Annotated in this window: 48 protein-coding genes and 1 riboswitch (1 of these 49 only partly in view); of the genes, 35 read left to right on the plus strand and 13 right to left on the minus strand. The window is 72.0% G+C overall.

The features are described from left to right. Nucleotides 1-253, plus strand: partial view of an FG-GAP-like repeat-containing protein gene (locus ACX9I7_RS15240; RefSeq protein WP_459387640.1) — the end only. 1,793 nt of this gene lie to the left of the window's left edge; the window shows 253 of its 2,046 coding nt (coding positions 1,794-2,046); its start codon lies off the left edge, out of view; its stop codon occupies nt 251-253. A 6-nt stretch (nt 254-259) separates the two neighbouring features. Here ACX9I7_RS15240 and ACX9I7_RS15245 read toward each other — a convergent pair whose 3' ends face one another. Beyond that, nucleotides 260-502 carry a hypothetical protein gene (locus ACX9I7_RS15245; RefSeq protein ID WP_189451302.1) on the minus strand — a complete coding sequence of 81 codons (243 nt, stop codon included), beginning with the start codon at nt 500-502 and terminating at the stop codon, nt 260-262. A 192-nt stretch (nt 503-694) separates the two neighbouring features. Here ACX9I7_RS15245 and ACX9I7_RS15250 point away from each other — a divergent pair, with 192 nt between their 5' ends. Continuing rightward, nucleotides 695-1,795 carry a trypsin-like serine peptidase gene (locus ACX9I7_RS15250; protein WP_459387641.1) on the plus strand — a complete coding sequence of 367 codons (1,101 nt, stop codon included), beginning with the start codon at nt 695-697 and terminating at the stop codon, nt 1,793-1,795. An 80-nt stretch (nt 1,796-1,875) separates the two neighbouring features. On the opposite strand, the gene ACX9I7_RS15255 is transcribed toward ACX9I7_RS15250, so the two are convergent. From ACX9I7_RS15255 to gcvT, 4 genes are all read right to left on the minus strand, one after another. Continuing rightward, a complete protein-coding gene (locus tag ACX9I7_RS15255; protein WP_459387642.1) occupies nt 1,876-3,258 on the minus strand; it encodes an L-serine ammonia-lyase in 1,383 nt (460 codons plus the stop codon). Nucleotides 3,259-3,490: 232 nt separating this feature from the next. Further along, nucleotides 3,491-4,753 (minus strand): serine hydroxymethyltransferase, encoded by a 1,263-nt coding sequence (glyA, locus tag ACX9I7_RS15260; protein ID WP_387565896.1) that lies wholly within the window; start codon nt 4,751-4,753, stop codon nt 3,491-3,493. Nucleotides 4,754-4,787: 34 nt separating this feature from the next. Beyond that, a complete protein-coding gene (gcvH, locus tag ACX9I7_RS15265; protein WP_358628304.1) occupies nt 4,788-5,165 on the minus strand; it encodes a glycine cleavage system protein GcvH in 378 nt (125 codons plus the stop codon). Nucleotides 5,166-5,232: 67 nt separating this feature from the next. Next, nucleotides 5,233-6,348: a glycine cleavage system aminomethyltransferase GcvT gene (gene gcvT / locus ACX9I7_RS15270; RefSeq protein WP_387565893.1), complete on the minus strand. Its 1,116-nt coding sequence runs from the start codon at nt 6,346-6,348 to the stop codon at nt 5,233-5,235. Nucleotides 6,349-6,519: 171 nt separating this feature from the next. After that, a riboswitch (glycine riboswitch) is annotated at nt 6,520-6,616 on the minus strand. Nucleotides 6,617-6,753: 137 nt separating this feature from the next. Between gcvT and ACX9I7_RS15275 the strand changes: the two genes are divergently transcribed. The 10 genes from ACX9I7_RS15275 (at nt 6,754) to ACX9I7_RS15320 (ending at nt 18,116) form a co-directional block, all read left to right on the plus strand. Beyond that, the gene (locus ACX9I7_RS15275) at nt 6,754-7,359 is read left to right on the plus strand and encodes an AAA family ATPase (protein WP_459387664.1); all 606 of its coding nucleotides are present in this window, start codon (nt 6,754-6,756) and stop codon (nt 7,357-7,359) included. 192 nt (nt 7,360-7,551) lie between these two features. Next, nucleotides 7,552-8,286 (plus strand): enhanced serine sensitivity protein SseB, encoded by a 735-nt coding sequence (locus ACX9I7_RS15280; protein WP_459387643.1) that lies wholly within the window; start codon nt 7,552-7,554, stop codon nt 8,284-8,286. Nucleotides 8,287-8,358: 72 nt separating this feature from the next. After that, nucleotides 8,359-9,159, plus strand: coding sequence for an enhanced serine sensitivity protein SseB C-terminal domain-containing protein (locus ACX9I7_RS15285; protein WP_387565887.1), 801 nt, complete (start codon nt 8,359-8,361; stop codon nt 9,157-9,159). A 412-nt stretch (nt 9,160-9,571) separates the two neighbouring features. Beyond that, entirely contained in the window at nt 9,572-10,570 is a 999-nt protein-coding gene (locus tag ACX9I7_RS15290; protein ID WP_189451294.1) for an ABC transporter permease, read from the plus strand. A gap of 81 nt (nt 10,571-10,651) precedes the next feature. Then, nucleotides 10,652-12,430: an ABC transporter substrate-binding protein gene (locus ACX9I7_RS15295; RefSeq protein WP_387565884.1), complete on the plus strand. Its 1,779-nt coding sequence runs from the start codon at nt 10,652-10,654 to the stop codon at nt 12,428-12,430. Nucleotides 12,431-12,584: 154 nt separating this feature from the next. Then, complete coding sequence (locus ACX9I7_RS15300; RefSeq protein WP_459387644.1) at nt 12,585-13,583, plus strand: ABC transporter permease; 999 nt, start codon at nt 12,585-12,587, stop codon at nt 13,581-13,583. Continuing rightward, complete coding sequence (locus ACX9I7_RS15305) at nt 13,580-14,695, plus strand: ABC transporter ATP-binding protein (protein WP_387565881.1); 1,116 nt, start codon at nt 13,580-13,582, stop codon at nt 14,693-14,695. The genes ACX9I7_RS15300 and ACX9I7_RS15305 overlap by 4 nt, the downstream gene beginning before the upstream one ends. Nucleotides 14,696-14,706: 11 nt before the next feature. After that, the gene (locus tag ACX9I7_RS15310) at nt 14,707-15,756 is read left to right on the plus strand and encodes an ABC transporter ATP-binding protein (protein ID WP_387565878.1); all 1,050 of its coding nucleotides are present in this window, start codon (nt 14,707-14,709) and stop codon (nt 15,754-15,756) included. Nucleotides 15,757-15,881: 125 nt separating this feature from the next. Next, the gene (locus tag ACX9I7_RS15315) at nt 15,882-17,339 is read left to right on the plus strand and encodes a M1 family metallopeptidase (RefSeq protein ID WP_459387645.1); all 1,458 of its coding nucleotides are present in this window, start codon (nt 15,882-15,884) and stop codon (nt 17,337-17,339) included. 96 nt (nt 17,340-17,435) lie between these two features. Further along, nucleotides 17,436-18,116, plus strand: a complete 681-nt coding sequence (locus tag ACX9I7_RS15320; protein ID WP_126916213.1) for a trimeric intracellular cation channel family protein — start codon at nt 17,436-17,438, stop codon at nt 18,114-18,116. A 50-nt stretch (nt 18,117-18,166) separates the two neighbouring features. Here the strand turns inward: ACX9I7_RS15320 and ACX9I7_RS15325 are convergent, their stop codons facing one another. After that, a complete protein-coding gene (locus tag ACX9I7_RS15325) occupies nt 18,167-18,739 on the minus strand; it encodes a TIGR03086 family metal-binding protein (protein WP_459387646.1) in 573 nt (190 codons plus the stop codon). Between the two features lie 131 nt (nt 18,740-18,870). Here ACX9I7_RS15325 and ACX9I7_RS15330 point away from each other — a divergent pair, with 131 nt between their 5' ends. The 3 genes from ACX9I7_RS15330 (at nt 18,871) to mnmA (ending at nt 22,358) form a co-directional block, all read left to right on the plus strand. After that, complete coding sequence (locus ACX9I7_RS15330) at nt 18,871-19,881, plus strand: helix-turn-helix transcriptional regulator (protein ID WP_459387647.1); 1,011 nt, start codon at nt 18,871-18,873, stop codon at nt 19,879-19,881. Nucleotides 19,882-19,894: 13 nt separating this feature from the next. Beyond that, nucleotides 19,895-21,064, plus strand: a complete 1,170-nt coding sequence (locus tag ACX9I7_RS15335; protein ID WP_387565866.1) for a cysteine desulfurase family protein — start codon at nt 19,895-19,897, stop codon at nt 21,062-21,064. A 142-nt stretch (nt 21,065-21,206) separates the two neighbouring features. Beyond that, nucleotides 21,207-22,358 (plus strand): tRNA 2-thiouridine(34) synthase MnmA, encoded by a 1,152-nt coding sequence (gene mnmA, locus ACX9I7_RS15340; protein WP_189451283.1) that lies wholly within the window; start codon nt 21,207-21,209, stop codon nt 22,356-22,358. A 46-nt stretch (nt 22,359-22,404) separates the two neighbouring features. Here mnmA and ACX9I7_RS15345 read toward each other — a convergent pair whose 3' ends face one another. Continuing rightward, nucleotides 22,405-23,010 (minus strand): hypothetical protein, encoded by a 606-nt coding sequence (locus tag ACX9I7_RS15345; protein WP_459387648.1) that lies wholly within the window; start codon nt 23,008-23,010, stop codon nt 22,405-22,407. Nucleotides 23,011-23,162: 152 nt separating this feature from the next. Continuing rightward, nucleotides 23,163-23,588, minus strand: coding sequence for a hypothetical protein (locus tag ACX9I7_RS15350; RefSeq protein WP_387565859.1), 426 nt, complete (start codon nt 23,586-23,588; stop codon nt 23,163-23,165). A gap of 278 nt (nt 23,589-23,866) precedes the next feature. Between ACX9I7_RS15350 and ACX9I7_RS15355 the strand changes: the two genes are divergently transcribed. From ACX9I7_RS15355 to ACX9I7_RS15400, 10 genes are all read left to right on the plus strand, one after another. Further along, nucleotides 23,867-24,565 (plus strand): SDR family oxidoreductase, encoded by a 699-nt coding sequence (locus tag ACX9I7_RS15355; RefSeq protein WP_459387649.1) that lies wholly within the window; start codon nt 23,867-23,869, stop codon nt 24,563-24,565. A gap of 46 nt (nt 24,566-24,611) precedes the next feature. Beyond that, the gene (locus tag ACX9I7_RS15360; protein ID WP_459387650.1) at nt 24,612-25,634 is read left to right on the plus strand and encodes a methionine synthase; all 1,023 of its coding nucleotides are present in this window, start codon (nt 24,612-24,614) and stop codon (nt 25,632-25,634) included. An 8-nt stretch (nt 25,635-25,642) separates the two neighbouring features. Then, complete coding sequence (gene ligA / locus ACX9I7_RS15365; protein ID WP_459387651.1) at nt 25,643-27,898, plus strand: NAD-dependent DNA ligase LigA; 2,256 nt, start codon at nt 25,643-25,645, stop codon at nt 27,896-27,898. Nucleotides 27,899-28,071: 173 nt separating this feature from the next. Continuing rightward, the gene (locus ACX9I7_RS15370; protein WP_459387652.1) at nt 28,072-30,162 is read left to right on the plus strand and encodes a putative bifunctional diguanylate cyclase/phosphodiesterase; all 2,091 of its coding nucleotides are present in this window, start codon (nt 28,072-28,074) and stop codon (nt 30,160-30,162) included. Nucleotides 30,163-30,314: 152 nt separating this feature from the next. Then, the gene (gene gatC / locus ACX9I7_RS15375; protein WP_126916225.1) at nt 30,315-30,611 is read left to right on the plus strand and encodes an Asp-tRNA(Asn)/Glu-tRNA(Gln) amidotransferase subunit GatC; all 297 of its coding nucleotides are present in this window, start codon (nt 30,315-30,317) and stop codon (nt 30,609-30,611) included. Between the two features lie 6 nt (nt 30,612-30,617). Further along, a complete protein-coding gene (gatA, locus tag ACX9I7_RS15380) occupies nt 30,618-32,114 on the plus strand; it encodes an Asp-tRNA(Asn)/Glu-tRNA(Gln) amidotransferase subunit GatA (protein WP_387565843.1) in 1,497 nt (498 codons plus the stop codon). Then, nucleotides 32,111-32,371 carry a hypothetical protein gene (locus ACX9I7_RS15385; RefSeq protein ID WP_311615599.1) on the plus strand — a complete coding sequence of 87 codons (261 nt, stop codon included), beginning with the start codon at nt 32,111-32,113 and terminating at the stop codon, nt 32,369-32,371. The genes gatA and ACX9I7_RS15385 overlap by 4 nt, the downstream gene beginning before the upstream one ends. Before the next feature lie 25 nt (nt 32,372-32,396). Beyond that, nucleotides 32,397-33,905: an Asp-tRNA(Asn)/Glu-tRNA(Gln) amidotransferase subunit GatB gene (gatB, locus tag ACX9I7_RS15390; protein ID WP_459387653.1), complete on the plus strand. Its 1,509-nt coding sequence runs from the start codon at nt 32,397-32,399 to the stop codon at nt 33,903-33,905. Nucleotides 33,906-34,108: 203 nt separating this feature from the next. After that, nucleotides 34,109-34,714 carry an AMIN-like domain-containing (lipo)protein gene (locus tag ACX9I7_RS15395; RefSeq protein WP_452672828.1) on the plus strand — a complete coding sequence of 202 codons (606 nt, stop codon included), beginning with the start codon at nt 34,109-34,111 and terminating at the stop codon, nt 34,712-34,714. Between the two features lie 220 nt (nt 34,715-34,934). Beyond that, complete coding sequence (locus ACX9I7_RS15400) at nt 34,935-37,223, plus strand: MMPL family transporter (RefSeq protein WP_459387654.1); 2,289 nt, start codon at nt 34,935-34,937, stop codon at nt 37,221-37,223. Between the two features lie 37 nt (nt 37,224-37,260). On the opposite strand, the gene ACX9I7_RS15405 is transcribed toward ACX9I7_RS15400, so the two are convergent. The 3 genes from ACX9I7_RS15405 to ACX9I7_RS15415 form a co-directional block, all read right to left on the minus strand. Beyond that, nucleotides 37,261-37,425: a DUF6191 domain-containing protein gene (locus ACX9I7_RS15405; RefSeq protein WP_459387655.1), complete on the minus strand. Its 165-nt coding sequence runs from the start codon at nt 37,423-37,425 to the stop codon at nt 37,261-37,263. Nucleotides 37,426-37,456: 31 nt separating this feature from the next. Beyond that, nucleotides 37,457-38,611, minus strand: a complete 1,155-nt coding sequence (locus tag ACX9I7_RS15410; RefSeq protein WP_387565810.1) for a PQQ-dependent sugar dehydrogenase — start codon at nt 38,609-38,611, stop codon at nt 37,457-37,459. Nucleotides 38,612-38,716: 105 nt separating this feature from the next. Then, nucleotides 38,717-39,727 carry an aldo/keto reductase gene (locus tag ACX9I7_RS15415; RefSeq protein WP_358628388.1) on the minus strand — a complete coding sequence of 337 codons (1,011 nt, stop codon included), beginning with the start codon at nt 39,725-39,727 and terminating at the stop codon, nt 38,717-38,719. Nucleotides 39,728-39,800: 73 nt separating this feature from the next. Here ACX9I7_RS15415 and ACX9I7_RS15420 point away from each other — a divergent pair, with 73 nt between their 5' ends. From ACX9I7_RS15420 to ACX9I7_RS15450, 7 genes are all read left to right on the plus strand, one after another. Further along, nucleotides 39,801-40,763, plus strand: coding sequence for a 2-hydroxyacid dehydrogenase (locus ACX9I7_RS15420; protein ID WP_387565804.1), 963 nt, complete (start codon nt 39,801-39,803; stop codon nt 40,761-40,763). A 272-nt stretch (nt 40,764-41,035) separates the two neighbouring features. Next, nucleotides 41,036-43,957 carry a putative bifunctional diguanylate cyclase/phosphodiesterase gene (locus tag ACX9I7_RS15425; protein WP_459387656.1) on the plus strand — a complete coding sequence of 974 codons (2,922 nt, stop codon included), beginning with the start codon at nt 41,036-41,038 and terminating at the stop codon, nt 43,955-43,957. Between the two features lie 216 nt (nt 43,958-44,173). Next, nucleotides 44,174-46,057, plus strand: coding sequence for an acetolactate synthase large subunit (locus ACX9I7_RS15430; RefSeq protein WP_387565798.1), 1,884 nt, complete (start codon nt 44,174-44,176; stop codon nt 46,055-46,057). An 86-nt stretch (nt 46,058-46,143) separates the two neighbouring features. Beyond that, nucleotides 46,144-46,668: an acetolactate synthase small subunit gene (gene ilvN, locus ACX9I7_RS15435; RefSeq protein ID WP_126916234.1), complete on the plus strand. Its 525-nt coding sequence runs from the start codon at nt 46,144-46,146 to the stop codon at nt 46,666-46,668. A 90-nt stretch (nt 46,669-46,758) separates the two neighbouring features. Then, nucleotides 46,759-47,760 carry a ketol-acid reductoisomerase gene (ilvC, locus tag ACX9I7_RS15440; protein ID WP_387565794.1) on the plus strand — a complete coding sequence of 334 codons (1,002 nt, stop codon included), beginning with the start codon at nt 46,759-46,761 and terminating at the stop codon, nt 47,758-47,760. A 261-nt stretch (nt 47,761-48,021) separates the two neighbouring features. Further along, a complete protein-coding gene (gene serA / locus ACX9I7_RS15445) occupies nt 48,022-49,629 on the plus strand; it encodes a phosphoglycerate dehydrogenase (RefSeq protein ID WP_387565791.1) in 1,608 nt (535 codons plus the stop codon). 336 nt (nt 49,630-49,965) lie between these two features. Further along, a complete protein-coding gene (locus ACX9I7_RS15450) occupies nt 49,966-50,787 on the plus strand; it encodes a GntR family transcriptional regulator (protein WP_459387657.1) in 822 nt (273 codons plus the stop codon). A gap of 5 nt (nt 50,788-50,792) precedes the next feature. On the opposite strand, the gene ACX9I7_RS15455 is transcribed toward ACX9I7_RS15450, so the two are convergent. Next, nucleotides 50,793-52,331 carry an MFS transporter gene (locus tag ACX9I7_RS15455; protein WP_459387658.1) on the minus strand — a complete coding sequence of 513 codons (1,539 nt, stop codon included), beginning with the start codon at nt 52,329-52,331 and terminating at the stop codon, nt 50,793-50,795. Nucleotides 52,332-52,427: 96 nt separating this feature from the next. Here ACX9I7_RS15455 and ACX9I7_RS15460 point away from each other — a divergent pair, with 96 nt between their 5' ends. From ACX9I7_RS15460 to ACX9I7_RS15470, 3 genes are all read left to right on the plus strand, one after another. After that, nucleotides 52,428-53,018, plus strand: coding sequence for a TetR/AcrR family transcriptional regulator (locus tag ACX9I7_RS15460; protein WP_459387659.1), 591 nt, complete (start codon nt 52,428-52,430; stop codon nt 53,016-53,018). Between the two features lie 101 nt (nt 53,019-53,119). Next, on the plus strand, nt 53,120-54,337 hold the full coding sequence (locus ACX9I7_RS15465) for a cytochrome P450 (protein ID WP_459387660.1): 1,218 nt from the start codon (nt 53,120-53,122) through the stop codon (nt 54,335-54,337). Between the two features lie 43 nt (nt 54,338-54,380). Continuing rightward, entirely contained in the window at nt 54,381-54,572 is a 192-nt protein-coding gene (locus ACX9I7_RS15470) for a ferredoxin (RefSeq protein ID WP_126916241.1), read from the plus strand. On the opposite strand, the gene ACX9I7_RS15475 is transcribed toward ACX9I7_RS15470, so the two are convergent. After that, nucleotides 54,569-55,013 (minus strand): PucR family transcriptional regulator (locus ACX9I7_RS15475; RefSeq protein WP_459387661.1); only part of this gene is annotated, 445 nt, incomplete at its 5' end. The two genes, ACX9I7_RS15470 and ACX9I7_RS15475, sit on opposite strands and share 4 nt — an antisense overlap.

A 55,013-nucleotide genomic window follows, 5' to 3' on the forward strand; every position in this document is an offset into this window, starting at 1 on the left:
CCGGACCGACCTCGTCGCCGTCGACGAGCACGGCGCGCTCCTGCTCTGGGCCGGCAAGGGGGACGGCACCTTCGCCCGCCCCCGGCGGATCGCCGACGGCCGTCGCCTCTCGGAGATCACCCCGCTCGCCCTCCGCACCGGCGGCATCGCCCACCTCATGGCCCGCGACGACGCGACGGGCGTCCTCAAGGAGTGGCGCAACACCGGCGCCGGCGGGCTCAGCCGGCCGCTCCGGCTCACCGGCGGCTGGTGACGGGGCTCAGTCGTCCTGCCCCGTGGCGTGCCGCATGTTCTCCTGGGCCTGCCGGATCCGCTCCGGCGTCCAGTGCTCCTCGACCTCCGCCGGGTTCCCGGTGGAGTCGTGTACCACGGCCGTCTCGGGGCGGGACGGCGGCCCGGGGGCCGCCTCCCGGTCGCCGGGCCACAGGGCGGCCGTGACGGCCAGACCGAGCGCCACCGCGCCCGCGGCCAGGAGCGCCGCCTTCGCCTTCCGGGACACCATCGGGATCACCAGCTTCCTGTGCGGTGCATACCTGCCACCAAGGTAGCAACTCCCCCTACTCAGCGCACAGTTCCGGCCAATGCTGTCCGAACCCCTCCTTCCCCTCCGCCGCCCTGCTCTACTCGCACGCGTCTTCGCACATCGAGCACGTGACGCAAAAAGAGCACGTGACGCGAAAAAAGGGGGAACGGGGTGAACAAGCGATTCATGGCGGCCGCCGCCGGAGCGCTGGCGCTCGGACTGAGCGTCCCGGTGGGCGCCGCCCGGGCGGACGGGACGGCGAAGCCGATGGACGCCAACACGGCCGCCACCGCTGTACAGCACAGTTCGACGGAGGACCCCTCGCAGGCTCCGGCACGCGTGGCGGCCCACTGGACGCCCGAACGGATCAGAGCGGCCCGGCCGGTGGCCGCGCCGGCATCGGGCGGACGCGCGGCGGCACCGCAGACGCACGGCCTCCCCGCCCGCACGGGTCAGGGATCGGCGCCGGTGGCGGGCGTCGCCAAGGAGGCCAGGGAAGCCGCGGACGCGGCGGACGCGGCGGACGCGGCGGACGCGGCGGACGCGGCGAGAACGCTCGCCGACGTCTCCCGCTCCGAGGTGTGGACCGCCCACGGCAGCATGCCGGCCACCACCGTCGGCAAGCTCTACTTCGACACGCCCAAGGGGCCGAGCGAGTGCACCGCCTCGGTCGTCAACTCGCCCAACAAGAGCCTCATATGGACCGCCGGGCACTGTGCCAGCGACGGCAACGGCCACTGGTACAGCAACTTCCGGTTCGTCCCGGACTACCACAACGGCCGGCAGCCGCTCGGCGCGTGGACGTGGAAGTCGGCGACCACCCCGAAGGGCTACCTGAACGGCGGGAACAAGGACTACGACCTCGCCGTGCTCACCCTGTGGCCGCAGAACGGCCGCAAGGTGGCCGACGTGACCGGTTCCCAGGGGTACAAGTTCAACTCCGGCTACACCTGGCACGCGTACGAGTTCGGCTACCCCTACGACACCCACCCGGCCCGCTCCGGCATCACCGGCCAGGACCTGCGCTACTGCGTGGGCACGACCTGGCGGCCGGGCACCTGGCCCTTCCAGCCCGGCCAGGAGGCCATCCACTGCGACCAGGGCCACGGCGCCAGCGGCGGCCCCTGGCTGGACGACCTCCAGCTCGCGCGCGGCTGGGGCTATCTGATCGGCAACGTCAGCTACCACGGCAGTGAGAGCTCCGACGAGGAGCGCAGCCCGTACCTGGGCGACGCGGCCGTGAAGGCCTACGACGCGGAGAAGAACCGCTAGCGACGCACGCCGCCCCCGGCCCGGCGGCTGCCGGACCGGGGGGGGCGGTCGTGTACGGACGAAAACGCCTCAGGCGGCGATCAGCACTCGATGACGTTGACGGCGAGGCCGCCGCGCGCCGTCTCCTTGTACTTGACCTTCATGTCGGCGCCCGTCTCCTTCATGGTCTTGATGACCTTGTCGAGGGAGACGTGGTGGCGGCCGTCGCCGCGCAGCGCCATCCGGGCGGCGGTGACGGCCTTGGCCGCGGCCATGCCGTTGCGCTCGATGCACGGGATCTGGACCAGGCCGCCGACCGGGTCGCAGGTCAGGCCCAGGTTGTGCTCCATGCCGATCTCGGCGGCGTTCTCGACCTGCTCCGGGGTGCCGCCCAGGACCTCGGCGAGACCGCCGGAGGCCATGGAGCAGGCGGAGCCGACCTCGCCCTGGCAGCCGACCTCGGCGCCGGAGATCGAGGCGTTCTCCTTGAAGAGCATGCCGATGGCACCGGCGGCGAGGAGGAAGCGGACGATGCCCTCCTCGTCCGCGCCGGGCACGAAGTTCATGTAGTAGTGGAGAACGGCCGGGATGATGCCCGCGGCGCCGTTGGTCGGGGCGGTGACGACCCGGCCGCCGGCCGCGTTCTCCTCGTTCACGGCCATCGCGTAGACCGTGATCCACTCCATGGCGCGGGCCTGGGCGTCGCCCTCGGCGCGCAGCTGGCGGGCGGTGCTGGCGGCCCGGCGGCGGACCTTCAGGCCGCCGGGGAGGATGCCCTCGCGGGACATGCCGCGCGTGACGCACGCCTGCATCACGCGCCAGATCTCCAGGAGGCCCTCGCGGATCTCCTCCTCCGTGCGCCAGGCCTTCTCGTTCTCCATCATCATCGCGGAGATCGACAGGCCCGATTCGCGGGACATCCGCAGCAGCTCGTCACCAGTGCGGAAGGGGTACTTCAGCACGGTGTCGTCCAGGACGATCCGGTCGGCGCCGACGGCGTCCTCGTCGACGACGAAGCCGCCGCCGACCGAGTAGTAGGTCTTCTCCAGCAGCGGGGCGCCGGCCTCGTCGTAGGCGGAGAGGGTCATGCCGTTGGCGTGGTACGGCAGGGCGCGGCGGCGGTGGAGGATCAGCTGGGTCGACTCGTCGAAGTCGATCTCGTGGGCCGAGCCGATCTCGGCGCCGAGGAGCTTGAGGCGCTTGGTGGTGCGGATGCGCTCGACCTCGTCGTCGGCGATCTCGACGTCGACGCTGCGGGGGGAGTGGCCCTCCAGACCGAGCAGGACGGCCTTGGGGGTGCCGTGGCCGTGGCCGGTGGCGCCGAGGGAGCCGTAGAGCTCCGCCCGTACCGAGGTGGTCTGGGCCAGCAGACCGTCCTTCTTCAGGCGCCCCACGAACATCCGGGCGGCGCGCATCGGGCCGACCGTGTGGGAGCTGGACGGGCCTATGCCGATCGAGAAGAGATCGAATACGGAGATGGCCACGGTGGCAGCTCCTCTGTGAGTCGGGGGGTGGTACGGGGTGGTACAGGGTGTGACGGGGTGGTGCGGCAGAAGCGGAATGCCGCATTCATCTATCAGTGTGCGGGATGCGGGCCGCTTCCCGCGGTGGCGGAGCTCACTCCGCGGCGGGGCCCGGGTCACGGTGCGGGGCACCGGGCCGCTCCTCAAGCGTGCCCGGTGCCCCGTACCGGCCGGTTAACCCCGCGCTTCGGCGCTACTTCAGCCCGGGGTACAGCGGGTGCTTGTCCGCCAGCGCCGTGACGCGGCCGCGCAGGGCCGCCGCGTCGAAGCCCGGCTTGAGGGCCTCGGCGATGATGTCCGCGACCTCGCGGAAGTCCTCGGCCTGGAAACCACGGGTGGCCAGGGCCGGGGTGCCGATCCGCAGGCCCGAGGTGACCATCGGGGGGCGCGGGTCGTTCGGGATGGCGTTGCGGTTGACCGTGATGCCCACCTCGTGGAGGCGGTCCTCGGCCTGCTGGCCGTCCAGCTCGCTGTTGCGCAGGTCCACCAGGACCAGGTGGACGTCCGTGCCGCCGGAGAGGACGGAGACGCCCACCTCCTTGACGTCGTCCTGCATCAGGCGCTCGGCGAGGATCTTCGAGCCCTCCAGCGTGCGCCGCTGGCGCTCCTTGAACTCCTCCGTGGCCGCGACCTTGAAGGAGACGGCCTTGGCCGCGATCACGTGCTCCAGCGGGCCACCCTGCTGACCGGGGAAGACCGCGGAGTTGATCTTCTTGGCGAGCTCGGCCGTGGAGAGGATCACACCACCGCGCGGACCGCCCAGGGTCTTGTGGGTGGTGGTGGTGACCACGTGGGCGTGCGGCACCGGGGAGGGGTGGAGCCCGGCGGCGACCAGGCCCGCGAAGTGGGCCATGTCGACCATCAGATACGCGCCGACCTCGTCCGCGATCCGGCGGAAGGCCGCGAAGTCCAGCTGGCGCGGGTAGGCGGACCAGCCGGCGACGATCAGCTTGGGGCGGTGCTCCTTGGCGAGGCGCTCGACCTCCTCCATGTCCACCAGGTTGGTCTGCTCGTCGACGTGGTAGGCGACCACGTTGTAGAGCTTCCCGGAGAAGTTGATCTTCATCCCGTGGGTCAGGTGGCCACCGTGGGCCAGGTTCAGGCCCAGGATGGTGTCGCCCGGGTTGAGCAGGGCGAACATCGCCGCGGCGTTGGCCTGCGCGCCGGAGTGCGGCTGCACGTTGGCGTGCTCGGCGCCGAAGAGCGCCTTGATCCGGTCGATGGCGATCTGCTCGACGACGTCGACGTGCTCGCAGCCGCCGTAGTAGCGGCGGCCCGGGTAGCCCTCGGCGTACTTGTTGGTCAGGACCGAGCCCTGGGCCTCCATGACCGCGACCGGAGCGAAGTTCTCCGAGGCGATCATCTCGAGGGTGGACTGCTGGCGGTGGAGTTCGGCGTCGACCGCGGCGGCGACGTCGGGGTCGAGCTCATGGAGGGAGCTGTTGAGAAGCGACATGAGTTCTTCCTGCGCGGGAGGGAGCGGGGCGGGGTCAGCCGGCGAAGTCGGTGTACTCGTCGGCCGACAGCAGGTCGGCCGGCTCGTCCGTGATCTTCACCTTGAACAGCCAGCCGCCCTCGAAGGGGGCGGAATTCACCAGCGCGGGGTCGTCCACGACGTCCTGGTTGGCCGCGACGACCTCGCCCGTGACGGGGGAGTAGAGGTCGCTGACCGACTTGGTCGACTCCAGCTCACCACAGGTCTCGCCCGCGGTGACCGTGTCGCCGACCGCCGGGAGCTGTGCGTAGACGACGTCACCGAGGGCGTTGGCGGCGAACTCGGTGATCCCGACCGTCGCCACACCGTCGGCGTCGGCGGCCGACAGCCACTCGTGCTCCTTGGAGTAACGCAGCTGCTGGGGGTTGCTCATGGCTAGATTCTCCTGTACGCGCGTGGGTGCTTGTGCAAGGGGTCTTGACAGATGAGATGAGGGGGACTCAGCGGGCCCGCTTGTAGAAGGGGAGGGCGACGACCTCGTACGGCTCATGGGTGCCGCGAATGTCCACACATACCCCTTCCGTACCCGGAGTGGCGTGCGCCGCGTCGACGTAGGCGATCGCGATCGGCTTGCCGAGGGTGGGGGAGGGGGCGCCGGAGGTCACCTCGCCGACGACGGCGCCGTCCACCGTCACCGCGAAGCCGGCCCGGGGCACCCGGCGACCGGTCGCGATCAGGCCGACGAGCTTGCGCGGCGGGGCGCTCTCGGCGCGCTCGGCGGCGGCCGCCAGCGCCTCGCGGCCCACGAAGTCGCCGGCCTTGTCGAACTTCACGACCCGGCCCAGACCGGCGTCGAACGGCGTCGTCGCGGTCGTCAGCTCGTGCCCGTACAGCGGCATGCCCGCCTCCAGGCGCAGCGTGTCCCGGCAGGAGAGCCCGCACGGCACCAGCCCGGCGTCCGCGCCCGCCTCGGTCAGGGCCTGCCACAGCTTCTCGGCGTCGGCGGGGGCGACGAACAGCTCGAAGCCGTCCTCGCCGGTGTAGCCGGTACGGGCGATCAGCGCGGGGACGCCCGCGACGGTGCCCGGCAGACCCGCGTAGTACTTCAGGCCGTCCAGGTCGGCGTCGGTGACGGACTTCAGGATGGCGGGGGAGGCGGGGCCCTGGACCGCGATCAGCGCGTAGTTCTCGCGGTCGTCCCGGACGGCCGTCTCGAAGCCCGCCGCGCGCTCGGTGAGCGCGTCGAGGACCACCTGGGCGTTGGAGGCGTTGGCGACGACCATGTACTCGTCCTCGCCGAGGCGGTAGACGATCAGGTCGTCGAGGATGCCGCCGTCCTCGCGGCAGATCATCGTGTAGCGGGCCCGGCCGACGGCCAGCGCGGAGATGTTGCCCACCAGGGCGTGGTCGAGGGCCCGGCCGGCCTCGGGGCCCGTGAGGGTGATCTCGCCCATGTGCGACAGGTCGAAGAGGCCCGCGCGGGTGCGCACGGCGACGTGCTCGTCGCGCTCGCTGCCGTAGCGCAGGGGCATGTCCCAGCCGGCGAAGTCGGTCATGGTCGCGCCCAGCGCGCGGTGCAGCGCGTCCAGGGCGGTACGGCGGGGGGCATCGGTCATGATCGGGCTCCCGGGCAGGTGGGTCGCGGAGGAATGCCTGAAGAGGCGGCCTCCCCATCTGTCATCGGAACCTGAGAGGTTCACCGAGAGCCCTCGCCTGTCGTCAAAGGCAACCCGGCTTGCACCTTGGGTGGGACCGAGCCGTGGGCGCGGTCCGCTTTTCAGATCTGCCTCACCCGCGCGGTACGGGGCCTGAGAGATTCAAGGGAGGAACTTGCTCCTTCGGCGCCCGGCGCCTGTGGCACCGGGACTCTCCCGCGCGGATTCGAGCGGCCAGTATGCGATTGCTTGCAGTTGAGTCGAGCGTGAGTCGAGCTTGGCGCGCACATCATTGCACGTACGGGCGTGCGACGGACCGCCCACCGCCTCTCAAATTGGATTACCTTTTCTTTGCGAGAGGGGGCGATCACCGTGCGTACGGAGGTGGGGGCGGGGGAGACGCACGGGGTGCGTGATCTGCGCGGGGGCACCGGGGCGATATCGGAGCTCCGCTATCCGGCGGGCGATCTGCTCGTCGTCTCCGGGCTGCCGGGCGGCGGCAAGTCCACGCTGATGCGGCGCGCGGTGCCCGCCGCCGTCCACCGGGTGGACTCCCAGGACGTGCGCGAGCGCTTCGAACGCCTGTCGCCGGCGCTTCCCTACGCCTTCTGGCGGCCCTTCGTCAGGGTCGCGCACTACGCCGCGCTGCGGCGGGCGCTGCGCTCGGGTGACAGCGTCGTCGTACACGACTGCGGGCAGTGGAGCTGGGTGCGGCGCTGGCTCGCGCGGGACGCGCGGCGGCGGGGCGGGGGGCTGCACCTCGTCGTCCTGGCGGTCGACCCGCCCACCGCGCTCGCCGGCCAGCGCGCCCGGGGCCGAGGCGTCTCCGCCCGCTCCTTCGCCCGCCACCGCCGCGCGACGGCCCGCCTCGTCGCCGCCCTCACGGCCGGCGACCGCCCGGCGGGCACGACGTCGGCCGTCCTCCTCGACCGCGAGGCGGCCAACGCGCTGCGGCGGATCACCTTCAGCTGAGGCCGGCTCGGCGGGGCCTGGGGCGGAGCCCCAGGAAACGGTGAAAGGGCGGGACCGGGGCCTCTATCCCGCCGCGACGGCGCGCGGCCACCGCCGACGTATCCGGCGGTGCCGGACAACCCCGCCCCCGGCAAGCCCAGGCGCAGCCGCTAAGGTGCCCGGAAAACACCGGACGCACCCCGTGGGAAGACAATGACCTGGCCAGTCAACGAACTGGAGGCGGTCCTCGCCGCCTCCGTCGGCGTCCCGGACGCCGGTCCCCGCATCGTCGAGACGCTCGGCCGCAGCAGCGTGTGGGTTCCGCTGCCCAAGGGCGGCGGACCCGACAGCCCCGACCTCGACCTCCCCACCCTGGAGCTCGGCGGCGCCGCCTACGTCCCCGTCTTCAGCTCGCAGGAGCAGTTCACGGCCGTCGCCGGCGAGGGGATGCCCTTCGCCGTCGCCCCCGCCGTCGAGTTCGCCCGCGGCCTGCCCCCGCAGGTCGGCATCGTCGTCAACCCCGAGGGCACCGTCACCGTCCCCCTGCCGCCGCCCGCCGTCGCCGGGCTGTGCCGGGCCGGGCGCACGGCCCTGGACGGCGACGCCACCGGCGGCCGCGTCCGGCTGTACGAGCCGGACTGGCAGGAGGAGCCGACCGCGTTCCTGGCCGCCGCCGGCCTGGAGTTCGCCGGCACCGGCGTGGTCCGGACCGCCCGCCGCACCCTGGCCAGCGTCGAGGGCGCCGGCCCCGCCCTGTTCGTCGGCGTGGAGCTGGGCCTTCCCGACCCGGGCAGCCGCTCCGCCGCCCTGGACGCCCTCGGCCGCGCCCTGGGACAGGTGCCCGTGCCCTGGCCCGTGCAGCTGGTCTTCCTGGACGTCGCCCAGGACGACCCCGTGGGCGACTGGATACGCACCCGGATACGACCGTTCTACGACCGTGACCTGTGACAGCTCTCATGCCCGCCCCCGCGGGCTCGTAAGCTGGTAGCAGCAGACGGCCAAGAGAAGAGGCGGACCCAGGTGAGCGCGGGCGCGGAGAGCGGCGTGGAGCAGGTGCTGCGCCAGGTGGCGCCCGGCCGGTACGACACGTACGAGCAGCTGCTGCGGTCCCTCGCCGAGGGCCGGGTGTGGATGCTGCTGTGGCACGGTCAGGCCGGCTCGCCCGACGCCCAGTACGGGAACATGGAGGTCGACGGCCTCGGCTACGCCCCCTGTGTGACCTCCGCCCAGGAGCTCGCCGCCAGCGGCTGGAACCGCGCCCACGAGGTCGTCACCGGCCGGGCCGTGGCCGCCTCCCTCTTCCCCGACCGCTGGGGCCTGTGGCTCAACCCCCACGCCCCCGGCGGCGGCGTCGGCATCCCCTGGCTCGACCTGCGCCGGATCGTCGCCGGCCTGGACCGGCTGCCCGCCGGCCCGCTCCAGCTGAGCGAACCCGCGCTGGACATTCCGCAGTTCTACGCCCTCCTCGGGCAGAACGCCCACCGCACCCCCGTCGTCCGCGCGCTGCGCCGGGCCTGGGTGCGGCCCGCCCTGGGCACGCCGTACCTGGCCATCGGGCTCGATCTGTACGACACCTCGCCCGCCTCCGTGGAGGCCGTGCGCCTGATGATGCAGCAGTCGATCGCCGCGGTGCCCGACGGTCTGCCGGTGTCGACGGTGACGATGTCGGACGAGTACGACCCCGTCGCCATGTGGATGCGGGCCAACAGCCGGCCCTTCTTCGCCCGCGAGGGCTACGGGGCCGCCGGCGCGCCGGCGGCGCCCGCCTCCGGGTACGGCTATCCCCCGCCGCAGCAGGGCTGGCAGGCCGGGGCCTACTGACGCCCGTTCCACTGGCGCCCGTTCAGGGCCCGTCGGTGTCCGTATAACGGAACCTCCCTTCGCACATCACGTTTGCGCATCCTTTGCGGGTGAGGGCTGGCGGGTGATCGCGGGAGCCATGAAGACTCCCGCCCAACAAGGACTTCGTTCCTGCGTACGACCTGTTCCGCCGTACGACCGCTCCGTGCGCACGTCCCGTACCACCGGCACCTCCGGTGCTCTCCGCACCGGCGTAACTCCGGGTACCACCGCACGTCCCGCACCTTCCGCACCACTGCACTTCGCGTACCACCGCGACCCGCGCGCCCACCGCCGCGCGGGGCGCGTCCTCGCACCAGTGATGTGAACCAGCCGCCCCGAGCGCGGCGGGCGTTGGGCCGGTCGCCGCCGGCCGAGAGGGGTCCACCAGACGATGACGGCACCACTGCACGACACGGGACCGGCCGACGCCGGCGCCGCCCCCGTCACCGACGGCCTTCCGGCGAAGGCCATCGAGGGGCGCTCGCCCTGGCGGATCGCCTGGACACGGCTCAAGCGCGACAAGTTCGCCCTGGCGGGCGGGGTCGTCGTCCTGCTGCTCATCCTCGTGGCGATCCTGGCCCCGGTCATCGTGGGCCTCCTCGGGCATCCCCCGAACGAGTACCACGAGGAGCTCATCGACCCCCTCTCCAGCACCCCCAAGGCCGCCTGGGGCGGCATCAATTCCGACTTCCTCTTCGGCGCCGAGCCCGTCAACGGCCGGGACGTCTTCAGCCGGGTCGTCTACGGGGCCCGGGTCTCGCTGCTCGTGGCCTTCCTCGCGGCCGTCGTGGCGGTCGTGATCGGCACGGTCTTCGGCATCGTCGCCGGCTACTTCGGCGGCTGGGTGGACGCGGTCGTCAGCCGGGTCATGGACCTCCTGCTGGCCTTCCCCCAGCTGCTGTTCATCATCGCGCTCGTCTCCGTCGTCCCCAACTCCCTGTGGGGACTGACCGGTTCGGGGGTGCGGATGGCCGTGCTGATCGCGGTTATCGGGTTCTTCGGCTGGCCGTACGTGGGCCGGATCGTGCGCGGCCAGACGCTCTCGCTCAGGGAGCGGGAGTACGTCGAGGCCGCCCGCAGCCTGGGCGCGGGCCGGCTGTACATCCTCTTCCGGGAGCTGCTGCCCAACCTGGTGGCGCCGATCACCGTGTACGCCACGTTGATGATCCCCACCAATGTCCTGACGGAGGCGGCGCTGAGCTTCCTCGGCGCCGGCGTCAAGCCGCCGACCGCCTCCTGGGGGCAGATGCTCTCCAAGGCCGTCACGACCTACGAGGGCGACCCCATGTTCATGATCATCCCGGGTCTCGCCATCTTCGTCACCGTGCTGGCCTTCAACCTCTTCGGCGACGGCGTGCGGGACGCGCTGGACCCGAAGGGCTCGCGCTGACGCCCACCCTCGCCCTCTCCTCGCCCTCTCGTACCGACCGCCCGTTCCGGGCGGCGACCGACCACGGAGGTCCGTTACATCGTGACAACCCAACGAACTTCGAGGCGCAGACTGGCCGCCGGGGCGGCGCTCGCGGTCGCGGCCCTGGTGACCACCACCGCCTGCGGCGGTGGCGGCGGCAAGAGCGAAGGCGGCGGCAAGGGCGGCAAGGCGGCGGGCTTCAACGCCGGTGTGAACAAGGTGGCCGCCGCCTCCGACAAGAAGGGCGGGGAGCTGAAGTTCATCGGCACCCAGGACGCCGACTCGTGGGACCCGCAGCGCGGTTACTACGGCTTCATGTGGGACTTCGCCCGCTACTACACCCGTACCCTCGTCACCCCCAAGCCGGCCCCCGGCCTGGAGAGCGTGAACGTCGTCCCGGACATGGCCACGGACACCGGCCAGCTCTCGGCCGACAAGAAGACGTACACCTTCAAGCTCCGTGACGGGCTGACCTGGGAGGACGGCCAGCCGATCACCACCCAGCAGATCAAGTACGGCATCGAGCGCACCTGGGCGACCGACAAGATCTCCGGCGGCCCGCTGTGGCTGATGCAGGTCCTCGACCCCAACAAGGAGTACAAGGGACCGTACAAGGACGAGAGCAAGGACAAGCTCGGCCTGAAGGCGATCGAGACGCCGGACGAGAAGACGATCGTCTTCCATCTGCCCAAGCCCAACGGCGACTTCCTCCAGATGCTGGCGATCCCCGCCGCGGCCCCGGTCCGCCCGGACAAGGACACCGCCGAGAAGTACGGGTCCCGCCCGTTCTCCAGCGGACCGTACAAATTCGTCTCCTACACCCCGAACAAGGGCCTGGAGCTGGTCCGCAACGACAAGTGGGACCGGAAGTCCGACCCGGTCCGCAAGGCGCTGCCCGACAAGGTCACGGTCAAGCTCACCACCAACGCCGACGACATGGACAACAAGCTGCTCGCCGGCGAGTACGACCTCGACATCAACGCCACCGGCCTGGGCTCGACCGGTCGGCAGAAGGCGATGAACTCGTACAAGGCCAACGTCGACAACCCGCAGACCGGCTTCATCCGCTACGCGGCCTTCCCGAAGACCGTCGCGCCGTTCGACAACGAGCACTGCCGCAAGGCCGTCATCTACGCCGCCGACCACACCTCGATCCAGACCGCGCGCGGCGGCCCGCAGGCCGGTGGCGACATCGCGATCAGCATGCTCCCGCCGGTGGTCAAGGGCTTCGACGCGAACTACGACCCGTTCAACCTGAAGCAGGGCAAGCCCGACGAGGCCAAGGCCAAGGAGGAGCTGAAGGCCTGCGGCAAGCCCGAGGGCTTCAAGACCACGATCGCCGTGCGCAACAACAAGCCGCCGGAGGTCGCGACCGCCGAGTCGATGCAGGCGGCCCTGAAGAAGGTCGGCATCGACGCCCAGATCGACCAGTACGACGGCGCCCAGTCCACCGGCATCATCGGCGCCCCCAAGAACGTCAAGGACAAGAACTACGGCATCATCATCATGGGCTGGGGCGCGGACTTCCTCAGCGGCCAGGGCTTCCTCCAGCCCATCACCGACGGCCGCTTCATCCAGGAGAGCGGCAACCAGAACTACCCCGAGCTCAACGACCCCGAGGTCAACAAGCTCTTCGACCAGGCCATCGCGGAGATCGACGTCGACAAGGCGGGGAAGCTCTACCAGGAGGCCAACAAGAAGGTCACCGAGGGCGCCTGGTACCTGCCCTTCGTCTACGACAGGACGATCACCTGGCGCAGCTCCCGGCTGACCAACGCCTACACGTCCGACGCCTACAACGGACGCTACGACTACGCCTCCCTCGGCGTCGTCAAGTGAGCGCCTTCCCGTGACAGGCACCGTCCAGTGACAGACCGTACGCTCCGCCGGCGCACCCGCCGCTAGGCCCGAAGGGCAGGTGAGGGCCGCGCGCGGCGGTCCGGGGACCCCCGACGCGATCGCGGGGGTCCCCGGCCGCCGCCGGCCGACCGCAGTGTTCGCTTACATCGTCAGGCGGCTGTTCGCCGTCATCGTGATGCTCCTCGTGGTCACCCTGGTGACCTTCGGCATCTTCTTCGCGATCCCCAAACTCACCGGGGCCGACCCCGCCGCGCTCTACGTCGGCAAACAGGCGGACCCGGCGACCATCGAGGGCATCCGGCAGAAACTCGGGCTGTCCGACCCGATCCTGGTGCAGTTCTGGCACTTCGTCACCGGCATCCTCGCCGGGCGGGACTACACCGGCGGCGGCACCACCGTCCACTGCGACGTGCCCTGCTTCGGCTACTCCTTCCGCACCGAGCAGGACATCTGGCCGGTGCTCCAGGACCGGGTGCCGGTGACGCTGTCGCTGGCCGCGGGCGCCTGTGTGCTGTGGCTGGTCGGCGGGGTGACCACCGGTGTGGTCTCCGCCCTCAAGCGCGGCAGCCTCTGGGACCGCGCGGCCATGACCGTCGCCCTGAGCGGCGTCTCGCTCCCCATCTACTTCACCGGCCTGGTCTCCCTCGCGGTCTTCTCCTACGGCCTGGGCTGGGTGGACGGCGACTACGTCGACTTCGCCGACGACCCGGCCGGCTGGTTCAGCGGGCTGATCCTGCCCTGGATCACCCTCGCCTTCCTCTACGCGGCCATGTACGCCCGGCTCACCCGCGCCACCATGCTGGAGATCCTGGGCGAGGACTACATCCGCACCGCCCGCGCCAAGGGGCTGCGGGAACCGGTCGTCATCGGCAAGCACGCCATGCGCTCCACGCTGACCCCGGTCCTCACCATCCTCGGCATGGACCTCGGCGCCCTCGTCGGCGGCGCGATCCTCACCGAGACCACCTTCAACCTGCCGGGCCTGGGCCAGGCGGCCGTGAAGGCCATCAGTGACCGCGACCTGCCGCTGATCCTCGGCGTGACGCTCATCGCGGCGACCGCCGTCGTCGTCGCCAACCTCGTGGTCGACCTCCTGTACGCCGTGATCGATCCCCGAGTGAGGCTCTCGTGACCACCACCCCCCTCCCCGACGGCGGCGCCGTCGGCGAGCCCGTCGGCGGCGCGGACCGGCCGACCGCCTTCCTCGACGTCCGGGACCTGCGCATCCACTTCCCCACCGACGACGGCCTGGTGAAGTCCGTCGACGGGCTGTCCTTCCAGCTGGAGAAGGGCCGCACCCTCGGCATCGTCGGCGAGTCCGGCTCCGGCAAGTCCGTGACCTCGCTGGGCATCATGGGCCTCCACACCGTCGGCCAGTACGGCCGCCGCAAGGCCCGCATCAGCGGCGAGATCTGGCTGGACGGCACCGAGCTGATGAGCGCCGACCCCGAGAAGGTGCGCCGGCTGCGCGGCCGCGAGATGGCCATGATCTTCCAGGACCCGCTGTCGGCCATGCACCCGTACTTCACCGTCGGCGCCCAGATCGTCGAGGCGTACCGGGTCCACCACGACGTCGACAAGAAGACCGCCCGCAAGCGCGCGGTCGAGCTGCTGGACCGGGTCGGCATCCCCCAGCCCGACCGGCGCGTCGACGACTACCCCCACCAGTTCTCCGGCGGCATGCGCCAGCGCGCGATGATCGCGATGGCGCTCGTCAACAACCCGGACCTGCTGATCGCCGACGAGCCCACCACCGCCCTGGACGTCACCGTCCAGGCCCAGATCCTGGACCTGATCCGCGACCTGCAGAAGGAGTTCGGCTCCGCGGTCGTCATCATCACCCACGACCTGGGCGTGGTCGCCGAGCTCGCCGACGACATCCTCGTGATGTACGGCGGCCGCTGTGTGGAACGCGGCCCGGCCGAACGGGTCTTCCGCAGCCCCCAGCACCCCTACACCTGGGGCCTGCTGGGCTCGATGCCCCGGATCGACCGCGAGCAGACCGAGCGGCTGATCCCGGTCAAGGGCTCCCCGCCCAGCCTGATCAACGTGCCCTCCGGCTGCGCCTTCAACCCGCGCTGCCCCTACGCCGACGTCCCCAAGGGCGGTGTCACCCGCACCGAGCGGCCCGAACTGCGCCCCGTCCCGGGCGCCGAGGCCGGCCGGCCGCACCACTCCGCCTGCCACCTGGCACCCGAGGAGCGCACCCGCATCTGGACCGAAGAGATCGCGCCCAAGTTGTGAAGGACCCACAGATGACGATTCCCGCACAGCCGGCCCCCGAGGCGGCCGAGCCCCTGCTGAAGGTCGAGGGCCTGGTCAAGCACTTCCCGATCGTCAAGGGGCTGCTGCGGCGCCAGACGGGCGCGGTGCGGGCCGTGGACGGGCTGGACTTCGACGTGCGCGCGGGGGAGACCCTGGGCGTGGTGGGCGAGTCCGGCTGCGGCAAGTCGACCATGGGCCGGCTGATCACCCGGCTGCTGGAACCGACCGCCGGGAGGATCGAGTTCGAGGGCCGGGACATCACCCACCTCGGGGTGGCGGGGATGCGGCCGATGCGCCGCGACGTCCAGATGATCTTCCAGGACCCGTACTCCTCGCTGAACCCCCGGCACACCGTCGGCACGATCGTCGGGGCGCCGTTCCGGCTCCAGGGCATCACGCCCGAAGGCGGGGTGAAGAAGGAGGTGCAGCGGCTGCTGGAGCTGGTGGGGCTCAGCCCCGAGCACTACAACCGCTATCCGCACGAGTTCTCCGGCGGCCAGCGCCAGCGCATCGGCATCGCGCGGGCCCTCGCGCTCAAGCCCCGGCTGGTCGTCGCCGACGAGCCGGTCTCCGCGCTGGACGTCTCCATCCAGGCACAGGTGGTCAACCTCCTGGACGACCTCCAGGAGGAGCTCGGACTGACCTACGTCATCATCGCCCACGACCTGTCGGTCATCCGGCACGTCTCGGACCGGATCGCGGTGATGTACCTCGGCAAGATCGTGGAACTCGCCGACCGCACCTCGCTCTACGAGCGGCCCATGCACCCGTACACGACGGCGCTGCTGTCGGCCGTGCCCGTGCCGGACCCGGGGCGGCGCGTCAAGCGCGAACGCATCCTGCTCAAGGGCGACGTGCCCTCGCCGATCTCCCCGCCGTCCGGCTGCCGCTTCCACACCCGCTGCTGGAAGGCGACGGAGGTGTGCCGGACCGACGAGCCGCGGCTGCTGGCCCCCCGGGCCGGCCACCAGGTGGCCTGCCATCACCCGGAGAACGCGCCGGGAACACCCGAACCGGTTACGGAAGGTGCGGGTGCGTAAGCGGCGTGCGAGGCTGGCTCGTGGTGATCGAAATGACTTGGTAAAGACCTGAGCACCGCGAGGCGGGGGAGTGCAGAGTCGGCGCGTTCGCCGCAAATGCGCTCGCACGTTCGAAGGGACGGCTCATGGCACTCTCCCGCCCGCTCCGGGACCGCTCCATACGCTCGAAGGGCCGCCGGGTCCCGGCCCGGCTCCTCGCCCTCGCCACGGCCACCGCCTCGGCCTGGGTGGTCGCGGCCGCCCCCATGGCCTCGGCCCGCCCCGACTGGCCCCCGACCGCCGGTGCCCCCGGCATCGGCGACACCTACTTCCCCGAGCTCGGCAACGGCGGCTTCGACGCCCTCCACTACGACCTCGACGTCGGCTACACACCCTCCAGCGGCCGGCTGGACGGGAGGACGACCGTCACCGCGCGGGCCACCCAGAGCCTCTCCTCCTTCGACCTGGACCTCCAGCAGCTCACGGTCTCCAAGGTCGAGGTCAACGGCCTCCCCGCCGCCTTCTCCCGGGTGGGCGACGAGATCCGCATCCGCCCCGCGCTCCCGCTGATCAAGGGCCACACCTTCACCACGACCGTCACCTACGGCGGCATACCCCAGCCGCTCAGCGGCCCCATCATCTTCGGCTCGAAGTACGGCTGGATGAAGACCAAGGACGGCGTCTTCGTGGCGTGCGAGCCCAACGCGGCCTCCACCTGGTTCCCCTCCAGCGACCACCCCTCCGACAAGGCCACCTTCGACATCCGCATCCGGGCCCCCAAGGGCCTGACGGCCGTCTCCAACGGCAGGCTCCTCGCCACCCGCGACAGCGGCGACACCACGATCACCCATTGGCGCGAGAGCAAGCCGATGGCGCCCTACCTCGCCACCGCCACGATCGGGAAGTTCGACGTGCGCAAGGGCGTCACCCCCGGCGGCACCCCCATCTACGTCGCCACCAATCCCGCCCTGCCCACCGACAAGCTCGACTTCTACGGCATCACCGCCGAGGCCACCGACTACTGGTCCAAGCTCTTCGGCCCGTACCCCTTCGAGGAGACGGGCGCCATCGTCGACGACATGCCGCAGGCCGAGTTCTCGCTGGAGGTCCAGACGAAGCCCGTCTACTCCGCCGTGCGCGACGAGGCGACGGTCGTCCACGAGCTGGCCCACCAGTGGTTCGGGGACTCGCTGTCGGTCGAGCGGTGGAAGGACATCTGGCTCAACGAGGGCTTCGCCACCTACGCCGAGTGGCTGTGGGACGAGCACAAGGGCCGCAAGAGCGCCCACCAGTCCTTCCTGGAGGCGTACAACGCCCACGGCGGCGACGACGCCTTCTGGAAGCTCGACGTGGCCGACCCCAAGCGCGACACCATGTTCTCCCGGTCCGTCTACTACCGGGGCGCGATGACGCTCCAGATGCTGCGCGAGCGCATCGGCGACAAGGCGTTCTTCAAGCTGCTGCCCTTGTGGACCAAGCTCCACAAGGGCGGCAACGTCCGCACCGCCCAGTTCACCGGCCTCGCCGAGGCGGTCTCCCACCAGGACCTGAGCGATCTCTTCCGGACCTGGCTGTCCACCCCGCAGAAGCCGAAGCTGCCGTAGCCGCCCGCCGTGGCCTTCGCGGGCGCGCGCGTCCGCATTCCGGGACGCGTTCCGGGAGGAGTCGGGAGCACCGCCACCGGCGCGTAAGAATGTCTGGTGCTCACCGATCTGTTCAGCCCCTCCGTCCAGCACTCGCTCGACATCGCCGGGATCTTCGTCTTCGCCATGTCGGGCGCCCTGCTCGGCGTCCGCAAGAACTTCGACGTCTTCGGCATGGCGGTGCTGGCGGAGGTCACGGCGCTGGGCGGCGGGCTGTTCCGGGACCTGATCATCGGAGCCGTGCCGCCCGCCGCCTTCACCGACCTGGGGTACTTCCTCACCCCGCTGGTCGCCACCGCGATCGTCTTCTTCCTCCACCCCGAGGTGGAGCGGATCACCAAGGCGGTGAACGTCTTCGACGCCGCCGGGCTCGGGCTGTTCTGCGTCGCGGGCACGGTCAAGGCGTACGGGCACGGGCTCGGCCTGACCTTCGCCGCGACGCTGGGCCTGGCCACGGCGGTCGGCGGCGGTGTGCTGCGCGACGTCCTGGCCCACGAGGTCCCCTCGCTGCTCCGCTGGGACCGCGACCTGTACGCGGTGCCCGCCATGGTCGGCTCCACCATGGCCGCGCTGCTGATCCGCTACGACGCGCTCAACGTCTCCACCAGCATGCTGTCCGCCGCCGTCGCGTTCGTCCTGCGGCTCCTCGCGATGCGTTACCACTGGCGCGCCCCGCGCGCCTGGCACCGGCGCAGCGCGACGGCGGGAGATCCGGCGCAGGGCAACGCCCAGGGGTAACGCTCGGGCGTAACGTTTCCGCGCGGCCTTGTTCCCGCGTGGCTGTCGGCTCAGACCTCCCGGCCCAGCCACGCCGCCAGCCGCGCGTAGGCGTCCGCGCCCTCGGGGGCCGGACGCACCGGCCCGAACGGCACGGGCCCGCCGCGCCGCTCCGCCGGGAGCACCCGGCGCGCCCACTCCAGGGCGTACTCGGCGAGCTCCTGGTCCAGGGGCAGCGGATGGCCGAGGGCGGTGGACAGGTCCCAGGTGTGGGCGACCGTCTCCAGCACACAGCCCGAGGAGAGGTACGCCCGGCCCGGCATCTCGCCCCACGGCACGGACACCGGCGCGTCCAGCTTCGCGTCGTCGGCCCACACCTCGTCGAAGAGCGCGCGGGCCTCGTCGTAGGCCGCGAGCCAGCCGTCGTCCGGCACGCCCTCGGCGGCCACCAGCGCCACGTCCGCGTCGGTCCGGCCGCGCTCGGCGCCGGCGCGGACACCGCCCACGAGGTGCGCCAGCAGCCCGCGCACGTCGAACTCGTCGCAGGGCGTCGGGTCGCCGAGCGCCTCGGGCTTCACCCGGGCCATCAGGGCCGCCATCTGGTCGGTGGCGCGGGTGTAGAGGGGGCGGGGGTCGAGGTCCATGGCGCACTGCTCCTGTGAGGACGAGGTGAACGGTCGACCGGCTGGTCGGCCGGTCGGTCTGAGAGCACCCTCCCGCCATAACCTGACACCCGCCGTCATGTTTCCCTCGCCCCCGCGAGATTCTTGATCACGTGAAATCCGACCGGCTGCTGTCGATACTCCTGCTGCTCCAGAACCGGGACCGGGTGCCCGCCGCCGAGCTCGCCCGCCGGCTGGAGGTGTCCGTCCGCACCATCTACCGCGACGTCGAGTCCCTCTCCGCCGCCGGCGTGCCCGTCTACGCCGAACGCGGCCGCCACGGCGGCATCGCCCTGCTCCCCGGCTACCGCACCGACGTCACCGGCCTCACCGCCGACGAGGCCCGCGCCCTGTTCGTCCTCGCCGGCCCCGGCGCCCACGCCGACCTCGGCCTCGACGGCGCCCTGGGCTCCGCCCTGCGCAAGGTCATGGCCGCCCTGCCCGCCCCCCACCGCCCCGCCGCCGAGGCCACCAGCCGCCGCATCCACATCGACCCCGTCCGCTGGGCGGCCCCCACCGCCGCCGTCGACCTCGGCGAACTCCACACCGCCGTCTTCACCGACCTCCGGCTGCGCCTGCGCTACCGCCACGGCGGCACGGCCGAACCGCGCGGGTACACCGTCGACCCCTACGGCCTCGTCGCCAAGGCCGGCGTCTGGTACCTCGTCGCCGACCACCGCGGCAGCCCCCGCCTCTACCGCGCCGACCGCGTCCTGAAGGCGACCCTCACCGACGAACCCGTACGCCGCCGGGCCGGCCAGGAGCTGACGGACGTCTGGGCGGAGCTGCGCCGCGAGGTCGAGGACCGCCCCGCGGAGCTCCTGGTGACGGCCCGGGTGCGGCGCTCCCGCCTCGCCACGCTCCTGCGCCTGCGGGGCCGGCAGCTCACGGGGCCGCCGTCCGAGGGCGACCCCGCGACCGTCGAATTCGCCTTCGGCGGCGTCGCGGAAGCGCGATCTTTGCTGGCCTACGGCCCGGACCTGGAGGTGATCTCCCCGGAGCCGGTCCGGCGGGAGCTGGCGGCGGCCGCCCGGGCCGTGCTGGAGCTGTACGAACCCGGGCACAACCGGATGCTCCCTCCGGGGCCGGAACGCCCCGCCACGGTCCCGGACCGGGCCTCGTAGAATCGTGCCCACCATGGCCTACCTCGACCACGCCGCCACCACCCCGATGCTCCCGGAGGCGGTGACGGCGATGACCGCCCAGCTGCCCCTCGCCGGCAACGCGTCCTCGCTGCACGCCGCGGGCCGCCGCGCCCGCCGCACGGTCGAGGAAGCGCGCGAATCGCTCGCCGCCTCGCTCGGCGCGCGCCCCAGCGAAGTGGTCTTCACCGCGGGCGGCACCGAAGCGGACAACCTCGCCGTCAAGGGCCTGTTCTGGGCACGCCGCGCCGCCGACCCGGCCCGCACCCGCGTCCTGGCCAGCCCCGTGGAGCACCACGCCGTCCTCGACGCGGTCCACTGGCTCGCCGAGCACGAGGGCGCGACCGTCGAGTACCTGCCCGTCGACTCCTACGGCCGGGTCCACGCGGACGCCCTCCGCGAGGCCATCGCCCGCAATCCCGGCGACGTGGCCCTCGCCACGGTGATGTGGGCCAACAACGAGATCGGCACGGTGCTGCCGGTCCACGAACTGGCCGAGGCGGCTTCGGAGTTCGACGTTCCGCTGCACGCCGACGCCGTACAGGCCGTCGGCCAGCTGGACGTGGACTTCGCCGCGTCCGGGCTCGCCGCGATGACCGTCAGCGGCCACAAGATCGGCGGCCCGTACGGGATCGGCGCCCTGCTGCTGGGCCGCCAGTACACGCCCGTACCGCTGCTGCACGGCGGCGGCCAGGAGCGGCACGTGCGCTCCGGCACGCTCGACGTCCCGGCGATCGCCGCCTTCGCGGTGGCGGGCCGGCTGGCCTCCGAGCGGCGCGCGGACTTCGCCCGGGAGATCGGGGCGCTGCGGGACGAGCTGATCGAGGGCGTCCGGGCGGCCGTCCCCGACGCGGTCCTCGGCGGCGACCCGGACCCGGCGGGCCGGCTGCCCGCCAACGCCCACTTCTCCTTCCCGGGCTGCGAGGGCGACTCCCTGCTGCTCCTCCTCGACGCCCAGGGCATCGAGTGCTCGACCGGCTCCGCCTGCACGGCCGGCGTCGCCCAGCCCAGCCACGTCGTCCTGGCCACGGGCACCGACCGCGACCTGGCCCGCGGCACCCTGCGCTTCTCCCTGGGCCACACGTCGACGCGCGAGGACGTCACGGCGGTCGTGGAGGCGATCGGCCCGGTGGTGGAACGAGCACGCACGGCAGGGCTGAGCTAGGGACCACCGGTTTGTGGGCAGGCGTTCCGCAGGGCTGGGGGCACCTCCCAGCGGTAGCTGGGGGAGGGTGGGCACAAACCGGCCACCGGCCCGCACCCGCCCTGAAAGCGCAGCCGCAACGTACCCGTACCCTGGAAGGGCTATGACTGACTTCCCGGGTGCCCCAGACCTCAGCGCCCCCCGCAAGGGGCTCCGCGTGCTCGCCGCCATGTCCGGCGGCGTCGACTCCGCCGTCGCCGCGGCCCGCGCCGTCGAAGCCGGCCACGACGTGACCGGTGTGCACCTCGCGCTCTCCGCGAACCCGCAGTCCTTCCGCACCGGCGCGCGCGGCTGCTGCACCATCGAGGACTCCCGCGACGCCCGCCGCGCCGCCGATGTGATCGGCATCCCCTTCTACTGCTGGGACCTGGCCGAGCGCTTCCGCGAGGACGTCGTCGAGGACTTCGTCGCCGAGTACGAGGCCGGGCGCACGCCCAACCCCTGTCTCCGCTGCAACGAGAAGATCAAGTTCGCCGCGCTGCTGGACAAGGCCCTCGCGCTGGGCTTCGACGCCGTCTGCACCGGCCACTACGCCACGGTCGTGGTGAACGAGGACGGCACCCGAGAGCTCCACCGTGCCAGCGACATGGCCAAGGACCAGTCCTACGTCCTGGGCGTCCTGGACGAGCGCCAGCTCGCGCACGCGATGTTCCCGCTGGGCGACACGATCACCACCAAGGACGAGATCCGCGCCGAGGCGGAGCGCCGGGGCCTGGCCGTGGCGAAGAAGCCCGACAGCCACGACATCTGCTTCATCGCCGACGGCGACACCCAGGGCTTCCTGGCGAAGCGCCTCGGCAAGGCCGAGGGCGACATCGTCGACGAGACCGGCGCCACGGTCGGCACCCACGAGGGCGCCTACGGCTTCACCATCGGCCAGCGCAAGGGCCTCCGCATCGGCCGCCCGGCCCCGGACGGCAAGCCGCGCTACGTCCTGGACATCTCCCCGGTGAACAACACCGTGACGGTGGGCCCGGTGGAGGCCCTGGACGTCTCGGCCCTGACCGCCATCAAGCCCCGCTGGTGCGGCGTCGCCCCGGCCGGCCCGGGCACGTACACGGCCCAGCTGCGCGCCCACGGCGGCGAGACCGAGGTGACGGCCGAGCTCGTCGGGGACGAGCTCCACGTCCGTTTCACCGAGCCCGTCCGCGGCGTGGCCCCCGGCCAGGCGATCGTCCTCTACGACGACACGCGCGTCGTCGGCTCGGCGACGATCGCGACGACCGAGCGGGCGCGCGCGGGAGCGGCGGGCTGAGCACCGCCCCCGCGCGGTAGCGCCCCGCGTATCGCTCCGCGCGGGATCAGCGCTCGGTCGTCCGCGTCACGTTGGTGACCTCGCACCGGCCGCCGCTGCTGGGCGAGCCCGCCTTCGGCACGTACGGGGTGGAGACGTCGAGCGTGCCGGTCCTGCCCGGCATCACGTAGGGGATGGACGGGAAGCGCGTGGTGATCTTGCCCTCGGGGTCCGTGAACTTCACCGTCAGGCGGTAGGTGTACTTGAGGGTCGCGCTGCCGTTGGTGGCGCTGAGCTTCGCCGTGATGCCGAGGCGGTCGGTGTAGGCGCAGTCGGTGATCTTGATGTCGCGCATGGCGTCGTCGCCGCTGCCGCCCCGGCCGCTGCCGTTCGAGCCCAGGACGGACGAGCCGCCGGAGGAGGACGACGAGGAGTCGCCGGTACCGCCACCGGTGGTCGTGCCACCGGTGGCGGTACCGCCGCTCGTCGTCCCGCCGCTGCTGAAGCCGCCGCTCGTGCCGCCGCTCGTGGACGTGCCCCCGCTCGTGGAGGAGCCGCTGCTGTGGTGGCTGGATCCGCCGCCGCAGCTGGCGCCGTGGTGGCCCCGGGCGCCGGTGAGGGCGACGACGACGATTCCGAAGACGGCCGCCGCGCGGACATGACGAAGCTTCATGCTGGAACTCCCCCGATGAAGTGACGAGATGACGCATTGATCGTTTTGATCATTGACAAGCGCACGTCACGCTAACGGGGTGTTTACACATGACCAAATCCCAGCGGGTCACCGGCCGCTTCTGTGACACGACCGGAACAGAACGGCTTTTCTCAGCCGGTGCCGCGCACGACCTTGGCGATCTCGCACTTCGCGCCCTTCGTGGGGGCTCCCGCCTTCGGGCTGTAGGGGGCGGCGATGTCGTGGCTGTCCGTGCGGCCGGGGCGGACGAACAGGAGCGAGAAGTCCTGCGGGTCGATCGCCGAACCGTCCGGGGCGGTGAACTTCACGGTGACGGTGTAGCTGTAAGTGGCCGTCGCGCTGGGGTTCATGGCGCTCAGTTTGGCCGCGATGCCCTGCTTTTCGACGTATGCGCAGTCGGAGATGGAGACGTCCTTGGTGCCGTCGCCGGAGCCGTCGGTGGTGGCAGCGGCGGCGGCAGCGGAGGTGCCGCTCTTCCCGCTCGAGTCGCTGCCGCAGCCGCTCGCTCCGGTGAGCGCGATGATGACGAATCCGGATATGGCGGCGGTGCGGGACATGCGAATCTTCACTATGGCTGCTTTCAGTGAAATGACGGAAAACGGCGCGGGGATAACGCCGCCGGTGAGCCCGCGTCACGCTAGGCATGCCATTACCGCTTTCGCGATACCGCCGGTAACACTGTGATCTGTTCGCGACCCATAAGATTCCGAATCCATATCGGAGACATAGGAAATCGGCCCGTAGCGTCCGGCTCACCCGAAGACGGCACACAGGGGGACAGACGCGGCGGTACGGGGCGGTGTCCGCCGCCCGCGCCGTGGGGCAAGCTGGGGGCATGGCAACACATGTGATCACCGGCTCCGGGTCGGGCATCGGCGAGGCGGTCGCCCGGCGGCTCCACGAACGCGGCGACGAACTCTGGCTCGTCGCGCGCGACGCGGGCCGGGCCAAGGAGCTCGCCGGGCGCTTCCCCGGCGCCCACACCCTCGTCGCCGACCTCGACACCCCCGACCGGCTCTCCTGGGCGCTCGGCCACCAGTCGCCGCCCGACCGGATCGACTCCCTCCTCCATATCGCGGGCGTCGCCGACCTCGGGGACGTCGGCGAGCTGACCCCCAAGACCTGGAACCGGACGCTCGCCGTCAACCTGGTCGCGCCGGCCGAGCTGACGCGGCTGCTGCTGCCGCAGCTGCGCGTCTCGCAGGGGCACGTCGTCTTCGTCAACTCCGGCGCCGGGCTGCGCGCCAACCCCGGCTGGGGCGCGTACGCGGCCAGCAAGCACGGCCTGAAGGCGCTCGCGGACTCCCTGCGGGCCGAGGAGCACACCCACGGCGTGCGCGTCACCAGCGTCTACCCGGGACGCGTGGCCACCGCCATGCAGGTGAAGGTGCACCAGCAGGAGGGCAAGGAGTACGAGCCGGGCAAGTGGATCAGCCCGGAGTCGGTCTCGTCGACGATCCTGCTCGCCCTGGACCTGCCGCGCGACGCGGAGATCAACGACCTGACGGTCCGCCCGGGGTACTCGGGCGGCTGAGGGCCGACTCCCGTCGGGGCGGCCCCTTTCTCGTACCCTTCCTTCAGTGAGCGAGAAGAGCAACGTCAGGAGCTGGGGCGCGGGGGCCGCCACCGGCGTCGGTTCGATGCCGGGGGGAGACGCGCGCGAGGCCGCGAAGACCGTCACCGGGTCGCTGGAAACGCTGCCCCACCTCCCGGAACTGCCCGCGCGCGGGCCCGGGGCCGACATGATCGGCCGCACGGCCGGGATGCTGGTCGAGGTCTTCGCCCATCTGGAGCCCAGCGGCTGGCGCGTCAGCGACCGGCCCGGCCGCGACACCCGCCGCGCCCGCTCCTGGCTCGGCGAGGACCTGGACGCGCTCGAGGAGTTCACCCAGGGCCACCAAGGAGCCCTGAAGGTCTCCGCCGTCGGCCCCTGGACCCTGGCCGCCTCCCTCCAGCTGCGCGGCGGCGAGGCCGCCCTCGCCGACCCCGGCGCCTGCCGCGACCTCACGGCCTCCCTGGCCGAGGGCCTGCGCGGCCACCTCGCCGAGGTACGCCGCCGGGTGCCGGGCGCCCGGCTCGTGCTCCAGCTGGACGAGCCCTCCCTCCCCGCCGTGCTGCGCGGACAGATCCGCACCGCCAGCGGCTACCGCACCCACCGGGCCGTCGACCGGGCCGTCGTCGAAGGGGCCCTGCGGGACATGGCCTCCGTCGCGACGGAGGCCGGCGCCGAGCTCGTCGTCCACTCGTGCGCCCCCGGCGTGCCCTTCGCGCTGCTGCGCCGCGCGGGAGTCACCGGAGTCTCGTTCGATTTCTCGCTGCTCACCGAGCGTGAGGACGATGCGATCGGTGAGGCGGTCGAGGCGGGCACGACCCTCTTCGCTGGCGTGGTGCCCGGCGTGGACGGCCCATTGTCAGACCCTGCCGGTAGCGTCATGGGTGTCAGGACGCTGTGGCGCAGGCTGGGGCTGGCACCGGGGTCTCTTTCGGAGTCCGTGGTCGTCACCCCGTCGTGCGGGCTCGCGGGCGCTTCGCCCGCGTATGCCCGCGCGGCCCTCGCCCACTGCGTCCGGGCGGCGAAATCACTCGCAGACAACCCTGAGTGACGGCGCTCATGGATCAACGGGAGGACGAGACGGTGGCTGTCGAACGGCGAGGCGAAGAGCTCCAGGAGCTCGCGGCCCAGGCGGCGGTACCCGCCGAGGCGCGCGAGAAGCATGCCCTGCTGGCCGAGCGGGTCGAGGAGCACCGCTTCCGCTATTACGTGAAGGACGCCCCCGTCGTCAGCGACGCCGAGTTCGACAAGCTGCTGCGGTCGCTGGAGGCCCTGGAGGAGGAGTACCCGCCGCTGCGCACGCCCGACTCGCCGACCCAGAAGGTCGCCGGGGCGTACGAGACGGAGTTCACCGCCGTCGAGCACCGCGAGCGCATGCTCTCCCTCGACAACGCCTTCGACGACGAGGAGCTGGCCGCCTGGGCCGAGCGCATCGTCAAGGACCTCGGCGAGGGCGCCGATTACCACTTCCTCTGCGAGCTCAAGGTCGACGGCCTCGCCGTCAACCTGACCTACGAGAACGGCCGTCTCACCCGCGCCGCCACCCGCGGCGACGGCCGCACCGGCGAGGACATCACGCCGAACGTCCGCACCATCGCCGAGGTCCCCGACCGGCTCCAGGGCGACCGGATCCCCGCCCTCGTCGAGGTGCGCGGCGAGGTCTACTTCCCGATGGAGAAGTTCGAGGAGCTCAACGCCCGTCTGGTGGAGGCGGGCAAGGCCCCCTTCGCCAACCCGCGCAACGCGGCGGCCGGTTCGCTGCGCCAGAAGGACCCGCGCGTCACCGCCACCCGCCCGCTGCACATGGTGGTGCACGGCGTCGGCGCCCGTGAGGGCTTCGACATCGACTGCCAGTCGCATGCCTACGAGCTGCTGCGGGAGTGGGGCCTGCCCACCGCCGCGCACGCCGAGGTCTTCGGCTCGCTGGAGGAGGTGCGGAAGTTCATCGCGCACTACGGGCAGCCCAAGGTCCGCCACTCGATGGAGCACGAGATCGACGGCGTCGTCGTCAAGCTCGACGAGATCCCCTTGCAGGGCCGGCTCGGCTCCACCGCGCGCGCCCCGCGTTGGGCCATCGCCTGGAAGTACCCGCCGGAGGAGGTCAACACCAAGCTCCTCGACATCCGGGTGGGCGTCGGCCGCACCGGCCGGGTGACGCCGCAGGCCGTCTTCGAGCCCGTCACGGTCGCCGGCTCCGAGGTCGAGTTCGCCACCCTCCACAACCAGGAGGTCGTCAAGGCCAAGGGCGTCCTCATCGGCGACACCGTCGTCATCCGCAAGGCCGGCGACGTGATCCCCGAGGTCCTCGGCCCCGTCGTGGACCTGCGCGACGGCACCGAACGGGAGTTCGTGATGCCCGCCGAGTGCCCGGAGTGCGGCACCGGGCTGCGCCCGATGAAGGAGGGCGACATCGACCTCCGGTGCCCCAACGCCCGCTCCTGCCCGGGCCAGATCCGCGAGCGGCTGTACTACCTCGTGGGCCGCGAGTGCCTCGACATCGAGAACTTCGGCTATGTGGCCGCCTCGGCCCTCACCCAGCCCCTGGAGCCCGCCACCCCGCCGATGCTCAACGAGGGCGACCTCTTCGATCTGACGATCGAGGAGCTGCTGCCCATCAAGTCCTACGTCCGGGACCAGGACAGCGGCCTGCCCAAGGTCGACCCCAAGACGGGCAAGGAGAAGGTCGTCACCTTCTTCGCCAACCAGAAGGGCGAGCCGAAGAAGAACGCCCTGGCGATGCTGGAGAACATCCAGGCCGCCAAGCAGCGCCCGCTGGCCCGGATCATCAATGGCCTGTCCATCCGCCATGTGGGTCCCGTCGCCGCGGCGGCGCTGGCCCGCGAGTTCCGCTCCGTCGACCGGATGGCCGAGGCCACGGAGGAGGAGCTCGCCGCCGTCGACGGCGTCTCCGACACCATCGCCACCGCCGTCCGGGAGTGGTTCGCCGAGGACTGGCACCGCGAGATCATCGAGAAGTGGCGGGCCGCCGGTGTCCGGATGGAGGAGGAGGCCGGCGAGGCGGAAGGCCCGCGTCCGCTCGCCGGGCTGACCGTCGTCGTCACCGGCACCCTCACGGGCTTCACCCGGGACGCCGCCAAGGAGGCCCTGCAGAGCCGGGGCGCGAAGGTGACCGGGTCGGTATCGAAGAAGACGGACTTCGTGGTCGTCGGTGACAACCCCGGTTCGAAATACGACAAGGCGATGCAGCTGAAGGTCCCGGTCCTCGAAGAGGACGGCTTCACCGTCCTGCTGGAGGAAGGCCCCGAGGCGGCGCGCGAGGCGGCCGTGCCCCAGGAGGCCACCCCAGCGGAGTAATGCCCGCATAGGCAGTGGGCATTACCCCTACAGCGCGTACCAGATGGCTACAGAACGCCGGATCGCATTCGGGCAACCCCTGCCGATCGCTGCCCGCCGTAGCCTTCTGCGGCCTACTGTTGAGATGTGCGCCTGCCGTGGCGCGGGCACCGCCGGCTGTGAGAGGGACGGGCATGAAACCCACCACCGACAGCGCCGAACCGGCATCGCGGCCGCGGCGGCTCGCCCCGCCCGGCCTGCCGACGGTCTGCGTGGCCCTGGCCGCGCTCGGGCTCTCCGTCGGCGTGCTGCGCGCGGTCGCCTCGGGCCGGGCCCTCTTCCCGGGACAGACCGTCGGCTGGTCGCTCGCGACCCTCACCGCGCTGATCGTCGCCCACCTCGTCGCCCTCGGCCGGGACCGCTGGTGGGGCGGCACCGGCTCCGGTGCCGCCCTCACCCTGGCCGTCCTCCTCCTGTACGGCTGGCTCCCGGCCGTCCTGATCAGCATCGCGGTCGTCACCCTCGTGGCCGCCGCCCGCCGCCACCGCTGGCGGCAGGCCTTACGCCACGGCGCGGTCGACATCCTCGGCATCGGGGCCGCCGGGCTCGCCCTCGCCGCCTGCGGGACCACCGCCGGCGTCGAGAGCCCCTGGCTGCCCGACACCTGGCGGCTCTCCGCAGCCCCCAAGATCGCCCTCGCCGCCTTCCTCTACCTCGCCGTCACCCGCGCGCTCCTCTGGCGGTTCACGGCCCCACGCGCCGCGCTGAGCAGCATCGCCCGCACCGCCCTGATGCGGCAGGCCCTCGTCGGCATCGCCCTCGTCGGCATCGCCCCGCTGATCGCGGTCGTCGCCGACCACTCGCCCGTCCTCCTCCCGCTCTTCGCGGTCCCGCTCATCGCGCTGGACTCCACCCTCTGGATCGCCCGCGCCCGCGCCGAGGAACAACTGCGCGACCCCCTCACCGGGCTGCCCAACCGTCAGTGGCTGCTGGAACGCACCTGGACCGCCCTGGACGAGGCCGAACGGGCCGGAGCCCGCGCCGCGCTCGTCCTGATCGACCTCGATCGTTTCCGCTCCGTCAACGACACCCTCGGTCACCTCGCCGGTGACCGGCTGCTCCTCCAGATCGCCGAACGACTCCGGCTCGCCCTGCCCCGGGACGCGGAGGCCGCCCGCCTCGGCGGCGACGAGTTCGCCGTGCTGCTGCCCACCGCCGACTCCCTCACCAGCGCCCAGCGGGTCGCCCGTACGCTCGTCGCCGACCTCGGCTCCCCCCTCGACCTGGACGGGCTCACCCTCGTCCTGGAGGCCAGCGCCGGCGTCGCCGTCTACCCCGACCACGCCCTGGACGCGGAGGGGCTGCTGCGCCGCGCCGACGTGGCGATGTACCAGGCCAAGCGCGACCGCAGCGGCGTCGAGGTCTACGAGGCCCGCCGCGACGGCAACACCCCCGACCGGCTCGGCCTCCTCGGCGACCTGCGCCGCGCGCTGGACGCCGGCGAGGTCGAGCTCCACTACCAGCCCAAGGTCGGCTTCGACGGCCATGTGGAGGGCCTGGAGGCCCTGGTCCGCTGGGTTCACCCGGAGCGGGGCCGGGTCTCCCCGGACGAGTTCATCGCGATCGCGGAATCGTCCGGCCTGATGCCCCGGCTGACGGAGTACGTCCTGGAGACCGCCCTCGGGCAGGTGGCGAAGTGGCGGGCCATGGGCCTGGAAGTCCCCGTCGCGGTCAACGTCTCCCCGCGCGACGTCCACACCCCGGGCTTCGCGGGCTCCGTCGCCGCCCGCCTCGCCCGCCACGGCGTGCCCCCCGGGGCGCTCCAGCTGGAGATAACGGAACACGTGCTGCTGGAGGACCCCCAGCGCGCGGCCGACACGCTCGCCGGGCTCACCGGCCACGGCGTGAAGATGTCCCTCGACGACTTCGGCACGGGGTATTCGTCGCTGGTCCACCTGCGCCGCCTCCCGGTCAGCGAGCTGAAGATCGACCGTTCCTTCGTCGCCCGGCTCGCCATCGACAACGAGGACGCCGAGATCGTCCGCTGCACCCTCGACCTCGCCCACTCCCTGGGCCTCCTCGTCGTCGCGGAGGGCGTCGAGGACGACGAGACGTGGGAACGGCTGCGCGATCTCGGCTGCGACGCGGTCCAGGGCTGGCTCGTCGCGGCGGCGATGCCGCCGGACGAGACCACGGCCTGGCTCCGCCTCCGCGAACCCGGCATCCACAGCGACCCCCCACTGACGGCGGCCCCCGCACCGACGGAGGAGGACGCGGTCACGTAGCCGGTCCCCTCGGGAAACGGTGAAAAGGTCCTCCCCGGGGCACCCGAAAGCGCCAAAGGCCGAGCGCCCAGCGAAACCGTTTCGCGGGCACGGCCGCCGGAGCCATAGGATTGGGCCGAAAACCCATACATCCCACCCTTGAGGATCGCTGCATGCCTGGCATCACGCGCGAGGAGGTCGCCCACCTCGCCCGGCTGTCGCGTCTGGAGCTGAAGGCCGAAGAGCTCGACCACTTCGCCGAACAGCTCGACGTGATCATCGGCGCGGTCGCCCGCGTTTCCGATGTGGCCGACGAGGACGTACCGCCGACCTCCCACCCGCTGCCCCTGACGAACGTCATGCGCGCGGACGTCGTCCGCCCGTCGCTGACCCCCCAGGAGGCGCTCTCCGGCGCCCCCGCCCAGGAGCAGCAGCGTTTCAAGGTGCCGCAGATCCTGGGGGAGGACTGAACCACGATGACTGACATCATCATCAAGCTCACCGCGGCCGAGATCGCCGAGAAGGTCGCCTCCGGCGAGCTCACGGCCGTCGAGGTCACCGAGGCCCACCTGGCCCGCATCGAGGCCGTCGACGAGAAGGTGCACGCCTTCCTCCACGTCGACCGCGAGGGCGCGCTCGCCCAGGCCCGCGAGGTGGACGCCAAGCGCGAGCGCGGCGAGAAGCTCGGCCCGCTGGCCGGCGTCCCGCTGGCGCTGAAGGACATCTTCACCACGAAGGGCGTCCCCACCACCGTCGGCTCCAAGATCCTCGAAGGCTGGATCCCGCCGTACGACGCGACGCTCACCAAGCGTCTGAAGGACGCCGGCGTCGTCATCCTCGGCAAGACCAACATGGACGAGTTCGCCATGGGGTCCTCCACCGAGAACAGCGCCTACGGCCCCACCGGCAACCCCTGGGACCTCACCAAGATCCCCGGCGGCTCCGGCGGCGGCTCCTCCGCCGCCCTCGCGGCCTTCCAGGCCCCCCTCGCCATCGGCACGGACACCGGCGGTTCCATCCGCCAGCCCGCGTCCGTCACCGGCACCGTCGGCGTCAAGCCCACCTACGGCGCGGTCTCCCGCTACGGCATGGTGGCCTTCTCCTCCTCCCTCGACCAGGGCGGCCCCTGCGCCCGTACGGTCCTGGACGCGGCTCTGCTGCACGAGGTGATCGCCGGTCACGACCCGCTCGACTCCACCTCCATCGACGCCCCGGTCCCGCCGGTCGTCGAGGCGGCGCGCAACGGCTCCGTCGCCGGCATGCGCGTCGGTGTCGTCAAGCAGTTCCGCGGCGAGGGCTACCAGGCCGGCGTGCTCCAGCGCTTCGACGAGTCCGTCGAGCTCCTCAAGGAGCTGGGCGCCGAGATCGTCGAGCTGGACTGCCCGTCCTTCGACCTCGCGCTGGCCGCGTACTACCTGATCGCGCCGTCCGAGTGCTCCTCCAACCTGGCCCGCTTCGACGCCATGCGCTACGGCCTGCGGGTCGGCGACGACGGCACGAAGTCGGCCGAGGAGGTCACCGCCCTCACCCGTGAGGCCGGCTTCGGCCCCGAGGTCAAGCGCCGCGTGATGCTCGGCACCTACGCGCTCAGCTCCGGCTACTACGACGCGTACTACGGCTCCGCGCAGAAGGTCCGCACGCTCATCTCGCGCGACTTCGACAAGTCGTTCGAGCAGGTCGACGTGATCGTCTCGCCGACCACGCCCACCACCGCCTTCGCGATCGGTGAGCGCGTCGACGACCCGATGGCGATGTACCTCGCCGACCTGTGCACCATCCCGACCAACCTGGCGGGCAACGCGGCCATGTCGCTGCCCTGCGGCCTCGCCCCCGAGGACGGCATGCCGGTCGGTCTGCAGATCATCGCTCCCGCCATGAAGGACGACCGGCTCTACAAGGTCGGTGCCGCGGTCGAGGCCGCGTTCACCGAGCGCTGGGGCCACCCGCTGCTGGAGGAGGCACCGTCGCTGTGAGCATCGAACAGAGCAAGTCGGGCGCACTGAAGAAGGCCAAGGGCTTCAAGAAGTCCAAGGCCGGCACGTACCTGTCCATCGGCACCACGCTGTTCGGCGCCATCAGCGTCGCCAAGCAGGCCAAGAAGGCGCGCGGCGAGCAGGACACCCTGCAGCTCGTCGACGCGGTGGTCTCCGCCGCCGCCATCGTCACCGGCGTCGCCCTGCTCGTCCGCGAGCTGCGCCGTATGAACAGCGACGACGTCCTCGCGGGCTGAGCAGGGACTGAGAGGTTAGTTTTCCGTGACCGTCACTGAACTGGTGTCGTACGACGAGGCGCTTGCCACCTACGAGCCCGTCATGGGTCTCGAGGTGCACGTCGAGCTCGGCACCAAGACCAAGATGTTCTGCGGGTGCGCCACCGAGCTGGGCGCCGAGCCCAACTCGCAGACGTGCCCCACCTGCCTCGGCCTGCCCGGCTCCCTCCCGGTCGTCAACGGCATCGCCGTCGAGTCGGCCATCAAGATCGGTCTCGCGCTGAACTGCGAGATCGCCGAGTGGTGCCGCTTCGCCCGGAAGAACTACTTCTATCCGGACATGCCGAAGAACTTCCAGACCTCCCAGTACGACGAGCCGATCGCCTTCAACGGCTATCTGGACGTTCAGCTGGAGGACGGCGAGGTCTTCCGCGTGGAGATCGAGCGCGCCCACATGGAGGAGGACACCGGCAAGTCCACCCACGTGGGCGGTGCCACCGGCCGCATCCACGGCGCGCAGCACTCCCTGCTGGACTACAACCGCGCCGGCATCCCCCTCATCGAGATCGTCACCAAGCCGATCACTGGTGCGGGCGAGCGCGCCCCCGAGGTCGCCAAGGCGTACGTCGCCGAGCTGCGCGAGCTCATCAAGGCGCTCGGCGTCTCCGAGGCCCGCATGGAGATGGGCCAGATGCGCTGCGACGTCAACCTCTCGCTGATGCCCAAGGGCGCCGAGAAGTTCGGCACGCGCTCCGAGACGAAGAACGTCAACTCGCTGCGTTCCGTCGAGCGCGCCGCGCGCTTCGAGATCATGCGCCACGCGGCCGTGCTCTCCTCCGGCGGCACGATCATCCAGGAGACCCGGCACTTCCACGAGGAGGACGGCTCCACGACGTCCGGCCGCGTCAAGGAGGAGGCGGAGGACTACCGCTACTTCCCCGAGCCGGACCTGGTCCCCGTCGCCCCCGCCCGTGAGTGGGTCGAGGAGCTGCGCAAGGGCCTGCCCGAGCTGCCGCGCGTGCGCCGCAACCGGCTGCGCGAGGAGTGGGGCGTCTCCGAGCACGACATGCAGTCGATCCTCAACGCCGGCGCGGTCGACCTGATCGTCGCCACCATCGAGGCGGGCGCGGACGCCGCGTCGGCCCGTAAGTGGTGGATGGGCGAGCTGTCGCGCCGGGCCAACGAGGCCGGTACGGACCTCGCGGCCATGGCGATCACTCCCGAGCAGGTCGCCCGGGTGTGCGCGCTGGTCGCCGAGGGCTCCCTCAACGACAAGCTGGCCCGTCAGGTCATCGAGGGCGTGCTCGCGGGCGAGGGCGACCCGGACGCCGTCGTCGCGGCCCGCGGTCTCGCGGTCGTCTCCGACGAGGGCGCGCTGGGCACCGCCGTGGACGAGGCCATCGCGGCCAACGCCGGCATCGCGGACAAGATCCGCTCGGGCAAGGTCGCGGCGGCGGGCGCGCTCGTCGGCGCGGTCATGAAGGCCACGCGCGGCCAGGCGGACGCGGCCCGCGTCCGTGAGCTGATCCTGGAGAAGCTCGGCGTCGAGGGCTGAGTCCTCGAAAGCTCTTCCTCCGCGTCAACGCGTCACGATGGCCGTCCCTCCCCGGAGGGGCGGCCGTCGCCGTGTCCGCCACCCGCGATCGGCCCCCGTTGGCCGGAATTCGCCCGTACGCCCCTCATCGGACGAAACGGTCCGGCATGATCCCCGTCAGCGGGCCGGTCGGCGTGCCCGCACTCGAAGGCTGGGGGTCCTCCATGGGACGGTTGCGCGCGGGACTGGTCGCGTTCGCGCTGGTGGGAGCGGGCATGACGATGGCGGTGACGCCGGGCGGGACGGCCGTGGCGGCAGGGGCGGGCAAGGCCGCCACCCCGCCCGCGGCCGGCTGCGCGGCCGTGGACTGGGGGAGCCTGCCGAAGGACAGCGCCGTCGCCTGGCACAAGCCGCTGCGGGACATCAGAACCGGCGGTCACGACTGCTACGACCGCGTCGTCTTCGACCTCCTCGGGCCCGGGACCGGCCGCCCGATCGGCTTCCACGTCCGCTACGTCGACCAGTTCCAGCAGGACGGCTCGGGCGATGTCATCCCCGTGCGCGGCGGCGCGATCCTGGAGGTCCGGGTCGCCGCGCCGAGCTACGACCCCGCCACCATGCAGCGGACGTACGACGGAAAGGCCGGGGAGCCGCTGCCCGAGGTGGACCTCGGCGGCTACCGCACCTTCCAGGACACCCGCTTCGGCGCCAGCTTCGAGGGTGACACCCAGATCGCCGTCGGGGTCCGTGAACGGCTGCCGTTCCGGGTCTTCCAGAGCGGAAACCACCTGGTCGTGGACGTCGCGCACAGCTGGCGCGGCTTCCGCTGACCCGGCCGGCCGGATTCACCGGCCCGGGCGTAGGCGCGCATAATCCCGGACCGCTTGTGGTATAGCCCACAAAAGAGACAAAGGATCTTTTCCTGCTGTCACAGTGGTCCGCCGGAGGCCCCTCGGACGGGGCCTCTGTTCGGATCCCCCCTCTGTTCAGCGGTCGACATGCACGGGTCGTCTCCCCGGCGAGATCGTCGCGATACCCGGGAAGCAGGTCATGGCCTCACTTGCCCGGTGGTGTCTCCGCCGCCGCTTCACCGTCATCGTGCTGTGGCTCGTCGCCCTCGCCGGGACCACCGCCGCGGCGACGCTGAGCGGTTCCGCGTACTCCAACGACTACGGCGTCCCCGGCACGGAGTCCTCCCGCGCGATCGCGCTGCTGGAGAAGGCGTTCCCCGGCGAGAGCGGCGACGACAAGATCGTCTGGCACACCGACCGGGGCACCGTCCGCGCGGACGACGTCCAGCAGCGGATGACCAGGACGCTCCACGAGATCGCCCGGCTGCCCGGAGTGGCCGCCGTGGAGAGCCCCTACGGCAGCGGCGGAGCCGCCCGGATCAGCCAGGACCGCCACACCGCCTACGCCCCGGTGACCTTCGTCGCCAAGGGCGGAGAACCGGACAAGGCCCAGGTGAAGCGGGTCGTGGAGACCGCGCGCGCGGCCGCCGGGAACAACCTCCGGGTGGCCGTCGGCGGCAGCGGCGTCGCCGGCACCGAGACCGCGAGCGGCCACCTCAGCGAGATCATCGGCGTGGCGGTCGCGGCCGTGGTGCTCTTCGTCGTCTTCGGCTCGCTCGCCGCGAGCCTGCTGCCCATAGCGACGGCCCTGGTGGGCGTGGGCACCGCCGCCATGGGCACGGTGCTGCTGGGCCACCTGATGAAGGTGGCCGATTTCGCGCCCATGCTGGGCACGCTCATCGGCCTCGGCGTCGGCATCGACTACGCCCTGTTCATCGTCACCCGCCACCGCAAGGGGCTGCGGCAGGGGCTGCCCGTGGCCGTCGCGGCGGAGCGGGCGGTCGCCACGACCGGGCGTGCCGTCGTCTTCGCGGGCGGCACCGTCTGCGTGGCGCTGCTGGGCATGCTCATCCTCCGCCTGGGCTTCCTCAACGGCGTGGCGATCGCCGCCTCGCTGACCGTCGTCCTCACCGTCGCCGCCTCCGTCACCCTGCTCCCCGCCCTGCTGGGGCTGATAGGACCCCGGGCCCTCGGCCGCCGCGAGCGCCGCCGCCTCGCGCACGACGGTCCCCGGGCGGAGGAGCCGCCCTCGGGCCTGGCCGCCCGCTGGTCGGCCTGCGTCGAGCGCCACCCCAAGCTGCTGGGCGCGGCGGCCGCCGCCGTGATGCTGATCCTGGCCCTGCCGACGCTCTCCCTCCACCTCGGCACCTCCGACCAGGGCAACAACCCGGCGGGCTCCACCACCCGCCAGGCCTACGACATGCTGGGCCGCGGCTTCGGCCCCGGCGTCAACGGGCCGCTGACGCTCGTCGCCCCCCTCGGCAGCGCCGCCGACAGCCTCGCCTTCAACAAGCTCCCGGACACCCTCCGCCACACCCCCGGCGTCGCCTCCGTGACCCCCTCGGTCCTCAGCGGCAGCGGCGACACGGGCGTCATCACCGTCGTGCCCACGACGTCCCCGCAGTCCCGCGCCACCAGCGACCTCGTCGACCGGCTCCGGACGACCGTGCTGCCCAAGGCCACCGGGGGCACCGGCCTCGACGTCCGCGTGGGCGGCGTGACCGCCGCGTACGACGACTTCGCCGCGGTCATCCTCGGCAAGCTGCCGGTGTTCGTGGGCACCGTGGTGGGGCTGGGCTGTCTGCTGCTCCTGCTGGCCTTCCGCAGCATCGGCATACCGCTGAAGGCCGCGGCGATGAACATCGCGGCCGTCGCCTCCTCCTTCGGCCTGATCGTCGCCGTCTTCCAGTGGGGCTGGGGCAGCGAGCCGCTGGGCCTCGGCGGCGCGGGCCCGATCGAGCCGTTCCTGCCGGTGGTCATGGTCTCGGTGCTGTTCGGGCTGTCGATGGACTACCAGGTGTTCCTGGTCAGCCGGATGTACGAGGAGTGGCTGGCCACCCGGGACAACCGCCGGGCCGTCCGCGTGGGCCTGGCGGAGACCAGCCGGGTGATCAACTCGGCCGCCGTGATCATGATTTCGGTGTTCCTGGCCTTCGTGCTGAGCGGCGACCGGGTGATCGCCATGTTCGGCGTGGGCCTGGCCGCCGCGGTGGCCCTGGACGCCTTCGTCCTGCGGACGCTGCTGGTCCCGGCCCTGATGCACATGCTGGGCGGCGCCAACTGGTGGCTGCCGGCCTGGCTGGAGCGCGCCCTGCCGCGCATCAGCATCGAGCCGCCGGAGCACGCGGTGCCCGCCTTCGCGGGGCCGCGCGGGACGCCGGCGGGTGACCACGGTCCGCGCGGGGCCGACGGGCGGCCGGCGGACGACCTGCCGGCCCTTCCCGACGCGGACGGGCACCGTGTGGGCAAGGACGTCGTGGTCGCCTGAGCCGCTCGTCCGCCCGAGCCGCTCGCCCGCCGGGGCCTCAGCCCTGGCGGGGGCGGACGACCACGACGCCGGAGTCGAGGTCTATCGGGCCCGCGCCCGGGTCCCCGTCGCCGACGTCGTCGCGGGTGAGCTCCAGCCGGTTGTGTTCCTCCTCGGTGTGGGCGCGCCCGGGGCTGAACAGCTCCTCGAAAACGTTGAACATGTCGGTCCCTCCGTCAGCCGTCCGGCGACCGTCAGGTCACCTTCAGCCGCAGCAGCCGGTCGTCGTCGGCGGTCGGCCGGCCCCGTCCGTCGGTGTTGCTCGTCGTCAGCCACAGCCCGCCGTCGCCCGTAGGAACAACAGTGCGGAGGCGCCCGTAGTTCCCCTTGAGGAAGTCCTTCGGGGCGGCGGCGGGCCCGGCGCCCCGGAGCGGGATCCGCCACAGGCGCTCGCCGCGCAGCCCGGCCATCCACAGGGAGCCCGCCGCGTAGGCGAGCCCGCTGGGCGAGGCGTCGGCGGGCCGCCACTGCTCCACCGGGTCCGTCAGGCCCGCCCTGTGCGCCTTTCCCTCGGCCACGGGCCAGCCGTAGTTGCGGCCCGGCTCGACGAGATTGAGCTCGTCCCAGGTGTCCTGGCCGAACTCCGAGGCCCACAGCCGTTTGTCCGCGTCCCAGGCCAGGCCCTGCACATTGCGGTGGCCGTAGCTGTAGACGAGCGAGTCCGGGAAGGGGTTGCCGGGGGCCGGGCGGCCGTCGGGCGTCATCCGCAGGATCTTGCCGCCGAGCGAGCCCTTGTCCTGGGCCGGGTCCCGCTGCCCGGCCTCGCCCGTGCCGGCGTAGAGCATCCCGTCGGGGCCGAACGCGATCCGGCCGCCGTTGTGGATCTGGCCCTTGGGGATGCCGCGCAGGATGGTGTCGGGCGCGCCGAGCCGCTGCCCCTCCGGCCGTTTCTCGTCGACCAGCAGCCGGGCGACGCGATTGTCCGAATCGGTGGTGAAGTAGGCGTAGAGCAGATGGTCGGAGGCGTAGCCGGGGGAGAGGGCCAGGCCCAGCAGCCCGCCCTCGCCCGCCGCCGCGACGCCGGGCACGGTGCCGAGCGGGGTCTGCCGGCCGTCCTTCGCGGCGACCCGCGTGATCCGGCCGGTGTTCCGCGAGCCGACCAGCAGATCGCCGTCCGGCAGCGGGGCCACGCCCCACGGCGAGTCCAGCTTTCCGGCGACCGTGCGGACGACCTCGGCGGAGCCCTCGGCGGGCGGGGCGGACGCGGCGGGCGCGGTGCCCCCGCCCGAGCCGGAGGACGAGCCGGACGACGAGTCGCCCGAGCAGCCCGTGACGATCAGCAGCGAGGAGAGCGCCAGCGCCGCCGTGACGGCGGCGCGGCGGGGGAGGTGCCCGGTGGACAAGTGCACGGCAAAAGGTTCCTCTCGGGTGAAAGGGTTCCTCTCGGGTGAGTGGGACACTCCTCCTTGATACACCCCGATCCTTGATTCACCCGGCCTCCTCGGTACACCCCGTCAGTACCAGGACCCCATCGCCTGGGGCAGTGCCGTGATCTCCGCCAAGTCCTCGGCGGTCAGCCGCAGTCCGGCGGCCGCCGCGTTCTCCACCGCCCACGCGGCCTTCTTCGTGCCCGGCACCGGCACCACGTGCCGGCTCTGCGCCAGCACCCAGGCCAGGGCCACCTGCGCCGCCGTGGCGTCGTGCCGCTCCGCGACACGCCGCAGGCCCGCGACTATCGGCTGGTTCGCGGCCATCATCTCCGCCGTGAAGCGCGGGTGACGGGCCCGCAGGTCCTCCGGCTCGAAGCCCTGGCCGGGAGTGAGCGTGCCACTGAGGAAACCATTCCCCAGGGGCATCGCCGCCAGCATCCCCACCCCCCGCGAGGACAGCCACGGCACCAGCCGGTCCAGCGCCTCCCGCGACCAGACCGACAGCTCCGCCTGGACGCAGCTGACCGGGAAGACCTGCTGCACCCGCTCCAGCTGGGCGATCGTCGCGTCGTACATCCCCGTCCGCGCCCCGGCCGAGGAGCCGAACCTGCGCCGGGCCCGCGCGTCGATGGCGCACCAGCCCAGCGCCCGCACCTTGCCCGCCGAGACCAGCTCGGCCATCGCGCCCCACGTCTCCTCGACCGGCACCTCGGGGTCCGGGCGGTGGAGCTGGTAGAGGTCGATGACATCGGTCTGGAGCCGGCGCAGCGAGGCGTCGCACGCCCGCCTCACATAGCCCGGACGGCCGTTGGCGACGACGTGCTGATCGCCCACCAGCAGCCCGCACTTGGTCGATACGAACGCCTCCGCGCGCCGCTCCCGCAGCACCCGCCCCACCAGCAGCTCATTGGTGAACGGCCCGTACATGTCGGCCGTGTCCAGGAGACTGGCCCCGGCGTCCAGGGCCGCGTGGACCGTGCGCAGCGCGCCCTCCCCGCTCTGCTGGGACGCGGTGTACGCCCAGTGCATCGGCATGCACCCCAGGCCGATCGCGCCCACCTCGAGCGCCGTCGCACCGATTGTCCTGCGCTCCACCCGCGGTTCCCCTCCCGTTCCTCGCCCCCAAACTAACCTCTGGTGTCGGGGCCCCTTCGCATAGCCTCCAGACATGAGTGCAGATCACAGCGGTTCCGCCGCACGCCCCCTGGCCTGGCTGCCGATCCCCCCGGAGGAGATCGACGACCTGCCGCGGGGCCTGGACTACGCCCACTGGGACGGCGGCCCCGACTTCCCCACCGACCCCGCCCGTTGCGCCTTCTACTGCGTTCCCTACATGAAGGGCGCCGCGGTGGCGACCCGGCCGCTGGCGCGGATGAGCGGGCTGCGGGTCGTCCAGGCGCTCACCGCCGGGGTGGAGGAGCTGCTTCCGGAGGTGCCGTCGCTGCCGTCCGGCACACGGCTGTGCAACGCCCGCGGGCTGCACGACGCGAGCACCGCCGAGCTGGCCCTGACCCTGACGCTCGCCGCGCTCCGGGGCGTGCCCGGCTTCGTCCGGGCGCAGGACGCGGGGGAGTGGCGGCCGGAACTGCGCCCGGCGCTCGCCGACAGATCGGTGCTCGTCGTCGGCTACGGCTCGATCGGCGCCGCCATCGAGGACCGGCTCGCGGCCTTTGAGTGCGCGCGGGTCGTACGCGTCGCGCGCTCCGCGCGTGTCACGGCACGCGGTCCGGTCCACCCGGTGGCGGACCTGCCGGAACTGCTGCCCGACGCCGATGTGGTGATCCTCTCGACGCCCCTCACTCCGGAGACCGTCAAGCTGGCCGACGCCGCCTTCCTGGCCCGGATGAAGGACGGCGCGCTCCTGGTGAACGTCGCCCGGGGCGGCGTCGTGGACACCGGGGCGCTCCTGGCCGAGCTGGAGAGCGGCCGGCTGACCGCCGCCCTGGACGTCACCGACCCCGAGCCGCTGCCCGCCGGGCACCCGCTCTGGAAGGCGCCCGGAGTGCTGATCACCCCCCATGTGGGTGGGCCTTCTTCGGCCTATCTGCCCCGCGCCAAGGCCCTCTTGCGCGATCAACTGGCCAGATTCGCACTGGACGAGCCTCTGCGGAATGTCGTAGCCACGGCGTAGTCGTCACGGACCGGAACCACTCAGAGACAGCATTTGGATGCGCTGCGTATCCGTAATCCGGCAGCTGGTTACGCTATGCATATGAGCTATGTCCCTGAGTGACGACTCTGGTGTATCGTCCCGACGGGGGCCGCTCCAGGCACGGCACGGGGGCGGCGAAGGACCGGAACTCGAGGGGGGCGACGGGCGATGGACGGCCAATGGACGATCTACCCGACGCGACGGGGCCACCGATCACAGCTTTCGTTCGGTCCGCTGAGGGCGGCGGAGCGGTGAGCGCCCCCGGAGCGGCGCTCCCGCGTCGGCCCGCCCCCGCCGGGGGGCCGGGCGTGCTCCCGCAGCTCGTCCTCGCCATCGTCTGCGGGGGCTACGCGACGGGCGCGGCCCTCGGCTGGGGCTCGCCCGAGCTCGCCGCCACCATGGGCGACTTCGGCCTGAGCGGCGCCGCCGGCCTCGCCGCGACCTCCTGCGTCTGGTACGGGCGGACCCGCAGCACGCGCTTCCGCCCCGCCTGGCTGCTGTTCGCCGCCTCGTCCGCCATGGCGGGCTTCGGCAACTTCGTCTGGGGCTGGTACGAGGTCGTGCTCGGCCGGCACGTGCCGAGCCCGTCCCCGGCCGACTTCTGCTTCCTGCTCTTCGCGCCGCCCGCCATCATCGGCCTGCTGGTGCTCGCCCGCCGCCCGGTCACCCGGGCCGGCTGGGTCTGCCTCGCGCTGGACTCCTGGCTGATCGGCGGCTCGCTGCTCACCCTCTCCTGGAGCCTGGCCCTCGCCCACACCGCGCACTTCGCGGGCGAGACCGTCGCCCACGCCGCGCTCTCGCTCGCCTACCCCCTGCTGGACATCGTCCTGGTGTCCATGGTGCTGGCGCTGCACTTCAAGCGCTCCTCGGCCAACCGCTCCGCCATCAACACCGCCATCGCCGCCCTGGCCCTGACCGTCCTGTGCGACGCCCTGTTCACCTCGCCGCTGCTCCAGGCCAACTACCGCTCAGGGCAGATCCTCGACGCCGGCTGGTTCGCGGGCTACATGCTGATGGCCTACGCGCCCTGGGTCGCCCGCGAGGAGCGCGAGAGCGCGGCCCGGCCCGGCCGCCCGCCGGCCCCGCCCGCCGGGCGGCCCATCGCCGGCTCCCTCGCCGCCCTCACCCCGTACCTCGCGGCCGCCGTCTGCACCCTGGGCATCCTCTACAACGTCCTCGACGGCCACCACGTCGACCGCGTCGTCCTCTTCACGGGCTGCACGGTCGTCCTGGCCCTCGTCGTACGCCAGGGCATCATGCTGCTCGACAACATCTCCCTCACCCAGGAACTCGCCCAGAAGGAGAACCACTTCCGCTCCCTGGTGCAGGGCTCCAGCGACGTCATCATGATCGCCGCGCCCACCGGAATACTGCGCTACGTCAGCCCCGCAGCCGCCGGCGTCTACGGGCGCGACGCGGAGGAGCTCGTCGGCTCCGAGCTCGCCTCGCTCATCCACCCCGAGGACCTGGGCCGCGTCGTCCACGAGGTGCGCCGCTTCCTGGCCGCGCCGCCCGCCGAGGAGCCCACCACCCGCATCGAATGCCGCTTCCGCTCCGGCAGCGGCGACTGGCTCAATGTCGAGTCCACCGTCAACCGCCACCACGGCGGCCTGATCTTCAACAGCCGCGACGTCACCGAACGGGTCCGGCTCCAGGCCCAGTTGCAGCACACCGCCGAGCACGACCCGCTCACCGACCTGCCCAACCGCGCCCTGTTCACCAAGCGCGTCCAGCAGGCCCTCGCCGGCCGGAGAGTCACCGACGCCGGCACGGCCGTGCTCTTCATCGACCTCGACGGCTTCAAGGCCGTCAACGACACCGTCGGCCACCAGGCGGGCGACGAACTACTGATCCAGGCCGCCCGCCGGCTCCAGGACTCCGTGCGCGCCGGGGACTCCACCGCCCGCTTCGGCGGCGACGAGTTCGCGGCCCTCATCGTCGGCGACGGCACCCGCGACCCCGCCGCCCGCGAGTACCGCATCCTGGAGGTCGCCGACCGGCTGCGGCTCACCCTCTCCCAGCCCTATCTCGTCGAGGGCGGCACCGAGGTCCGCGTCGCCGCCAGCATCGGCGTCGCCTTCGCCGAGCCCGACATCACCCCCGGCACCCTCATGCGCAACGCCGACCTCGCCATGTACCGCGCCAAGCAGGCAGGAAAGGGCCGCGTGGAGCTCTACGCCCCCCAGATGCAGGCCGACGTCGTGCGCCGCACCGAGCTCGCCAGCCGGCTGCGCACCGCGCTCCACGACGGCGAGTTCGCCCTCCTCCACCAGCCCGTCGTCGAGCTGGCCACCGGCCGGATCACCGCGGTCGGCGCCCAGGCCCGCTGGCGCTCCGCCCAGGGCATCCTCTTCACCCCGGACGAATTCCTCCGCGTGGCCGAAATGGACCGGGTCGACGAGAGCGCCCGCACCGCCGAGCTCGGCCGCTGGACGCTGGAGCGGGCCGCCGAGCAGGCCGGCCGCCGCCGCCTCGCGGGCTACACCGTCCCCGTGCACGTCCGGATGTCCGCCGCCCGGCTGCTGGACAAGTCGCTGCCCCCCAAGAACGTCGAGGCCCTCATCCTCCGCCACGGACTGCCCTCCGGATCACTGGTCCTGGAGCTCTCCGGCAGCGATCCCCGCCTGCCCCTCGACGAGCTGGAGCACCGGCTGGTCTCCCTGCGCCGCTTCGGCGTTCGCATCGCCCTCGACGGCTTCGGCACCGGCTACGCCGCCATGAGCGCGCTGCGCCGCCTCCCCATCGACGTCCTCAAGCTCGACCGCGGCCTCGTCGACGGAGTGGCCGAATCCGCCCGCCTCCACAAGATCACCGCCGGGCTGCTGCGCATCGCCTGCGACCTCGGCATGGAGTCCGTCGCCGACGGCGTGGACGATCTGGAGCAGGCCCGCGTCCTGCGCGCCATGGGCTGCACCCACGGCCAGGGCATGGCCTTCGCGGGCGCGCTCGACGAGCACCGGCTGCGCCACGCCCTCGACCGGGCCCCCTACCCCCTGCCGGGCCTGATCCCCGACGCCCTGGCCGCCACCCTTCCGGGTGATCCCACGGACGGCGGGAACCAGGTGCTCGTCGGGGGCGCCCTGCCCGTACGCTCCGGAGTGGCGGGCGGCGCGGGAGCCCTCGCCCATGCTCCATTGCGCTCAAATAATGAGACGCCCGTCCCACCCACTTGACACCTCTGGTGCACCAGAGGGAGGGTCGATCCCATGCGCACCCGAATTCTCGTACTTGGACAGCGCGTCGGCTGAAGCAGGCCGCCCATGAGGCCCTGCTGACCACCCCGGCGCGCTCCCCTCGCTTGCCTCACGGCACGAGGGGTTTTTTGTTTTCCGCATCACCCAGTCATCCGTCGAAACCGTCGAACCGAAGCCTTCGAGAAGAGAATGTCGATGACAGAGCAGGCCAACGGGGCCCACCATCATCCGCAGCCGCGGCCCCGCAGCGGCGCGGCACAGCAGCCCGCCACCGTCGAGCACGTCACGGGCGCGCAGTCCCTCATCCGCTCGCTGGAGGAGGTGGGAGCCGAGATCGTCTTCGGCATCCCGGGCGGCGCGATCCTGCCGGCGTACGACCCGATGATGGACTCCTCGAAGGTCCGCCACGTCCTCGTCCGCCACGAGCAGGGCGCCGGCCACGCCGCGACGGGCTACGCCCAGGCCACCGGCAAGGTCGGGGTGTGCATGGCGACGTCGGGTCCGGGGGCCACCAACCTCGTGACCCCGATCGCCGACGCCCACATGGACTCGGTGCCGCTGGTGGCCATCACCGGCCAGGTCGCCTCCAAGTCCATCGGCACGGACGCCTTCCAGGAGGCGGACATCTGCGGCATCACCATGCCGATCACCAAGCACAACTGGCTGGTGACCGACCCGGCCGAGATCCCCCGGACCATCGCGGAGGCGTTCCACGTCGCCTCGACCGGCCGCCCGGGACCGGTGCTCGTCGACATCGCCAAGGACGCCCTCCAGGCCCGGACGGTCTTCTCCTGGCCGCCCCACACCGACCTGCCCGGCTACCGGCCCGTCACCAAGCCGCACGCCAAGCAGATCCGCGAGGCCGCCAAGCTGATCACCCAGGCGCGGCGCCCGGTCCTCTACGTCGGCGGCGGCGTCCTCAAGGCCCAGGCCACCGGCGAGCTGAAGGTCTTCGCCGAGCTCACCGGCGCCCCGGTGACCACGACGCTGATGGCGCTGGGCGCCTTCCCCGACAGCCACCCGCAGCACCTGGGCATGCCCGGCATGCACGGCTCGGTCGCCGCCGTCACCGCGCTCCAGAAGGCGGACCTGATCGTCGCGCTCGGCGCGCGCTTCGACGACCGGGTCACGGGCCGGCTGGACTCCTTCGCCCCCCACGCGAAGATCGTCCACGCCGACATCGACCCCGCCGAGATCGGCAAGAACCGCACCGCGGACGTGCCCATCGTGGGCGACGCCCGCGAGGTGCTCGCCGATCTGATCGTCGCCGTCCAGGCGGAGCAGGCCGACGGCCACGCCTGCGACTACGCCGACTGGTGGACCGACCTCGACCGCTGGCGCGCCACCTACCCGCTGGGCTACGAGCAGCCCGCCGACGGCAGCCTCGCCCCGCAGCAGGTCATCCAGCGCATCGGCGAACTCGCCCCGGCGGACACCATCTTCACGGCCGGCGTCGGCCAGCACCAGATGTGGGCCGCCCACTTCATCCGCTACGAGCAGCCCCGCACCTGGCTCAACTCCGGCGGCGCGGGCACGATGGGCTACGCGGTGCCCGCAGCGATGGGCGCCAAGGCCGGCGCCCCGGACCGCACGGTCTGGGCCGTCGACGGGGACGGCTGCTTCCAGATGACCAACCAGGAGCTGGTCACCTGCGCGCTCAACGACATCCCCATCAAGGTCGCCGTCATCAACAACGGCGCGCTGGGCATGGTCCGCCAGTGGCAGACCCTCTTCTACAACCAGCGCTACTCCAACACCGTGCTCCACACCGGCCCCGCCGTGACCGACGGCGGCTCCGCCGAGGGCGCCGGCACGGAGCCGTGCGCCGGGACCCGGGTGCCGGACTTCGTCAAGCTCGCCGAGGCCATGGGCTGCGTGGGCCTGCGCTGCGAGGACCCCGCCGACCTGGACAAGGTCATCGCCGAGGCCAACGCCATCAACGACCGGCCGGTCGTGGTCGACTTCATCGTCCACCAGGACGCCATGGTCTGGCCGATGGTCGCCGCCGGGACCTCCAACGACGAGATCCTCGCCGCGCGCGGCGTCCGCCCCGACTTCGACGGCATCGACGACGACTGACCGGCGACGACCGACCGATGACGTCCCGCCGCCCGACGCACGACCCTCACCGACTCACGAGACGAGAGGCTCACGAGGCCGACCCCATGACCAAGCACACGCTCTCCGTCCTGGTGGAGAACACTCCCGGCATCCTCGCCAGAGTCGCCGCGCTGTTCTCCCGCCGCGGCTTCAACATCGATTCCCTCGCCGTCGGGGTGACCGAGCACCCTGACATCTCCCGCATCACCATCGTCGTCAACGTCGAGTCGCTGCCCCTGGAGCAGGTCACCAAGCAGCTCAACAAGCTCGTCAACGTGCTGAAGATCGTGGAGCTGGAGGACAGCGCCGCCATTCAGCGCGAGCTCGTCCTGGTGAAGGTCCGCGCCGACAACGAGAGCCGCTCCCAGATCGTCGAGATCGTCCAGCTCTTCCGCGCCAAGACCGTCGACGTCTCCCCGGAGGCCGTCACCATCGAGGCCACCGGCGGCACCGACAAGCTCGGCGCGATGCTCAAGATGCTGGAGCCCTTCGGCATCAAGGAACTCGTCCAGTCCGGGACCATCGCGATAGGACGTGGCGCCCGGTCCATCACGGACCGCAGCCTCCGCGCGCTCGACCGCTCCGCCTGACGATTTCCCCCACCCCCGCCCCCCTTTCCCGTCCACCCGTCATACGGTGGGACGCACCACCGGAACACCGGAATCAAGGAGATAACCCACGTGGCCGCCGAGCTCTTCTACGACAACGACGCCGACCTGTCCATCATCCAGGGCCGTAAGGTCGCGGTCCTCGGCTACGGCAGCCAGGGCCACGCCCACGCGCTGTCCCTGCGCGACTCGGGCGTCGACGTCCGCGTGGGCCTGCACGAGGGCTCGAAGTCCAAGGCCAAGGCCGAGGAGCAGGGCCTGCGCGTCGTCACCCCCGCCGAGGCCGCCGCCGAGGCCGACGTCATCATGATCCTGGTCCCGGACCCGATCCAGGCCAAGGTCTACGAGGAGTCCGTCAAGGACAACCTCAAGGACGGCGACGCCCTCTTCTTCGGCCACGGCTTCAACATCCGCTTCGGCTTCATCAAGCCCCCGGCCGGCGTCGACGTCTGCATGGTCGCCCCCAAGGGCCCCGGCCACCTGGTGCGCCGTCAGTACGAGGAGGGGCGCGGCGTGCCCTGCATCGCCGCCGTCGAGCAGGACGCCTCCGGCAACGCCTTCGCGCTGGCGCTCTCCTACGCCAAGGCCATCGGCGGCACCCGCGCCGGCGTCATCAAGACGACCTTCACCGAGGAGACCGAGACCGACCTCTTCGGCGAGCAGGCCGTGCTCTGCGGCGGTGCCTCCGCGCTGGTGAAGGCCGGCTTCGAGACCCTCGTCGAGGCGGGTTACCAGCCGGAGATCGCCTACTTCGAGTGCCTCCACGAGCTCAAGCTCATCGTCGACCTCATGTACGAGGGCGGCCTGGAGAAGATGCGCTGGTCGGTCTCCGAGACCGCCGAGTGGGGCGACTACGTCACCGGCCCGCGCATCGTCAACGACGGCACCAAGGCCGAGATGAAGAAGGTCCTCGCCGAGATCCAGGACGGCACCTTCGCCAACAACTGGATGAAGGAGTACCAGGCCGGTCTGCCCAAGTACAACGAGTACAAGAAGGCCGACCAGGACCACCTCCTGGAGACCACCGGCAAGAAGCTGCGCAAGCTGATGAGCTGGGTGGACGACAAGGAGTAGTCCGAACTGGTTCGGAGTCGTCTTCGTGGCGCCGGGGCCGGATGTTCCGGTCCCGGCGCCATCGCCGTGTTGTACGCCGCGTACAGGCGGCAGGGGTGACGTTTACGCAACGGAGCAGGCCGGGGCCCTCGCCACCGATACACTGCGGAGCACAAACGCGTCAGGCTCACAGTGTCGTGCGTCTTCCACGCGGCTGCCCCCTTCACCGCCTTCGGCCGTCGGGACGGCCGTCCGCGAAGGACTAGTGAGGACTGAGACCACGTGAGCACTCGTACCCCGGCACACAAGCCCGTCGTACTCATCGCCGAAGAGCTCTCTCCCGCCACCGTCGACGCCCTCGGGCCGGACTTCGAGATCCGGCACTGCGACGGCGCCGACCGCGCGCAGTTGCTGCCCGCGCTCGCCGACGTGGACGCGGTCCTGGTGCGCTCCGCCACCCGGCTCGACGCCGAGGCCATCGCCGCGGCGAAGCGGCTGCGGGTCATCGCGCGCGCCGGCGTCGGCCTGGACAACGTCGACGTCTCCGCCGCCACCAAGGCCGGTGTGATGGTCGTCAACGCGCCGACCTCCAACATCGTCACCGCCGCCGAGCTCGCCTGCGGTCTGCTCATCGCCACCGCCCGCAACATCCCCCAGGCCAACTCCGCGCTCAAGAACGGCGAGTGGAAGCGCTCGAAGTACACGGGCGTGGAGCTGTCCGAGAAGACCCTCGGTGTGGTCGGGCTCGGGCGCATCGGCGTCCTCGTCGCCCAGCGGATGTCCGCCTTCGGCATGAAGGTCGTCGCCTACGACCCGTACGTCCAGCCCGCGCGCGCCGCCCAGATGGGCGTCAAGCTGCTGACGCTGGACGAGCTGCTCAAGGTCTCCGACTTCATCACCGTCCACCTCCCCAAGACGCCCGAGACGCTCGGGCTCATCGGTGACGAGGCGCTGCGCAAGGTCAAGCCGTCGGTGCGGATCGTCAACGCCGCGCGCGGCGGCATCGTGGACGAGGCGGCGCTCGCCGCCGCGCTGAAGGAGGGGCGCGTCGCGGGCGCGGGCCTGGACGTGTACGCGTCCGAGCCGTGCACCGACTCGCCGCTCTTCGAGTTCGACAACGTCGTGGCCACGCCGCACCTGGGCGCCTCCACGGGCGAGGCCCAGGAGAAGGCCGGCATCGCCGTCGCCAAGTCCGTGCGGCTGGCGCTGGCCGGCGAGCTGGTGCCGGACGCCGTGAACGTGCAGGGCGGTGTCATCGCCGAGGACGTCAAGCCGGCGCTGCCGCTGGCCGAGAAGCTCGGCCGGATCTTCACCGCGCTGGCGGGCGAGGTCGCCGTGCGGCTGGACGTCGAGGTGTACGGGGAGCTCACCCAGCACGATGTGAAGGTGCTCGAACTGTCCGCGCTCAAGGGCGTGTTCGAGGACGTCGTCGACGAGACCGTCTCGTACGTCAACGCGCCGCTGTTCGCGCAGGAGCGCGGGGTCGAGGTGCGGCTGACCACCGGGTCGGAGTCGCCGGACCACCGGAACGTGGTCACCGTGCGCGGCACGCTCTCCGGAGGTGGCGAGGTGTCGATCTCCGGGACGCTGGCCGGGCCGAAGAACCTGCAGAAGATCGTGGCCGTGGGCGATCACGATGTGGACCTGACGCTCGCCGACCACATGGCGTTCCTGCGGTACGGGGACCGGCCGGGTGTGGTGGGCACGCTGGGGCGGATCCTCGGCGAGGCGGAGATCAACATCGCGGGGATGCAGGTGTCGCGGGCGACGGAGGGCGGGGAGGCGCTGGTCGCCCTCACGGTCGACGAGTCGGTGCCGGCGGCTGTGCTCGCGGAGATCGCGCAGGAGATCGGGGCGACGTCGGCGCGGGCGGTCGACCTGACGGCCTGATCCGTCCGTCCGTCTGTGGGTCGGGGGCGGGGTGGGGCGGACGGGCCCTTACGGGGCTGAGCTCTTCGCGGTGCCTGCCACTTTGGTGCCGGGTGCCCCGCACTTGGCCCCAGCGGCGAAGAGCTCCTTACGCCCCTACCAGGGCCCATCCACCCCACCCCGCCCCCTCACGTCACCACCCCCGGGGGACGCCGCCGGTTTGTGCCCGCCCCACCCCCGCCCGCCCCTTACCCAGGGCAATCCGTGCCGGGTAATCGGGCGGGTGGGTGGGGTAGAACCCGCGCCGAAGGCGCGGGCGTAGCCCCACGGCGGTGAGCGGAAAGCTAACCTCGGCCCATGGGCCTGCCCCCATACCTCCGCATCGCGTCCGAGCTCCGCGCCCGCATCGCCTCCGGCGAACTCCGCGCGGGCCAGCGGGTGCCCTCCACCCGCGGCATCACCGAGGAGTGGGGAGTGGCCCTGGCCACCGCCACCAAGGCCCTCGCCGTGTTACGGCAAGAGGGCCTCGTGCGGGCCGTGCCGGGCGTCGGCACCATCGTCGGCGGCGACGCGCCGGGTGCCGTCGTGAGGGCCGGCCCGCCCCGCCGGGGCCGGCGCCGCGAGACCCCGCCGCTCACCCGCGAGCGAATCGTCCGCACGGCGATCGCCCTGGCCGACGCCGGCGGCTCGGGCGCCCTCTCCATGCGCGCCGTCGCCGCCGAACTCGGCGTCTCCACCGTGGTGTTGTACCGTCACGTCGCCGCCAAGGACGAGCTGGTCGCGCTGGTGGTGGACGCCGTCTTCGGCGAGGTCCGGCTGCCGGGTCGCGGGCCGGACGACCGGAGGGCGCGGCTGGAGGCGTCGGCCCGCGCGCAGTGGGCGCTCTACCGCCGTCACCCCTGGCTGGCGAAGTCGGTGTCCACCATGCGGCTGTCGCTGTCCCCGAACGCGATGCGCTTGCTGGAGTGGACCGTCGCCCCGGCCGTCGAGTGCGGGCTCGGCACGGCCGTCACGCTCGCCGCCTTCGTGCGCGGCGTCGCGGTCGATCTGGAGGATCCCGTCGACGAGCGCCTCGGGCTGGGGCCCGACGCGATGCTGGAGTTCGGGCTGGCCCGGCTGCTCGACGGGCTGGCCCCGCGCGTGCCGGAGCGGCGCCCCCCTGGTGAGGGGCGCCGCTGAGGTGGTCAGTGGCCGACGGTGACCGCCGGCTCCGGGTGGTCCGCGTCGCGGTTCCGCAGGGCGGTCACCGCGACGGCCGCGCCCAGGACCAGGACGGCCGTGGCGCCGACGGCGGCGACGTGCATCCCGTGGACGAACGCGTCGCGGGCCGCCGCCGCCAGCGCCCCGCCCGTCCGGCCGGGCAGCGCGGCGGCCGTCGAGACGGCGCCCACCAGGGTCTCGCGCGCCGACTCCAGCGCGCCGTGCGACAGCCCGGCGGGGGCGTCGCGGGTGACGTCGTGGCGGTAGACGGCCATGCCGACGCTTCCGAAGGCGGCCATGCCCAGGGCGCCGCCGAACTCCTGGCCTGCCTCCACCAGGGACGCGGCCGAACCGGCCTTCTCCGCCGGGGCGGCGCCGAGCGCCATGTCGGAGACCAGGGCCATCACGGTGACGATGCCGCAGGCTATGACGGCGCAGGCCACCAGGGTGAGGATGAGTGAGTTCGTGCCGGTGCTCATGAGGATGGCGAAGCCCGTGGCCGCTATGAGGAAGCCCGCCGTGATGACGTAGGCCCTGTTCGCCTTCTGCGCGATGACGGTGGCCATCGGGCCCGCGACGCCCACGGCGAGCGACGGCAGCGTGCCCCACAGCGCCGCCTCCATCGGGCCCTTGCCCAGCACCGACTGGAGGTACTGCGTGGTGAAGTAGTTGGCGCCCATCATGCCGAACATCGCGAGGGTGTTGAGCGCGATGCCCGCTCCGAAGGCGCGGTGGCGGAACAGCTCGCGGCTGATCATGGCGTCCCGTGTGCCGCGCTGACGGAGGACGAAGGCCGCGCCCAGCACCAGGCCGACGACGACGCAGAGCAGGAGTGTGGTGTTGAAGCCGTCTGCCGCCATGCGCTTGACGCCGTAGATGACGGGCAGTACCGCGCCTAGCGACAGGGCCGCGCCCAGCAGGTCGAACCTGGCCGGCCGGGGGTCCTTGAACTCGGGTACCAGCAGCGGCGCGAAGACGAGCAGCAGAAGCATCGCGGGCACGTTGATCAGGAAGACCGAACCCCACCAGAAGTGCTCCAGCATGACCCCGCCGAGCACCGAACCCAGCGCGATGCCACCGGCCATGGCGCCGGACCAGATGCCGACGGCCTTGGTGCGCTGGGCGTCGTCCTGGAACAGGTTGCGCACCAGCCCCATGGTGCTGGGCATCAGTGTCGCGCCGCCCATGCCGAGGACGAAGCGTGCCGCGATGAGCGTCTCGGCGTTCTGCGCGTAGGCGGCCGCGACCGAGGCGGCGCCGAAGGCGGCGGCGCCCAGCAGCAGGAGCTTGCGGCGGCCGATCCGGTCGCCGAGCGATCCCATGGTGATCAGCAGCCCGGCCAGGGCGAAGGCGTAGCTGTCGAAGATCCACAACTGCTGGGTGCCGGTCGCGGCCAGGTCCTCGGTGATGGCCGGCACGGCGAAGAAGAGGACAGAGACGTCCATCGAGACCAGGAGGAGGGGCAGCAGGAGTACGACAAAAGCCGTCCACTCCCGGCGCCCGGCACGGGTGCTGTTCGTCATGGCAGCGACTATACGGACGTCTTAAACGCTTGTCTATGACGCTTGTATAAGACGTGCGTCTGGGACGGGCGTATGGGGGCGGGTTAGGGTTTTCTCATGGGACATCGCGAAGATCTGCTCGAAGGTGCCAAGTGCTGCCTGCTGGAGAAGGGCTGGGTGCGCACGACCGCGCGCGACATCGTGGCGGCCTCCGGCGCCAACCTCGCCTCGATCGGCTATCACTACGGGTCCAAGGACGCGCTGATGATGGAGGGCTTCCTGAAGCTCACCGAGGACTGGGGGGAGAGGATCACCGACACGCTGGCCGGCGCCGTCGGGGCCGCCGCCTCGCGCGAGGAGCGGCTCGCCGCCGTCATCGACGGCATCGTCGCCAACTTCCCGGAGGACGAGCGGTTCTGGTCGGCGCAGCTGGAGGTGATGGGTCAGCTGGGCAACCACCCCGAACTCAAGCGGCGGTTCGCCGAGATGCTGCCGTACGGGCGCGAGGGGCTGGTCGCGGTGTTCGAGGGCGTCGACGACACGGAGGTCCCCGAGGACGCCACGCGGACCAGCGGCCACGTGTACTACTCCCTCTTCACCGGGCTGTGGGTGCTGTGGCTGATCGACCCCCGGCAGGTGCCGTCGGGCCGGGACGTCGTCGAGGGCATGGGCCGCGTGGTCGCGGGCACGGTGCTGACGCCGAAATAGCGTTGCGCGGGGGCGAGTTGACGGGGCGTACTGGACGTAACCGGAGGTATCCGGTGTACTGGTTGCCCGAGGATACTAGTTCCCGTCCGGGAGGTCGCCCCATGTCCGTGACCGATTCCCCCGCCACCGCCTTTCCGCAGGCCCGCACCTGTCCGTACCGGCCGCCGGCCGCCTACCCGGAGCTGGCGGCCCGCGGCCCCCTGGCCCGGGTGCGGCTCTATGACGGCCGTGAGGTGTGGGCCGTCACCGGCCATGCCGAGGCCCGGGCCCTGCTGACCGACCCGAGGATCTCCTCCGATCGGCAGAATCCTTCCTTCCCGGCGATCGTGCCCCGCGCCGAGGCCCAGGGGGAGCGCGAGCTCCCCCTCATCGGCGTCGACGACCCGCGCCACGCCCGCCAGCGCCGCATGCTGATCCCCGCGTTCGGCCTCAAGCGCGTCGCCGCGATGCGCCCCTGGATCCAGCGGACCGTGGACGGCCTCCTGGACGCGATGCTCGCCGCGGGGCCGGGCGCCGACCTCGTCTCCGCGTACGCCCTGCCCGTACCGTCGATGGCCATCTGCTATCTGCTCGGCGTGCCCTACGCCGACCACGACTTCTTCGAGGGCACCTCCCGCGAACTGATCGGCGCGCAGGGGCCGGAGGAGGCGCGGGCCGCCCGTGACAAGTTCATGGGGTATTTCCACGGTCTCATCGAGGAGAAGGAGCGGCGGGCCGCGACGGCCGGCGGCTCCGGGGACGGGCTGCTCGACGAGCTCGTCGCCGGGCCCCTCGCCGACGGCCGGCTGGACCGCGACGAACTCGTCATGATCGCCCTGCTCCTGCTCGTCGCCGGGCACGAGACCACGTCCAACATGATCTCCCTCGGCGCCTACACCCTGCTCGAACACCCCGACCAGCTCGCCGTGTTGCGCGCCGACCCCGGTCTGATGGCCGGCGCCGTCGAGGAACTGCTGCGCCTGCTGTCGATCGCCGACGGGCTCCCGCGCGTCGCCCTGGAGGACATCGAGCTCCACGGCGTGACCATCCGCGCCGGCGACGGCCTCCTCTTCCCCGCCTCGGTCGTCAACCGCGACGCCGCCGTCTACCCGGACCCCGACACCCTCGACGTCCGGCGCTCGGCCCGCCACCACGTCGCCTTCGGGTTCGGCGTCCACCAGTGCCTCGGCCAGAACCTGGCCCGCGCCGAACTGGAGATCGCCCTCACCCGCCTCTTCGCCCGTATCCCGACGCTGCGGCTGGCCGTTGCTCCGGACGAGGTGCCCGTGAAGCCCGCGGGCACCCTCCAGGGGCTGTTCGCCCTTCCGGTCACCTGGTGACCGGTCCTACTGTCGGCATCCCACCGAAGAACGGAGCACCGCCATGCGTGTCAGCATCGATTCGGGCGTCTGCATCGGCTCGGGCATGTGCGCCCTGACCGCGCCCAGTGTCTTCGACCAGGACGACGACGGCTTCGGCCTCGTCCGGCCCGGCAAGGAGGACGGCGGGGGCGACCCGCTCGTCAAGGAGGCCGCCCGGGGGTGTCCCGTACAGGCCATCGCGGCCGGGGACTAGCCACGCCGCAGCCGGGACGCCTTGAGCGTCATGTGGAGCAGCAGCCGGTCCTCGCCGTCGTCCAGGTCGAGGCCGGTCAGCTGCTCCACCCGGCCCAGCCGGTAGTAGAGCGTCTGCCGGTGGATGCCCAGGGCCGCCGCCGCGCGCCCCGCCTGGCCCGCGCAGTCGAGGTAGACCTCGGCGGTGCGGGCCAGCTCGGTGTGCGCGCGTTCCAGCAGCGGCAGCACCGCCGGGTCCGCCGCGCGCTCCGGGGCGAGCCCCGTCAGCACCCGGTACGGGCCGATGCCGGACCAGTCCGCCACCGGGCCCAGCCGCCGCTCCGCCCCGGCCGCGCGCGCCGCGGACAGCGCCTCCGACCAGGCGTCCGGCAGCTCCGCCAGCCCTCGCCGGGGCGTGCCCAGGCCGGCCGCCGCGAGCCCGGGCGGGGTGCCTGCGGGCGCG

It is taken from the genome of Streptomyces sp. L500 (assembly GCF_054551825.1).

Coding starts and splice junctions, on each gene's coding strand:
- gcvT (WP_387565893.1), bottom strand. CDS start 6,348: ATGACCGATGCCCCCCGCCGTACCGCCCTGGACGCGCTGCACCGCGCG.
- ACX9I7_RS15370 (WP_459387652.1), top strand. CDS start 28,072: ATGAAACCCACCACCGACAGCGCCGAACCGGCATCGCGGCCGCGGCGG.
- ACX9I7_RS15325 (WP_459387646.1), bottom strand. CDS start 18,739: ATGGACCTCGACCCCCGCCCCCTCTACACCCGCGCCACCGACCAGATG.
- ACX9I7_RS15310 (WP_387565878.1), top strand. CDS start 14,707: ATGACGATTCCCGCACAGCCGGCCCCCGAGGCGGCCGAGCCCCTGCTG.
- ACX9I7_RS15355 (WP_459387649.1), top strand. CDS start 23,867: ATGGCAACACATGTGATCACCGGCTCCGGGTCGGGCATCGGCGAGGCG.
- ACX9I7_RS15280 (WP_459387643.1), top strand. CDS start 7,552: ATGACCTGGCCAGTCAACGAACTGGAGGCGGTCCTCGCCGCCTCCGTC.
- gatA (WP_387565843.1), top strand. CDS start 30,618: ATGACTGACATCATCATCAAGCTCACCGCGGCCGAGATCGCCGAGAAG.
- ACX9I7_RS15420 (WP_387565804.1), top strand. CDS start 39,801: ATGAGTGCAGATCACAGCGGTTCCGCCGCACGCCCCCTGGCCTGGCTG.
- ACX9I7_RS15460 (WP_459387659.1), top strand. CDS start 52,428: ATGGGACATCGCGAAGATCTGCTCGAAGGTGCCAAGTGCTGCCTGCTG.
- ilvN (WP_126916234.1), top strand. CDS start 46,144: ATGACCAAGCACACGCTCTCCGTCCTGGTGGAGAACACTCCCGGCATC.
- mnmA (WP_189451283.1), top strand. CDS start 21,207: ATGACTGACTTCCCGGGTGCCCCAGACCTCAGCGCCCCCCGCAAGGGG.
- ACX9I7_RS15315 (WP_459387645.1), top strand. CDS start 15,882: ATGGCACTCTCCCGCCCGCTCCGGGACCGCTCCATACGCTCGAAGGGC.
- gatC (WP_126916225.1), top strand. CDS start 30,315: ATGCCTGGCATCACGCGCGAGGAGGTCGCCCACCTCGCCCGGCTGTCG.
- glyA (WP_387565896.1), bottom strand. CDS start 4,753: ATGTCGCTTCTCAACAGCTCCCTCCATGAGCTCGACCCCGACGTCGCC.
- ACX9I7_RS15450 (WP_459387657.1), top strand. CDS start 49,966: ATGGGCCTGCCCCCATACCTCCGCATCGCGTCCGAGCTCCGCGCCCGC.
- ACX9I7_RS15405 (WP_459387655.1), bottom strand. CDS start 37,425: ATGTTCAACGTTTTCGAGGAGCTGTTCAGCCCCGGGCGCGCCCACACC.
- ACX9I7_RS15290 (WP_189451294.1), top strand. CDS start 9,572: ATGACGGCACCACTGCACGACACGGGACCGGCCGACGCCGGCGCCGCC.
- ACX9I7_RS15345 (WP_459387648.1), bottom strand. CDS start 23,010: ATGAAGCTTCGTCATGTCCGCGCGGCGGCCGTCTTCGGAATCGTCGTC.
- ACX9I7_RS15335 (WP_387565866.1), top strand. CDS start 19,895: ATGGCCTACCTCGACCACGCCGCCACCACCCCGATGCTCCCGGAGGCG.
- ligA (WP_459387651.1), top strand. CDS start 25,643: ATGGATCAACGGGAGGACGAGACGGTGGCTGTCGAACGGCGAGGCGAA.
- ACX9I7_RS15465 (WP_459387660.1), top strand. CDS start 53,120: ATGTCCGTGACCGATTCCCCCGCCACCGCCTTTCCGCAGGCCCGCACC.
- ACX9I7_RS15455 (WP_459387658.1), bottom strand. CDS start 52,331: ATGACGAACAGCACCCGTGCCGGGCGCCGGGAGTGGACGGCTTTTGTC.
- ACX9I7_RS15350 (WP_387565859.1), bottom strand. CDS start 23,588: ATGTCCCGCACCGCCGCCATATCCGGATTCGTCATCATCGCGCTCACC.
- ACX9I7_RS15245 (WP_189451302.1), bottom strand. CDS start 502: ATGGTGTCCCGGAAGGCGAAGGCGGCGCTCCTGGCCGCGGGCGCGGTG.
- ACX9I7_RS15470 (WP_126916241.1), top strand. CDS start 54,381: ATGCGTGTCAGCATCGATTCGGGCGTCTGCATCGGCTCGGGCATGTGC.
- ACX9I7_RS15400 (WP_459387654.1), top strand. CDS start 34,935: ATGGCCTCACTTGCCCGGTGGTGTCTCCGCCGCCGCTTCACCGTCATC.
- ACX9I7_RS15430 (WP_387565798.1), top strand. CDS start 44,174: ATGACAGAGCAGGCCAACGGGGCCCACCATCATCCGCAGCCGCGGCCC.
- ACX9I7_RS15395 (WP_452672828.1), top strand. CDS start 34,109: ATGGGACGGTTGCGCGCGGGACTGGTCGCGTTCGCGCTGGTGGGAGCG.
- gcvH (WP_358628304.1), bottom strand. CDS start 5,165: ATGAGCAACCCCCAGCAGCTGCGTTACTCCAAGGAGCACGAGTGGCTG.